Source organism: Methylobacterium sp. Ger2507 (assembly GCF_055231875.1).
This window is the reverse complement of record NZ_JBUYVC010000001.1, coordinates 1693518-1748801: the sequence shown is the minus strand read 5'-3', so window position 1 is coordinate 1748801 and position 55284 is coordinate 1693518. Positions and strand designations below refer to the sequence as shown.

General features: G+C 70.8%; 51 protein-coding genes (1 of these 51 cut by a window edge). 25 read left to right on the top strand and 26 right to left on the bottom strand.

The window, feature by feature from the left end:
* Positions 1-1490 carry the 5' portion of a helicase HerA-like domain-containing protein gene (locus ACV7NL_RS08120; protein ID WP_463355372.1) on the bottom strand. Its footprint begins 43 nt before the window's first position, so only the first 1490 of its 1533 coding nucleotides appear in the window; its start codon is at positions 1488-1490; its stop codon lies off the left edge, out of view.
* A gap of 175 nt (positions 1491-1665) precedes the next feature.
* Here ACV7NL_RS08120 and ACV7NL_RS08115 point away from each other — a divergent pair, with 175 nt between their 5' ends.
* Together ACV7NL_RS08115 and olsB are read left to right on the top strand one after the other, a co-directional pair.
* On the top strand, positions 1666-2055 hold the full coding sequence (locus ACV7NL_RS08115) for a DUF2267 domain-containing protein (protein ID WP_056179422.1): 390 nt from the start codon (positions 1666-1668) through the stop codon (positions 2053-2055).
* Between the two features lie 200 nt (positions 2056-2255).
* Entirely contained in the window at positions 2256-3278 is a 1023-nt protein-coding gene (gene olsB / locus ACV7NL_RS08110) for a l-ornithine N(alpha)-acyltransferase (protein WP_056179419.1), read from the top strand.
* A gap of 7 nt (positions 3279-3285) precedes the next feature.
* Here olsB and ACV7NL_RS08105 read toward each other — a convergent pair whose 3' ends face one another.
* The 3 genes from ACV7NL_RS08105 to ACV7NL_RS08095 all read right to left on the bottom strand — a co-directional run bounded on the left by ACV7NL_RS08105 (position 3286) and on the right by ACV7NL_RS08095 (position 6097).
* Entirely contained in the window at positions 3286-4146 is an 861-nt protein-coding gene (locus tag ACV7NL_RS08105) for an SDR family oxidoreductase (RefSeq protein ID WP_463355371.1), read from the bottom strand.
* The gene (gene queG, locus ACV7NL_RS08100) at positions 4143-5288 is read right to left on the bottom strand and encodes a tRNA epoxyqueuosine(34) reductase QueG (protein ID WP_463357081.1); all 1146 of its coding nucleotides are present in this window, start codon (positions 5286-5288) and stop codon (positions 4143-4145) included. Before queG ends, ACV7NL_RS08105 begins: the two co-directional genes overlap by 4 nt.
* 116 nt (positions 5289-5404) lie before the next feature.
* Positions 5405-6097 carry a glutathione S-transferase family protein gene (locus ACV7NL_RS08095; protein ID WP_056179414.1) on the bottom strand — a complete coding sequence of 231 codons (693 nt, stop codon included), beginning with the start codon at positions 6095-6097 and terminating at the stop codon, positions 5405-5407.
* A gap of 311 nt (positions 6098-6408) precedes the next feature.
* Here ACV7NL_RS08095 and ACV7NL_RS08090 point away from each other — a divergent pair, with 311 nt between their 5' ends.
* From ACV7NL_RS08090 to ACV7NL_RS08065, 6 genes are all read left to right on the top strand, one after another.
* Positions 6409-7212: an undecaprenyl-diphosphate phosphatase gene (locus tag ACV7NL_RS08090; RefSeq protein WP_463357080.1), complete on the top strand. Its 804-nt coding sequence runs from the start codon at positions 6409-6411 to the stop codon at positions 7210-7212.
* Between the two features lie 287 nt (positions 7213-7499).
* Positions 7500-9359, top strand: a complete 1860-nt coding sequence (locus ACV7NL_RS08085; RefSeq protein WP_463355370.1) for a methylmalonyl-CoA mutase family protein — start codon at positions 7500-7502, stop codon at positions 9357-9359.
* A 65-nt stretch (positions 9360-9424) separates the two neighbouring features.
* Positions 9425-9841 (top strand): hypothetical protein, encoded by a 417-nt coding sequence (locus tag ACV7NL_RS08080; RefSeq protein WP_056179405.1) that lies wholly within the window; start codon positions 9425-9427, stop codon positions 9839-9841.
* Between the two features lie 191 nt (positions 9842-10032).
* On the top strand, positions 10033-10467 hold the full coding sequence (locus tag ACV7NL_RS08075) for a hypothetical protein (RefSeq protein ID WP_056484073.1): 435 nt from the start codon (positions 10033-10035) through the stop codon (positions 10465-10467).
* Between the two features lie 160 nt (positions 10468-10627).
* Complete coding sequence (locus ACV7NL_RS08070; protein WP_463355369.1) at positions 10628-11701, top strand: diguanylate cyclase domain-containing protein; 1074 nt, start codon at positions 10628-10630, stop codon at positions 11699-11701.
* Between the two features lie 155 nt (positions 11702-11856).
* A complete protein-coding gene (locus tag ACV7NL_RS08065; RefSeq protein ID WP_463355368.1) occupies positions 11857-13287 on the top strand; it encodes a methyl-accepting chemotaxis protein in 1431 nt (476 codons plus the stop codon).
* Positions 13288-13313: 26 nt separating this feature from the next.
* Here the strand turns inward: ACV7NL_RS08065 and ACV7NL_RS08060 are convergent, their stop codons facing one another.
* Positions 13314-14177: a glycosyltransferase family 2 protein gene (locus tag ACV7NL_RS08060; protein WP_463355367.1), complete on the bottom strand. Its 864-nt coding sequence runs from the start codon at positions 14175-14177 to the stop codon at positions 13314-13316.
* Complete coding sequence (lepA, locus tag ACV7NL_RS08055; protein ID WP_056180052.1) at positions 14174-15979, bottom strand: translation elongation factor 4; 1806 nt, start codon at positions 15977-15979, stop codon at positions 14174-14176. Before lepA ends, ACV7NL_RS08060 begins: the two co-directional genes overlap by 4 nt.
* 344 nt (positions 15980-16323) lie before the next feature.
* Between lepA and ACV7NL_RS08050 the strand changes: the two genes are divergently transcribed.
* The 3 genes from ACV7NL_RS08050 to ACV7NL_RS08040 are packed head-to-tail and all read left to right on the top strand — an operon-like array spanning position 16324 to position 18804.
* Entirely contained in the window at positions 16324-17067 is a 744-nt protein-coding gene (locus tag ACV7NL_RS08050) for a response regulator transcription factor (protein WP_463355366.1), read from the top strand.
* On the top strand, positions 17064-18527 hold the full coding sequence (locus ACV7NL_RS08045; protein WP_463355365.1) for an ATP-binding protein: 1464 nt from the start codon (positions 17064-17066) through the stop codon (positions 18525-18527). The genes ACV7NL_RS08050 and ACV7NL_RS08045 overlap by 4 nt, the downstream gene beginning before the upstream one ends.
* A 10-nt stretch (positions 18528-18537) precedes the next feature.
* Entirely contained in the window at positions 18538-18804 is a 267-nt protein-coding gene (locus ACV7NL_RS08040; RefSeq protein ID WP_463355364.1) for a hypothetical protein, read from the top strand.
* 85 nt (positions 18805-18889) lie between these two features.
* Here ACV7NL_RS08040 and ACV7NL_RS08035 read toward each other — a convergent pair whose 3' ends face one another.
* Positions 18890-19684, bottom strand: coding sequence for a HugZ family pyridoxamine 5'-phosphate oxidase (locus ACV7NL_RS08035; RefSeq protein WP_463355363.1), 795 nt, complete (start codon positions 19682-19684; stop codon positions 18890-18892).
* Between the two features lie 342 nt (positions 19685-20026).
* On the opposite strand from ACV7NL_RS08035, the gene ACV7NL_RS08030 reads away from it, so the two are divergent.
* The 5 genes from ACV7NL_RS08030 (at position 20027) to ACV7NL_RS08010 (ending at position 24091) form a co-directional block, all read left to right on the top strand.
* Positions 20027-20737, top strand: coding sequence for a response regulator transcription factor (locus ACV7NL_RS08030; protein WP_056179384.1), 711 nt, complete (start codon positions 20027-20029; stop codon positions 20735-20737).
* 67 nt (positions 20738-20804) lie between these two features.
* Positions 20805-22565: a stimulus-sensing domain-containing protein gene (locus ACV7NL_RS08025; RefSeq protein ID WP_463355362.1), complete on the top strand. Its 1761-nt coding sequence runs from the start codon at positions 20805-20807 to the stop codon at positions 22563-22565.
* A gap of 20 nt (positions 22566-22585) precedes the next feature.
* The gene (locus ACV7NL_RS08020; protein ID WP_463355361.1) at positions 22586-23107 is read left to right on the top strand and encodes an HPr kinase/phosphorylase; all 522 of its coding nucleotides are present in this window, start codon (positions 22586-22588) and stop codon (positions 23105-23107) included.
* Between the two features lie 125 nt (positions 23108-23232).
* A complete protein-coding gene (locus ACV7NL_RS08015; RefSeq protein ID WP_056179374.1) occupies positions 23233-23634 on the top strand; it encodes a PTS sugar transporter subunit IIA in 402 nt (133 codons plus the stop codon).
* A 133-nt stretch (positions 23635-23767) separates the two neighbouring features.
* Positions 23768-24091 (top strand): HPr family phosphocarrier protein, encoded by a 324-nt coding sequence (locus ACV7NL_RS08010; RefSeq protein ID WP_056180048.1) that lies wholly within the window; start codon positions 23768-23770, stop codon positions 24089-24091.
* A gap of 16 nt (positions 24092-24107) precedes the next feature.
* Here ACV7NL_RS08010 and ACV7NL_RS08005 read toward each other — a convergent pair whose 3' ends face one another.
* The 3 genes from ACV7NL_RS08005 to ACV7NL_RS07995 form a co-directional block, all read right to left on the bottom strand.
* Positions 24108-25007, bottom strand: a complete 900-nt coding sequence (locus ACV7NL_RS08005) for a GNAT family N-acetyltransferase (protein ID WP_463355360.1) — start codon at positions 25005-25007, stop codon at positions 24108-24110.
* A gap of 138 nt (positions 25008-25145) precedes the next feature.
* Positions 25146-26264, bottom strand: a complete 1119-nt coding sequence (locus tag ACV7NL_RS08000; RefSeq protein ID WP_463355359.1) for a CobW family GTP-binding protein — start codon at positions 26262-26264, stop codon at positions 25146-25148.
* 472 nt (positions 26265-26736) lie between these two features.
* A complete protein-coding gene (locus ACV7NL_RS07995; RefSeq protein WP_463355358.1) occupies positions 26737-28293 on the bottom strand; it encodes a D-alanyl-D-alanine carboxypeptidase family protein in 1557 nt (518 codons plus the stop codon).
* A gap of 406 nt (positions 28294-28699) precedes the next feature.
* On the opposite strand from ACV7NL_RS07995, the gene queE reads away from it, so the two are divergent.
* Genes queE through queC form a run of 3 tightly spaced genes read left to right on the top strand, consistent with a single transcriptional unit; the run spans position 28700 to position 30459 of the window.
* Positions 28700-29332 carry a 7-carboxy-7-deazaguanine synthase gene (queE, locus tag ACV7NL_RS07990; RefSeq protein ID WP_056484046.1) on the top strand — a complete coding sequence of 211 codons (633 nt, stop codon included), beginning with the start codon at positions 28700-28702 and terminating at the stop codon, positions 29330-29332.
* 45 nt (positions 29333-29377) lie between these two features.
* Complete coding sequence (gene queD, locus ACV7NL_RS07985) at positions 29378-29743, top strand: 6-carboxytetrahydropterin synthase QueD (protein WP_056179360.1); 366 nt, start codon at positions 29378-29380, stop codon at positions 29741-29743.
* A complete protein-coding gene (gene queC / locus ACV7NL_RS07980) occupies positions 29740-30459 on the top strand; it encodes a 7-cyano-7-deazaguanine synthase QueC (RefSeq protein WP_463355357.1) in 720 nt (239 codons plus the stop codon). Before queD ends, queC begins: the two co-directional genes overlap by 4 nt.
* On the opposite strand, the gene ACV7NL_RS07975 is transcribed toward queC, so the two are convergent.
* The 4 genes from ACV7NL_RS07975 to ACV7NL_RS07960 all read right to left on the bottom strand — a co-directional run bounded on the left by ACV7NL_RS07975 (position 30425) and on the right by ACV7NL_RS07960 (position 34111).
* Positions 30425-31423 carry a Brp/Blh family beta-carotene 15,15'-dioxygenase gene (locus ACV7NL_RS07975; protein ID WP_463355356.1) on the bottom strand — a complete coding sequence of 333 codons (999 nt, stop codon included), beginning with the start codon at positions 31421-31423 and terminating at the stop codon, positions 30425-30427. The two genes, queC and ACV7NL_RS07975, sit on opposite strands and share 35 nt — an antisense overlap.
* Before the next feature lie 4 nt (positions 31424-31427).
* Complete coding sequence (locus ACV7NL_RS07970; protein ID WP_463355355.1) at positions 31428-32180, bottom strand: bacteriorhodopsin; 753 nt, start codon at positions 32178-32180, stop codon at positions 31428-31430.
* A gap of 119 nt (positions 32181-32299) precedes the next feature.
* Positions 32300-32899, bottom strand: a complete 600-nt coding sequence (locus ACV7NL_RS07965) for a cyclase dehydrase (RefSeq protein WP_463355354.1) — start codon at positions 32897-32899, stop codon at positions 32300-32302.
* Between the two features lie 39 nt (positions 32900-32938).
* Positions 32939-34111 carry a zinc-dependent alcohol dehydrogenase gene (locus ACV7NL_RS07960; protein ID WP_056179346.1) on the bottom strand — a complete coding sequence of 391 codons (1173 nt, stop codon included), beginning with the start codon at positions 34109-34111 and terminating at the stop codon, positions 32939-32941.
* A gap of 285 nt (positions 34112-34396) precedes the next feature.
* Here ACV7NL_RS07960 and ACV7NL_RS07955 point away from each other — a divergent pair, with 285 nt between their 5' ends.
* Entirely contained in the window at positions 34397-34843 is a 447-nt protein-coding gene (locus ACV7NL_RS07955) for a DMT family transporter (RefSeq protein ID WP_056179343.1), read from the top strand.
* 25 nt (positions 34844-34868) lie between these two features.
* Here ACV7NL_RS07955 and ACV7NL_RS07950 read toward each other — a convergent pair whose 3' ends face one another.
* The 3 genes from ACV7NL_RS07950 to ACV7NL_RS07940 are packed head-to-tail and all read right to left on the bottom strand — an operon-like array spanning position 34869 to position 38103.
* On the bottom strand, positions 34869-35312 hold the full coding sequence (locus tag ACV7NL_RS07950; protein WP_443136715.1) for a secondary thiamine-phosphate synthase enzyme YjbQ: 444 nt from the start codon (positions 35310-35312) through the stop codon (positions 34869-34871).
* Between the two features lie 23 nt (positions 35313-35335).
* The gene (locus tag ACV7NL_RS07945) at positions 35336-37060 is read right to left on the bottom strand and encodes a cisplatin damage response ATP-dependent DNA ligase (protein ID WP_463355353.1); all 1725 of its coding nucleotides are present in this window, start codon (positions 37058-37060) and stop codon (positions 35336-35338) included.
* Entirely contained in the window at positions 37057-38103 is a 1047-nt protein-coding gene (locus tag ACV7NL_RS07940; protein ID WP_247634987.1) for a ligase-associated DNA damage response exonuclease, read from the bottom strand. Before ACV7NL_RS07940 ends, ACV7NL_RS07945 begins: the two co-directional genes overlap by 4 nt.
* Before the next feature lie 41 nt (positions 38104-38144).
* Between ACV7NL_RS07940 and ACV7NL_RS07935 the strand changes: the two genes are divergently transcribed.
* Both ACV7NL_RS07935 and ACV7NL_RS07930 read left to right on the top strand, forming a co-directional pair.
* A complete protein-coding gene (locus ACV7NL_RS07935) occupies positions 38145-39089 on the top strand; it encodes a class I SAM-dependent DNA methyltransferase (RefSeq protein ID WP_463355352.1) in 945 nt (314 codons plus the stop codon).
* 261 nt (positions 39090-39350) lie between these two features.
* Positions 39351-40088: a YoaK family protein gene (locus tag ACV7NL_RS07930; RefSeq protein WP_056179325.1), complete on the top strand. Its 738-nt coding sequence runs from the start codon at positions 39351-39353 to the stop codon at positions 40086-40088.
* A 34-nt stretch (positions 40089-40122) separates the two neighbouring features.
* Here the strand turns inward: ACV7NL_RS07930 and arfB are convergent, their stop codons facing one another.
* Both arfB and ACV7NL_RS07920 read right to left on the bottom strand, forming a co-directional pair.
* Positions 40123-40545, bottom strand: a complete 423-nt coding sequence (arfB, locus tag ACV7NL_RS07925) for an alternative ribosome rescue aminoacyl-tRNA hydrolase ArfB (protein ID WP_056179322.1) — start codon at positions 40543-40545, stop codon at positions 40123-40125.
* Between the two features lie 39 nt (positions 40546-40584).
* Positions 40585-40881: a BolA family protein gene (locus ACV7NL_RS07920; protein WP_056484023.1), complete on the bottom strand. Its 297-nt coding sequence runs from the start codon at positions 40879-40881 to the stop codon at positions 40585-40587.
* Positions 40882-41033: 152 nt separating this feature from the next.
* On the opposite strand from ACV7NL_RS07920, the gene ACV7NL_RS07915 reads away from it, so the two are divergent.
* The 3 genes from ACV7NL_RS07915 (at position 41034) to cobT (ending at position 44868) form a co-directional block, all read left to right on the top strand.
* Positions 41034-41660 (top strand): J domain-containing protein, encoded by a 627-nt coding sequence (locus ACV7NL_RS07915; protein ID WP_463355351.1) that lies wholly within the window; start codon positions 41034-41036, stop codon positions 41658-41660.
* A gap of 285 nt (positions 41661-41945) precedes the next feature.
* Positions 41946-42929: a cobaltochelatase subunit CobS gene (gene cobS / locus ACV7NL_RS07910; RefSeq protein WP_056179310.1), complete on the top strand. Its 984-nt coding sequence runs from the start codon at positions 41946-41948 to the stop codon at positions 42927-42929.
* A 37-nt stretch (positions 42930-42966) separates the two neighbouring features.
* Positions 42967-44868, top strand: a complete 1902-nt coding sequence (gene cobT / locus ACV7NL_RS07905) for a cobaltochelatase subunit CobT (RefSeq protein ID WP_463355350.1) — start codon at positions 42967-42969, stop codon at positions 44866-44868.
* Between the two features lie 33 nt (positions 44869-44901).
* Here the strand turns inward: cobT and addA are convergent, their stop codons facing one another.
* From addA to tsaE, 7 genes are all read right to left on the bottom strand, one after another.
* On the bottom strand, positions 44902-48393 hold the full coding sequence (gene addA / locus ACV7NL_RS07900) for a double-strand break repair helicase AddA (protein ID WP_463355349.1): 3492 nt from the start codon (positions 48391-48393) through the stop codon (positions 44902-44904).
* On the bottom strand, positions 48390-48638 hold the full coding sequence (locus ACV7NL_RS07895) for a hypothetical protein (protein ID WP_056484558.1): 249 nt from the start codon (positions 48636-48638) through the stop codon (positions 48390-48392). The genes addA and ACV7NL_RS07895 overlap by 4 nt, the downstream gene beginning before the upstream one ends.
* A 21-nt stretch (positions 48639-48659) precedes the next feature.
* Entirely contained in the window at positions 48660-49073 is a 414-nt protein-coding gene (locus ACV7NL_RS07890) for a PIN domain-containing protein (protein ID WP_056484014.1), read from the bottom strand.
* A 67-nt stretch (positions 49074-49140) separates the two neighbouring features.
* Positions 49141-52269, bottom strand: a complete 3129-nt coding sequence (gene addB, locus ACV7NL_RS07885) for a double-strand break repair protein AddB (protein ID WP_463355348.1) — start codon at positions 52267-52269, stop codon at positions 49141-49143.
* 64 nt (positions 52270-52333) lie between these two features.
* Positions 52334-53071, bottom strand: a complete 738-nt coding sequence (locus ACV7NL_RS07880; RefSeq protein ID WP_463355347.1) for a nucleotidyltransferase family protein — start codon at positions 53069-53071, stop codon at positions 52334-52336.
* A gap of 36 nt (positions 53072-53107) precedes the next feature.
* Positions 53108-53533: a VOC family protein gene (locus ACV7NL_RS07875; protein WP_463355346.1), complete on the bottom strand. Its 426-nt coding sequence runs from the start codon at positions 53531-53533 to the stop codon at positions 53108-53110.
* Positions 53534-53541: 8 nt separating this feature from the next.
* Positions 53542-55068 (bottom strand): tRNA (adenosine(37)-N6)-threonylcarbamoyltransferase complex ATPase subunit type 1 TsaE, encoded by a 1527-nt coding sequence (gene tsaE / locus ACV7NL_RS07870; protein WP_082503964.1) that lies wholly within the window; start codon positions 55066-55068, stop codon positions 53542-53544.
* Between the last annotated feature and the right edge of the window lie 216 nt (positions 55069-55284).

The window sequence follows — 55284 nt, the reverse complement described above, 5'->3', positions numbered from 1 at the left end:
TTGCCCACCTCGGTCCCGACTTTCCGTGCCATCGAGCGCGCGGCGTTGCCGAGGACCTGTTCGGCAAGGCTCGGGGGCGGGCGGCGCCCCTTCCCCACCGGCTTGGTGCCGAGAACGCCGCCGAGCCAGCTCCCGAGCATCCCGCCCAAACCGCCCTCCGTCACCTCCGGGCCGTCGGTTCCGCTGCCGTCGAGCCCCTTGCGGGCGGCCAGCATCTCGTAGGCACTCTCGTTGTCGACGGACTGGTCGTACTTTCCGCGCACGGGACTTTTTGCGATGAGATCGGCCCGCTCGGCCGGTGTGATCGGACCGACTCGGCCCTGCGGGGGTGCGATCAGGGCGCGCTCGACCACGGACGGCGTGCCCTTGGCTTCCAGGAACGAGACGAGCGCCTCACCAACGCCGAGTTCGGTGATCGCCTTGGCGACGTCAAAGCCGGGATTCTGGCGGAATGTCTCGGCGGCGGCCTTCACGGCGCGCTGATCGCGGGGCGTGAAGGCGCGCAAGGCATGCTGCACCCGGTTTCCGAGCTGGCCGAGGACCGATTCCGGTACGTCGAGAGGATTCTGCGTCACGAAGTAGACGCCGACGCCCTTCGAGCGGATCAGGCGTACCACCTGCTCCACCGCATCCAGAAGGGCCTTCGGGGCGTCGTCGAACAGGAGGTGCGCCTCGTCGAAGAAGAAGACGAGCTTCGGCTTGTCGAGGTCGCCGACCTCCGGCAGCTGCTCGAACAGCTCCGAGAGCATCCAGAGCAGGAACGAGGCATAGAGCCGGGGCCGCTGCATCAGCTTGTCGGCAGCCAGGATGTTGACGATGCCCCGGCCCTCGCGGTCCACCCGCATGAAATCGTTGAGGTCGAGGGCCGGCTCGCCGAAGAACCGGTCGGCGCCCTGGTTCTCCAGCATCAGGAGTTGTCGCTGAATGGCGCCGACGGAGGCCGCCGAGACGTTGCCATACTGGCCCGAGACCGCCTTCAGGTTCTCGGTGAGGTGGAGCAGCAGGGCACGGAGGTCCTTGAGATCGAGGACCGGCCATTTGTTGTCGTCCGCGACCCGGAAAGCGATGTTGAGCACGCCCTCCTGGGTGTCGTTGAGTTCCAGCAGGCGCGCCAGCAGCAACGGCCCCATCTCGATGACGGTGCAGCGGATCGGATGGCCCTGATCCCCGAACAGATCCCAGAACACGGTCGGAAAGCGGTCGGGCTCGTAGGGAATGCCGAGCTCGTCGGCGCGCTTGACGAAGACCGGCTTCGACTCGCCGGCAACGGCCAGCCCCGAGAGATCGCCCTTGATATCGGCGGCGAAGACCGGGACGCCGGCATTGGAGAATCCCTCCGCCATCACCTGCAGGGTCACGGTCTTGCCGGTGCCCGTCGCTCCGGCCACGAGGCCGTGGCGGTTGGCGAGCCGAAGCGTCAGGCCCTCGGGTTTCAGACTTCCATCCTTGAGGGGCGCCTTGCCGACTAGGATCGTACCGTCGTCCTGCATGATCGTCCGCTCCTCGTGCCCGTCGCAGCGCCGAAGCGTCGACCGTGAGCGTTATGGCGCCCGGGCGCGGCATTTTCCAGCGGTTCGCCGAGCGCTCTTGATTTCGCGTCGGCGAGGCCGGATGGACAAGATCCCGACCGTGCAGAGATGCCGACCGTGCAGGAGTCCGTTTAAGATGGAAGAGTTGATCGCCCGCGTAACGACCCGGACCGGCCTCGATGCCGCAACGGCGCAGACCGCCATCGGCCACATCCTGGCCTTCCTGCAGAAGGAGGGGCCGGCCACGGAGGTGAGCCAGTTGCTCAGCGCTCTGCCGGGATCCGAGGCCGCGATCGCCGAAACCAATGCCGGCGAAGCCGGCGGCGGCGGCCTGATGGGCATGCTCGGCGGCATGATGGGTGGTGGCGTCATGGCGCTCGGGCAGAAGCTGATGGCTGCCGGCGTGCCGATGGGCCAGATGCAGCCGCTCGGCCAGGAACTGTTCGCCTATGGCCGTGAGAAGGCCGGCGAGGACGTGATGGGCCCGATCGTCGGCTCCGTCCCAGGCCTGAACCAGTTCGTCTGAGACCAGCGTCGGATCCTTCGGCGACTACCCATCGGGGCGTCGTCGGAGGGTGGACCTTCTCCTCCGGCAAGCCCCTCTGGAAAAACAGCAATCCTTGTCATAAAAGCGTGTGCGCTTCGTGGTGATGTGACCTCCCGAAGGCACGAGGCCAAGGGCTCCAGCGGAGCACGCCTCGCGGTCCCGACAGGGCGGATTGGACGATGGTCCCGAACTTCGCGCGCGATGCCTCCACGGCGTGGCTTAATGGCTGGGAGGCGCACGTTCATGCGCCCTTCGCCCGGCTGAAGCAGCGCACCGCCGAAGCGGGGCGCAGTGGGCTTCTGCTCCCTGCGGGCGGGGCGCCGATCCGGTTCAAGCCCCGCCTCAGAACGCCCCTCGCCGCCCCGGGGCTCGCGCCGACCCTCGGCCGTATCGGCTCCCTCGAGGTGCGGCTGGCCACCTCCGCTTCGGAGATCCGGCGGGCGCAGCGCCTGCGCTACCGGGTGTTCTTCGAGGAAATGTCGGCAGTCCCCAGCGGTCTTGCGATGCTGTCGCGCCGCGACGTCGACGAGTACGATGCGGTCTGCGACCACCTCCTGGTGATCGATCACGCCGCCACGGACACGCCGAACTTCGCCGCCAAGCCGTTCCGGCGCACCCAACCCAAGGTTGTCGGGACCTACAGGCTGCTGCGGCAGGATGCGGCCGACCGCAATTTCGGGTTCTACACGGCCGGCGAATACGACATCGCCCCTCTGATGGCGGCCAATCCGGGGGCGCGGTTCCTCGAACTCGGGCGCTCCTGCGTGCTGAAGCCCTATCGGACCAAGCGCACGGTGGAACTGCTCTGGGCCGGAATCTGGGCCTATGTTCAACACCATAGCATCGATGCCATGCTGGGCTGCGCCAGCCTGGAGGGGACGGACCCGGATCGGCTCGCACTCCCCTTGAGCTTCCTGCACCACCATGCCCGGGCCTCGGAGGGTTGGTGTGCCCGCGCCCTGCCGGAGCGCTACGTGGCGATGAACCGGGTGGCTCGCGAGGCCGTGGACCCGAAGGCCGCGCTCCAGGCGCTGCCGCCGCTGATCAAGGGCTACCTGCGGATCGGCGCGACCTTCGGCGACGGGGCCGTCGTGGACCATCAGTTCGGCACCACCGACGTCTTCGTGGTGCTGCCCGTCTCGGCCATCGCGGCACGCTACCGGGAGCATTTCGCGCCGGCGGCGAACCGCCAGGCGGCGTAAGGCAACCTCAGGTTCGTGCATCCGCCGCGAGGGCGGCCAAGCCTTCGCGGTAGGTCGGATAGGCGAGCGTCACGCCAAGCTCTTCTTGGATAAGGCGATTTCGCACCCGCTTGTTCTCGCCGTAGAAGCTGCGGGCCATCGGGCTCAGGTCGGCGGTCTCGAAATCCACCTCCGGCGGCAGCGGTAGGCCGGCGAGCTTGGCGGCATATTCGGTCACGACCTGCGGCGGGGTCGGCTCGTTGTCGGTGACGTTGTAGGTGGCACCGGCGCGGGGATGGGCGATCGAGGCCAGCAGCGTGGTCGCGATATCGTCGACGTGGATCCGGTTAAACACTTGTCCCGGCTTGATGATTCGCTGCGATTTACCCTCCCGCAGCTTCACGATCGGGTTGCGGCCCGGGCCGTAGATGCCGGAGAGACGAAAGACCTGGACGGCCTTGCCGGTCTCGGCGCCGAGGGCGTTCCACTGATTTTCGACGGCGAGGCGCCCACGGGAACGGCCGCTCACCGGGCGGGGCGGCGTCGACTCGTCGATCCAGGCGCCCTCGTGATCGCCGTAGACACCGATGGTCGACAGATAGCCGATCCAGCCGATGCGACTGGCCGCGATGGCCTCGCGGTATACCGCGAGGGTCGTGTCGAGGTCGCGGGCGGGCGGGGCCGAAACCAGCAGCACATCCGTATCGGCGAGGTCGGCCGCGATGCGGGGGTCATCGGAGTCCGGTCCGAAGGCCCGCATCTCGGCGAGATCGCTGGGGCCGGCCCGGGACGGATCGGTCACGGTGGCGCGGACCACGCCGAAGCGGTCGCGGGCACGCTCCACGAATCGACGGGCGGTGAAACCGAGTCCGAAGACGAAGAGGTTCATGTCGGCGTCTGTCCTGTCGTCTCGGGCGGGGTCGGGTCCAGGGCCAAGTCCCACTCGCCCCGGACCGTGGCGTCGGTTTCGCCCAAACCCCGGGCGTTGAAAAGCGCGCGCAGCGGCGCGGGCGCCAGCAGGCACCCGAGCGCCCACACCGCCATGCCGCGCACCAGGGGCGCGGGATCGTCCAGGCAGCGCTCGGCCTCGGCGGCGAGGCCGAGATCACCGGAGTTGCCGATGGCGATGAGGACATTGCGCAGGAATCGATCCCGCCCGGTGCGCTTGACCGGCGTGCCGGCGAAGCGGGCGCGGAAGGCCGCGTCGTCGAGGCGGGCGAGGTCGGCGAGCGGCGGGGCGGCGAGATCGCTCCGGGCGGCCATCCGCCCCTCCGCGGCCGTCGCCGCGAACTTGTTCCAGGGGCAGATTGCGAGGCAATCGTCGCAGCCGAAGACGCGGTTGCCGATGGCCGACCGGAACTCCGTCGGAATCGGCCCGGCATGCTCGATGGTCAGGTAGGCGATGCAGCGGCGCGCATCGAGGCGGTAGGGCGCCGGAAAGGCACCGGTCGGGCAGATGTCGAGGCAGCGCCGGCACGAGCCGCAATGGTCGGCCTCCGGCGCGTCGGGGGTCAGGTCGGCGGAGGTGTAGATGGCGCCGAGCAGGAGCCAGTTGCCAAGGGTGCGGGACACCAGCACCGTGTGCTTGCCCTGCCAGCCGAGGCCGGCGGCGGCCGCCAGCGGCTTCTCCATCACGGGAGCGGTGTCGACGAACACCTTCACGCGGACGTCGCCCTTGGCCGAGAGGTAGCCGCCCAGTTCCTTCAGCTTGCCCTTGACCACCTCGTGGTAGTCGCGGCGCTGGGCATAGGCCGCGATGGCGCCCCGGTCGCGCCGGGCCAGGAGGTCCAGGGGATCGGCCTCGGGGCCGTAATTCATCCCCAGCATGACGATGCTGCGCACGCCCGGCCACAGGGTGGCGGGGTCGGCGCGCTGGTCGGCCCGCTCGACCATCCAGTCCATGGTGCCGTGATGGCCCTCGCCGAGCCAGGCGGGGAGCCGGTCCTGCAGTTCGGGCACGGCGTCGGGCCGGGTGATGCGGATCGATTCGAAGCCGAGCAGCCGCGCCCGCGCCTCGACGGCCCGGCGCAGCTCCGCCCCGGCCAGGATCGGCCGTGCGGGTTTCGACGCAGGGCGGCCCGGCGACGCGGCGCGGGCCGCCGGCAGGTCCGGTGCGTCGTATGCTTGCGGTGCGTCGTGCGCTGCGTTCAAAAATCCAGGTTCGCGTAATGGTCCGCCGGGGCCATGCCGGGCACCCGGTCCGCCAGCAGCGTGCGGAACGACGGACGCGACTTCACCCGCGCGTACCAGTCCCTCGCCGTCTCGTCCTCGTCCCATGGCACGTCGCCGAGATAATCCACGCAGGAGAGGTGGGCCGCCGCCGCGAGATCCGCATAGGTCAGATGGTCGCCCGCCAGCCATTTCCGGCGGGACATCAGGTAGCCGATATACTTCATGTGGTAGCGCACGTTGGTGCGCGCGGCGCGAATGGCGTTCATGTCCGGCGGGCCGCCGCCATTGGCGCTGTTCATGAAGCGCTTCGAGATCTTCTCGGTGACCAGGTACTCGGTCACCTCGGCGTCGAACTTGACCAGGAACCAGTCGAGCAGGCGCCGGACCTCGACCCGCGCCGCCGTGGTCTCCGGCAGCAGGCGCCGGCCGCTGAGGCCGAGGCCCCGGGTCTCGTCGAGATACTCGGCGATGATGCCCGCCCCCGGGATCGCGAGCCCGGTCTGCTCCACCAGGACCGGCGTGGTCCCGGCCGGATTGATCAGCAGGAAGGCCTCGCGCCGGTCCCACGATCGCTCCTCCATCAGCGTCGGCTCCATGCCCATCTCGGACAGGACCAGGCGGATGAAGCGCGAATGCGGGCAGAAGGAGGAATGGTAAAGCGTCGCCATCGAGGCCGTTTCGAACGGGGGAGGTGTGCCGGGAGACGGAGCGCGTCGAGGCCCTGCGGGATGAGCGGCAAAGAAAGACTTATTGCCCGATCGTTGCCGCCTCATTAACACGCATGTCGCGAACGCGATAACCGTCCGTCAACCTTGATGGATCAGGCAACCTGGATGGATCAGGCAACCTGGATGGATCAAGGTCGAACCCGCAGGACGATTCGCGCGCGTCGAGCGGTCCTGGCCGCCACCGCAGACCGGCCGGGGCTTTCGAACTCAAGTCCGACCGACACATCCCCAACCCGCGAGGCGAACAGATGATGGATGCGATGGGCATCGCGAAAGCGGTCGTGCTCGGCGTGGTCGAGGGGGCGACGGAGTTCATCCCGGTCTCGTCCACCGGGCACCAGCTCCTGGTCGGCCACTTCATCGGCTTCGAATCGCCGAACAACACCTTCGAGGTGCTGATCCAGCTCGGCGCGATCCTGGCCATCCTGGCGGTCTATTTCCGCCGGCTCCTCGGCATCACCCTGGCGCTGCCGAACGACCCGAAGGCGCGCCGCTTCGTCCTCGGCATCCTGCTGGCGTTCCTGCCGGCGGCGATCATCGGCGGCCTGTTCTCGAAATACATCAAGTACTACCTCTTCAACCCTTGGATCGTGTGCGCGACCCTGGTCGCCGGCGGCATCGTGCTCCTCGTCCTCGACGACACCGACCTCGACGTGAAGAAGCGGGACGTCTTCGACTTCACCCTGCCGATGGATTTCAAGATCGGCCTGTTCCAGTGCATCGCGATGATCCCCGGCGTGTCGCGCTCGGGCGCCACCATCGTGGGCGCGATGCTGATGGGCGCCGACAAGCGCTCGGCCACCGAGTTCTCGTTCTACCTCGCGATTCCCACCATGGCGGGGGCCTTCGCCAAGGACCTGCTCGACAATTACAAGAACCTGTCGCGGGACGACACCGGCCTGATCGTCATCGGCTTCATCGTGGCCTTCATCTCGGCCTTCATCGTGGTGCGGACGGTGCTCGACTACGTCTCCTCCCACGGCTTCCGGCTGTTCGCCTGGTGGCGCATCATCGTCGGCTCGCTCGGTTTCGCCGGCCTGATCCTTTTCGGATAGGCGATCCGGCGGATCGGCTTCGGATCAGCGATTCCGGGCCCGACGTCAGTCGATCGTCCGGCGGCGAAGGTTTTCGGACGGTCCTCCGAGACCGAACAGGCTGGAACGACGACGACAAAGCCCGCGTCGAGCGTATTCGGCGCTGGGATATAAAATACAAGACGAGGGGGCGATTGCGTCCGTGCGCGACGCCGTGCAAGGGCTGTCCGGAACCAAGGTCCGGTCGTTCCTGGCCGGCGACCGGTCAGCATCGACCGGCGTAAAAGCACACGCGGAGGCCAGCCCCGATGGAAGACCGTCCCCTCGCCGACCTGTTCCCGCCCGCGACCCGCGAGCGTTGGCTCGGCCTCGTCGACGGGGTCCTGAAGGGCGGCGACTTCGAGAAGCGCCTGGTCTCCAAGACGGCGGACGGCATCCGCATCGAACCGCTCTACGATCCGGCCTCGCCGGTGGCGCAGCCCGCCCGGGCTCCGGGGCCGTGGCGCGTCTCGCAGCGGGTCGACCATCCGGACGGTGCCACCGCCAGCGCCCTCGCGCTCGCCGACCTCGAAGGCGGGTCCGATGCCCTGACCCTGGTCTTCGCCGGCGCACCGGCGGCCCGCGGCTACGGCCTCACCGCCACGACGGCCACCGACCTCGACGCCGCCCTCGGCAACGTGATGCTGCCGCTGATCGCCACCCGCCTCGATGCGGGCGCGCGCGGCCTGGAGGCCGCCCACCTGATCCGCGCTGTCGTGGCGGCGCGCGGCGAGACCCTGAAGGGCCTCGACCTCGACCTCGGCCTCGATCCCATCGGCGTCCTCGCCTCGGGCGGGACCCTGGCGGAAGATTTCGGCGCCGGGATCGCCGGCGCGCTCGCGACCTTCGACGCCGAGGGCTTCAGCGGCCGGGCCTGCCTCGCGGATGGCCGGCCCTACCACGAGGCCGGCGCCAGCGAGGCGACCGAACTCGCCGCCGCCCTGGCCACGGCGGTCGCCTACCTGCGCGCCCTGGAGGCCAATGGGCATGCGCTCGAACGCGCCCGCGACGCCGTCGCGGTGCTGCTCACGGCGGATGCCGACGAATTCCTGACCATCGCCAAGTTCCGCGCCATGCGCCGGCTCTGGGCCCGGGTGGAAGCGGCCTGCGGCCTCGCGCCGAAGCCCCTGCGCCTGCATGCCGAGACCGCCTGGCGGATGATGAGCCGGCGCGACCCCTTCGTGAACATCCTGCGCACCTCCATGGCCGCCTGCTCGGCCGGCCTCGGCGGTGCCGACGCGATCACCGCCCTGCCCTACACGGCGGCGCTCGGACTCAGCGACGCCTTCGCCCGCCGGGTGGTGCGCAACAGCCAGATCGTGCTGATCGAGGAATCCAACCTCGCCCGCGTCGCCGACCCGGCCGCCGGCGCGGGCAGCTTCGAGACCCTCACGGAGAAGCTGGCCGAGGCGGCCTGGACCGCTTTCCAGGCGATCGAGCGCGAAGGCGGCATCGTGGCGAGCCTCCGAGCCGGCGCGATCCAGGAGCGGATCGCCGCCACCCGGGCCACCCGGGCCAAGAATGTCGCCACCCGCCGCGAAGCGCTGACCGGCGCCAGCGAGTTCCCCTACCTGGCGGAGAAGCCCGTGACGGTTCTGGAGGTCGCCCCCGTGACGGCGCCGCCTGCCGGCGGCTTCGGCACCGGCCCGGCCGTGACCTGCGCCCCCCTGCCCTCCGGGCGCCTCGCCGAGCCCTACGAGGCCCTGCGCGACGCCTCCGACGCGGCCCTCGCGGCGACCGGCCGGCGGCCCTCGGTGTTCCTCGCCAATCTGGGTCCGGTCGCGGTGTTCAACGCGCGCTCGACCTTCGCCGCCAACGCCTTCGCGGCCGGCGGCATCGAGGCGGTGAACCAGGAGGGCTTCACCGATCCGGCGGCCCTGGCCGACGCGTTCCGCGCCTCCGGCGCACGCATCGCCTGCCTGTGCTCGTCCGACGCGCTCTACGCCACCCATGCGGCGGATGCCGCCCGGGCGCTCAAGGCGGCGGGCGCCGTCACGCTGTACCTCGCCGGCAAGCCGGGCGACCTCGCCGAAGCCCTGACCGCGGCGGGCGTCGACGGATACCTCCAGGCCGGGGGCGACGTCCTGGCCCTGCTGACGGGAGCGCTGGCGCACGCGACGCAGGCCTGATTGCGCAACCGCGACCGCTCTTCGATGGTTTGTGGCTCGTCGAGTCGAACCCAGAACGGAAAGCCATGCGACGCCCAGCCCTTGCCGTCACCCCCCGGTCGATGACCGCTTTGGCGGCGACCTCCCTCGTGCTCCTGAGCGTCTCCGTCGGCAGCGCCGGTGCCGCCACCAAGAAGGTGCAGGTGCCCAACCGCTACGACGGGACCTGGAGCATCGAGGTGGTCACCCTCGACGGCCCCTGCGACCGCGCCTATCGCTACGGCGTGCAGATCCGGCGCGGGGAAGCCAGCTATGCCGGCGGCGAGTTCAACATCCGCGGGCGGGTGGCGCAGAACGGCGCCGTGCGGGCCGTGATCTCCCGCGGCGACGATCACGCCGACGTGATCGGCCGTCTCGGCCGCCAGGGCATGGGCAACGGCACCTGGACCACCACCGGCGTGATCGGCTGCAGCGGCCGCTGGAACGCCGAGCGCCGGGGCTGAGGCGCCTCCGGCCGGCGCGCCGATCCGGGAATCTCTCTGCATCCCTCGGCCGAGCCCCTGTGATGGGCGTGCCACATCGGTACGCCGATCGCGGCCCCGAACGTCGACGGCCCGGTTCTGCCCTTCTCCCGACGAAATCCGTGAGGAATACTCAGTCCCGATCGAGAACGATTTGGCACGGGGCTTCCCTGATGAGAGCTTTGCTGTTCGGCGCGGTGGTGATGACCTTGGGCTGGGGCGCTGCGGCCGAGGCTGCGGGCCGCAATCCGGCCCACCCGCACCGGGTGATGTCGCCCCTCGAGATTGCGGCGACGGACTGCTTCGCCGAGACCGTGCTGGCCAATCCCGCCGCCCTGCGGCATGCCCGGGCCGGACGCTGGTACGAGGCCGCCGGGATCACCGGCTTCCTGTGTCGGCCCGAGGTCGACGCGATGATTCAGGCCCATGACCGCCTGTACGGGCGCGGAACCGGCGCCCGCTACTTCCAGACCGCCTATACCCGCCATCTCGGCCAGCAGCTCGCCGATCGCCTTCAGCCGATGCTGGAGCGCAAGGCGATGGCCAGCGCCGAGCCGCCCGCCGACAAGGCCGAGGTGGTCGAGGCCGTAGACAAGGCGGCCGAGTAGACCCCGAAGTCGATCTCCACGCAGATCGCGCCGCACGGCAGATCCCGAGAGCGAACCTTAACTTTGCGTCCGGTACGGTTTTTTGCCGAAACATCCCGGGTCGCGAAGGCGCTCCGGGACCTTGCGCTCGCTCCAAGACCGCACGCAGGAACCACCCGCCTTGGCTCCCACCGGGTACGACCTTCTCAGTACCCCGGCGGCCACCGCTCCGTCCGAGCGCCCGCCGGGTGTCGATCTGGCCTCGGCGGCCCTGCGGCTCGCCGGCAAGGTCGCGGATGCGGCGGCCGCGCAGCAGGCGCGCGATGCCGCGATGATCGCCGAACTCCGGCGCGACCTCGCGGCGCAGACCGCCCTGGTGCGGCAACAGGCCGAAACCCTCGCCGACCAGGAGCACGTGTTCGAGCGCGCCTCGGCGGCGGCCGGGATCGGCCTGTGGCAATGCCGCCTGCCCTGCGAGACCCTGCGCTGGAGCGCGGGCGTCTACGACCTGTTCGAGATGCCGCACGGATCGGCGGTGAGCCGGCAGGCGACCCTGGCCTGCTACACCGAGGAGGCGCGCCGGACCCTGGTGGCGATGCGCGCGGAGGCCATCGCCCGGCGCACGTCCTTCACCCTCGAATCCGAGATCGTCACCCTCCGGGGCAGCCGCCGGGCGATCCGGATCTCCGCCAGCGTGGAGGTCCGGGCGGGCCAGCCGGTCCGGCTCTTCGGGTTCAAGCAGGACATCACGGACGCCAAGCGGCACGCCGACCGGATGCGCTACCAGGCCGAGTTCGACCGGATGACCGGGCTGTCCAACCGCAGCGTGTTCGACGCCCGGCTGGCGGAGATGCCGGAGACCGGCGCCCTGCTGCTGATCGACCTCGACGGCTTCAAGGCGATCAACGACGCCCACGGGCACGCGGTCGGGGATGCCTGCCTGGCCGAAGCGGCGCGGCGCCTGCGCGACGCCTGCCGGGCGATCGATCTGGTGGCGCGCATCGGCGGCGACGAGTTCGCCGTCCTGATCGGCCACGATGCCGACGGGGCCGTCGGCGAGGCCATCGGTCAGCGCATCGTGCGGGCCATGCGGGTGCCGTTCGTCCATGGCAGCGTGAGCCTGCACTTCGGCGCCTCCGTGGGGGTCGCGCGCGCCGCGCAGGCGAACCCGGTCGACCTGTTCACCCGGGCGGACGCCGCCCTCTACGCCGCCAAGGCGGCCGGACGCGGCACCGTGCGGATGGCGCCTCCGTAATCAGCGCGGCCCGCAATGGTGAAAATTCGCTCGCGGTCTGGCGTCACTTTGCGCTGCGCAACCCCCGGCCGGACAGGGTCCGTCAAGGCCGGTCTCCCTATCCTGGCGCTACGGGCGCCGCGCGTCCGCCCTGCCCTCCTTCGCCGAGGCCCCGCGTGCGCCGGACGACCTTGAAGACCCTGACGTCCTGGTTCACCCCCTCCCGGCGCGAGCCCGCGCCCAGATCCGCGCCGCACGATCTCGCCGCGATTCTCGCCTTCCTCGACGCCGTGGCGCGGGCCTGCAGCACGGCGCCGACCCCCGAGGCCGCCACCCGCGACTGCCTCGGGATCGTGGCCGGCTTCACCGGCTGGCCGATCGGGCACGCCTATCGCCGCCGCGACCCGGACGGGGCGATGCTGTCGATGCGGACCTGGTCCTTCGCGGCGGGCGACGGCGGGACGGACGCGGCGGACTTCGTGGCGATCTCCGAGCGGGCGGTGTTCGCCCCCGGCCAGGGCCTCGTCGGCCGGGTGGCGGCCGGCGGCGCGCCGGTCTCCTGCGCCGACGTGACGGCGCTGGCGGGCTTCGTCCGGGCCGGGACCGCCCGCCGCAACGGGGTGCGGGGCTGCTTCATGTTCCCGGTCCGCGTCGAGGAGCGGGTCGAGATCGTGCTGGAATTCTTTTCGCGCGAGGCCGCAGAACTGAACGACGACCTTCTGGCGCTGATGGCCTATGTGGGCGACCGCCTCGCGCTGGCGCTGACCGAGCACGCCCGGCGCGACCGGGCGCACGCCCTGACGGTGACCCTCGACGGCATTGCCCGCCAGCTCGCCGAGACCACGGTGGCGGTGGAGGACGGAGCCCGGACGGTGCTGGGCGTCGCCGGCCACGTGGAAGAGCGGCGCCTGGAGGTCGACCGCACCTCGGCGGAGGCCTCGCGGGAGATCGAGGCCGTGACCCGGGCGGCGCAGGACCTCGTCGCGCTCTCGCGCGAGGCCTCGGCCCACGCGGCGCAGGTGGGGACGGTGGCGGGCGGATCGGCCCAGGCCCTGGAGGCGGCGGTGGCGGTGTTCACCGACCTGCAGCACCGGATCGCCGGCGTCGGCCAGATCAGCGCGCTGATCTCCGCCATCGCTGGCCAGACCAACCTGCTGGCGCTCAACGCCACCATCGAGGCGGCCCGCGCCGGTGAGGCCGGACGGGGCTTCGCCGTGGTGGCGACGGAGGTGAAGGCCCTTTCGAGCCGGGTCGCCGAGGCCACCGCCGAGATCGGCGCCCAGGTCGACCAGCTCCGGCAGGTCGCCGCCCGGTCGACCGCCTCGCTGTCGCAGGTTCAGTCCGAGATCGAAACCGTCCAGCGCAAGGCCAGCGACATCGGCACCGTCAGCGCCGCGCATCAGGTCGCCGCCGGCGCGATCGCGGACGGGATCGGCCGCGCCCGTGCCACCATCGGGCAGACGACCGACCATCTCGACGCCCTGAGGGCGACCACCGCCGATGCGCTCTCGTCCTCGCGGGCGCTGGAGGCCACCTCGGTGCGCCTGCGTGACCAGGGCCGGGACCTCGGCCAAGCGACGCGTCACCTGACGGGCCAGGGGGCCTGAGGCCTGCGACGCCGATCCGCCGGGCCTCAGCCCGGATCGGCCTGGGTGTCCGACGCAGCGCGCTTGGCGCGGCGCAGGAAGGGGAGCCCGGTGGAGGGCCGGCCGCGGGTGGCCTCGTGCATCTTGGCGATCCGGATGAAGCGGCCATAGGCCAGCACGCTCGCCATCACGAAACCGTCGAGGCCGGCGAGGAAGAACCGGCGCAGGATGTAGAATTTCAGGAAGTTGAGGGGGTATTCGAACACCAGGCGCAGGCCGGTCTCGAAGCGCGATCCGATCGGCTGGGTGTCGGCGGCGAGCTGCCCGACATAGTTCGACTTGGCGATGGCGTGGTTCCAATCTCGGAAGGTGTGGTGCCAGACCACGGACCGGATCGTCACCGGCTTCTCGGCCGTGGTGATCGCGAGCTTGTCCCAGTTCGGGTTGTCGGTGGTGCGGGCCACGCGCCGGTCGTAGAGATAGATGTTCTCGGTGCAGAACGCCCAGGGCGACGGCCGAGCGTGATGCGGCAGCACCATCGCCTTGCGGACGATCATCAGGGACGGGATCGGGGGAGCCGCAAAGATCCCCCGGATCTCCCGGACGATCTCCGGGGTCAGGATCTCGTCGGCGTCGACGCTGAAGACGTGGTCGTGGCGGCAGAGGTCCTCGCCGAAGCGCCGCTGCGGCCCGAATCCCGGCCAGGGATTGACCACCACCCGGGCGCCGAGGGACTCGGCGATCGCCACCGTGGCATCGGTCGAGCCGGCGTCGATCACCAGGATCTCGGCTCCCAGGGGCAGGACCGAGCGGAGGCAGGCCGCGATGCGGTCAGCCTCGTTCAGCGTCCGGATCAGGACGGTGAGCGGGATGGGGGCGGCGTTCGGCTCCACCTCCGGGGCCCGGCTCAATCGTCCATCTTCAGGGCGGCGATGAACGCCTCCTGCGGGATTTCGACCTTGCCGAACTGGCGCATCTTCTTCTTGCCCTCCTTCTGCTTGTCGAGGAGCTTGCGCTTGCGCGAGATGTCGCCGCCGTAGCACTTGGCGGTCACGTCCTTGGACAGGGCCTTGATGGTCTCGCGGGCGATGATCTTGCCGCCGAGCGCCGCCTGGACCGGGATCTGGAACAGGTGGCGCGGGATCAGGTCCTTCAGCTTCTCGCACATGGCCCGGCCGCGATGCTCGGCGCGGGTGCGGTGGACCAGCATCGACAGGGCGTCGACCGGCTCGGCATTGACCAGGATCGACATCTTCACGAGGTCGCCCTCGCGATAATCCGAGATGTGGTAGTCGAACGAGGCATAGCCCTTGGAGATCGACTTCAAGCGATCGTAGAAATCGAACACCACCTCGTTGAGCGGCAGGTCGTAGACGACCATGGCACGCTTGCCGACGTAGTTGAGGTCGACCTGTGTCCCGCGCCGGTCCTGGCACAGCTTGAGCACGCCGCCGAGATACTCGTCGGGGGTGAGGATGGTGGCGCGGATCCACGGCTCCTCGATGGCGGTGATCTTCATCACGTCCGGCATGTCGGCCGGGTTGTGCAGCTCCTTGATGGTGCCGTCCGTCATCTGCAGGCGGTAGACCACGGAGGGTGCCGTGGAGATCAGGTCGAGGTTGAACTCGCGCTCCAGGCGTTCCTGGATGATCTCGAGGTGAAGCAGCCCGAGGAAGCCGCAGCGGAAGCCGAAGCCGAGGGCCGCCGAGGTTTCCATTTCATACGAGAACGACGCGTCGTTGAGCCGGAGCTTGCTCATGGCGCTGCGCAGGGTCTCGAACTCGGCGGCATCGACGGGGAAGAGCCCGCAGAACACCACCGACTGCACGTCCTTGAAGCCTGCCAGCATCTCCTTGCAGGGGCGCTTGTCCTCGGTGAGCGTATCGCCCACGCGGGTGTCGGCCACCTCCTTGATCGAGCCGGTGAAGAAGCCGACCTCGCCCGGGCCAAGCTCGGCGATATCGGCCATCTTCGGGCGGAACACGCCGATCTTGTCGACGCCGTGGACCGCGTCGGCCCGCATCATGCGGATGTTCATGCCCTTCTTGAGCACGCCGTCGACGATGCGCACCAGCACGACGACGCCGAGATAGACGTCGTACCAGGAATCGACCAGCAGGGCCTTGAGGGGTGCGTCGCGGTCGCCCTTGGGCGGCGGCAGGCGGGTGACGATGGCCTCCAGCACCGCCTCGATGTTGAGGCCGCTCTTCGCCGAGATCGCCACGGCCTCGGAGGCGTCGATGCCGATCACCTCCTCGATCTGGGCGCGGATGCGCTCCGGTTCGGCCGCCGGCAGGTCGATCTTGTTGAGGACGGGCACGATCTCGTGGTTGGCGTCGAGCGCCTGGTAGACGTTGGCCAGCGTCTGCGCCTCGACGCCCTGCGAGGCATCGACCACCAGGAGCGAACCTTCGCAGGCGGCGAGACTCCGCGAGACTTCGTAGGCGAAGTCGACGTGGCCGGGGGTGTCCATCAGGTTGAGGATGTAGTCCTTGCCGTCCTCGGCCTTGTATTCGAGCCGCACCGTCTGGGCCTTGATGGTGATGCCCCGCTCCTTCTCGATATCCATCGAGTCGAGCATCTGCTCGCTCATGTCGCGCAGCGCCACGGTGCCGGTGGTCTGGATCAGCCGGTCGGCCAGCGTCGACTTGCCGTGATCGATATGCGCGACGATCGAGAAATTGCGGATGTTGTCGATGGGCGTCGTTGTCATCGAGGATGCGATCTCCGGCGCGCGCGGCCCGCCGTCCAAGGGACGGACCCGGCGCACGGTTTCTTGGAATGGGAAACAGGTCGCCCGCAGATAGCAGCGCCCGCCCCGTGCGCCAAGCGCAGGACCCCACGCGCAGGCCCCCGAGCGCAGGACCCCGAGCCCATGGTCCAGGCGTATCGCCCAAACCCTACGGTCCCACCCCTGCGGCGAGTGCGCCGCCTGCGCCGGACCCGGCCGGGGAGCCGGGTCAGCAGCGGGCTTGCGGCGGCCTGCGATTTCCGGCTGATTCCCACCGCCCGCCGATTCGCCGCAGCGGCCGCATCCCCGGAGCCGAGACGTCAGCCATGAACCCCCTGGAGGAATCCGGTCCGATGCCGGACCTGGGCCACGTCCTCCTGGTGGAAGACGATGACGGCCTGCGCATCCTGGTGACCCGGGCGCTGCGGGACAGCGGCTACCGCGTCACCGGATGCCGCAGCGGCGCCGAGATGTGGCGGCTCCTGCCCCAGGGCGGGGTCGACCTGATCCTCCTCGACGTCATGCTGCCCGGTGCGTCGGGCCTCGACCTGCTGCGCGCGCTGCGCGTCCGCTCCACGGTGCCGGTCATCATCGTCAGCGCGCGCGGCGAAGAGGCGGACCGGGTGCTGGGCCTGGAACTCGGGGCCGACGATTACATCGCCAAGCCGTTCGGGCGCCCGGAGCTGCTGGCCCGCGTCCGGGCGGTGCTGCGTCGCTCCGTCCTGACGCCGGCGGCCTCCCCGGGCAGCGGCGAGGCCCTGGCCTTCGCGGGTTGGCGCCTCGACCTGCGCAGCCGTGCGCTGGTCGACCCGGACGGCGCCGGCGTCGACCTGTCCGGTGCGGAATACGACCTCCTCCTGGTGTTCCTCGACCATCCCGGGCGGGTGCTCGGCCGCGAGCAGATCCTCGAACTGTCGCGCGCGCGCCTGGGATCGCCGTCCGACCGCAGCGTCGACACCCTCGTCAGCCGCCTGCGGCGCAAGCTCGACCCGCCCGAGGGCGAGCCGCCGGTGATCAAGACGGTGCGGGGCTCGGGCTACATGCTGGCCGCGAAGGTGGAGCGCCGGTGAGACGGGTCTTCGCCCTGGCGCGCAGCCTCGAGGCCCGGACACTCGTCGTCCTGCTGGCCGCCATCCTGGCCGTCCATGGCGGAGCCCTGCTGCTCTATCGCCAGTCGGCGGCCGCGGCCGCCGACGAGGCCTTCGCGGCCCAGGTCGCGTCACAGCTCGCCCTGGCCCGCGACGCGGTGATGCGGCGCCCGCCGGCGGAGCGGAACGCCGAGGCCAAGGCGCTGTCCAATCCGCATTTCGAGGTCGCCTGGACGGAGACCCCCGCCCCGCCCCGGCCCCGCAGCGACCCGGCCCTGGCCCCCCTGCACCGGCGCCTGACCGCCCTCGATTCCAGCCTCGGCACCGGCCTCTCCCTGGCGATGGAGGGCGACACGGACCCACTCCACCGGCTCGATCTCGGCGGGACGCTGGCGCTCGCGGACGGCAGCCAGCTCGCCTTCCACTCGGCCCACGCCTCGGGCATGGCCCTGCGCAATCCCTGGGCCATGCTGGCGACCGCGATGGCGATCCTGGTCGGCCTCGCCGCCGTGTTCCTGACCAGCCGGATCGCCCGGCCGCTGCGCGCGCTCGGCCACATCACCGGGCTGATCGGCCATGCCGTCGGCCAGGGCCGGATGGTGCCGGTGCCCGAGGTCGGCCCCGACGAGACCCGCGCGATCGCCCGCGCCCTCAACGGCATGCAGGTGCGGATCCGGGACCTCGTCACCGAGCGGACCCAGGCGCTCGCCGCCGTGTCCCACGATCTGCGGACGCCGATCGCGCGCCTGCGCCTGCGCCTGGACGGCGTCACCGACGCGGCGCAGCGCCACGCGATGGCATCCGACCTCGACGACATGCAGGCCATGATCGACTCGACGCTGGCCTACCTGCGCGGCGATGCCGATCCGGAGGTCCGGCGGGTCACCAACGTCGCCAGCCTGCTGATGAGCATCGCCGATGCAGGGCAGGATGCCGGACATGCGGTCGTCTACGACGGACCCGGCCGGGCGCTCGCCGCCATCCGGCCGGTGGCGCTCCGGCGCGCCCTCGACAACGTGGTCGACAACGCCGTCCGGTACGGGGAACGGGCCCGGATCGGCCTGACCATCGCGGACGCGACCCTGGAGCTGCAGGTCGACGACGACGGCCCCGGCCTTCCCGCCGACGCGGTCGAGCGGGCCTTCGCACCGTTCACCCGCCTGGAAACCTCGCGCAACCGCAACACCGGGGGGACCGGCCTCGGCCTGACCATCGCGCGCCGGGTGATCGAGGCGGAGGGCGGCCGCATCGGCCTGGAGACCCGGCCCGGCGGCGGCCTGCGGGTGCGGATCACCCTGCCGCGCCCGACCGGCTGCGGCGGCCGCGTCCCGCGGCGAGGGTTCGGCGCCCTGCGCCACACTTCGTCACAGACCCGGCATCGGGGAGCCAAACGCCTCGGCTACATCAGGTCTCGACGCAGCCGACGGGGCTGCGAAACTTGAGGACGAGACCATGTCGCGCATCACCATCACGCTTCTGTCCCTGGCCCTGATGACCGCCCTGGCGGGACAGGCCTCCGCCACGGAGGGCAGCGGAAACTCCGACAACCCGTCGCAGGCCGTCCCGAACACCGGCGGCGTCTCGGGCGGCCCGAACCACCACACCAACCGCGGCATGCCCGAGCGCGTCGACGTGACCGAGAGCACCAAGCCGGTGCACGCGACCAAGGACGGCCACACGCACGACCACAGCAAGACGCATCCGCACGACAAGAAGTAAGGGCGCGACGGAGCGGCCGGGGCGAACGTCGATCCGGACATTCGCCCCGGCGCGTTCGTGTCGGCGAATCGATCCGCGCCCGGGCCTAATCGGCCGGGGCGGCCTCCCCGGCCCGTGCCCGGGCCGCCATCGCCACCAGGGCCTTGCGCAGGGCGCCCATCTCGCGGACCGGCTCGGGGTAGAGCACCCGCGCGGTCCGGTCGCCGGTGAGGAGGTCCAGGCCCTCCGGGTCGAGGCCGGTGAGCCGCCACGGCCCGGGTTCGGCGCCGGCTCCCTGGGCGTAGAGCGCGAGGGCGTCGGCGTGGTCGGCGTTCATGTGCTCGACGGCGCCGGCCTCGCCCGCCACCAGCCCCTCCGCGCCGGTGAGATCCAGGCGCAATTCCGCGGCCGTCAGCACGGCGGCCTTGGCGAAACCGCCGTTGAGATGCCCGGCCTTCGGCTCCAGAGCGAAGAACCCGAAATCCGGGAAATCGGCATAGAGCTTGGATTTCGGATGCCGGGCCACGAATCGGGCGCGGGCGCGCGGCTCGGCCGTCTGCGTCACGCGCCCGGTCACGGTCAGGCGCGGATGGGCCAGCGGGTCGCCCTTGCCGCCGGCGCTGAACAGCAGCGAGGCGCGGGAATCCGCCAGCAGGTTGCGGGTGTGGGCCGAGAGCCGCGACAGCAGCATCAGGGGCGTGCCGTCGACGTCGGTGGCGAGGGTCACCAGCGAGACGAAGGGCGTGCCGTCCTCCGGGTCGAGGGTGGCGAGCGCGCCGGAGCGGATGCTGCGCAGGAGGTGCCGCGCCAGTCCGATCGCGTCGAACGGGGCCTCGGCCGCCGGAAGCGGAGCCGCCTGCCGGCGCGGCGCGGACCCGGCGTTGTTGTCAGCCTCGGCCATCGATGATCCCCCGAATTCGTGATCGCGCCGCGGCGCTCAGGCCGCGTTCAGCCGGCGGATCATAGCGGTTGCAATCCGCTCCGCACGAGAGCGCAGACATGCGGCCCAATGGCCTCAGTCAAGCACCAAACGGACAAACAACCGAGATCGCTCGCTTTTATCGCCCGTTGCCATTACACAGCCTGACTCTCCGCGCGAACGCGGCCCGCCTCCCCGGCACGGTCGCCACCGCGTTTTTGCCGATCCTTGCCCGCCGTCCACGACGGCGAATCAGGGTGGGATGCGGAGGGGCGGGCGCCGTCAGACGTCCGCCAAGCCGCATCCGAGCAACAGGACACGCGCATGCCGACCATCGCCCTCGTGGACGACGACCGAAACATCCTCACCTCCGTCTCGATCGCGCTCGAGACCGAGGGGTACCGCATCCAGACCTATACCGACGGCGCCTCGGCGCTCGACGGGCTGAAGCATTCCCCGCCCGATCTCGCGATCTTCGACATCAAGATGCCGCGCATGGACGGAATGGAACTTCTCAGGCGTCTGCGGCAGAAATCCGACCTTCCGGTGATCTTTCTGACCTCGAAGGACGAAGAGATCGACGAATTGTTCGGCCTCAAGATGGGCGCCGACGACTTCATCCATAAGCCGTTCTCGCAGCGGCTCCTGGTCGAGCGCGTGAAGGCGGTGCTGCGCCGCTTCGCCCCGAAGGACGGCCCGGGCGCCGCCGCCCGCGAGGCCGATGCCGCCGCCCGCTCCCTGGAGCGCGGCCTGCTGATGATGGATCCCGAGCGCCACACCTGCACCTGGAAGGGCGAGCCCGTGACCCTGACGGTGACGGAGTTCCTGATCCTCCAGGCGCTGGCCCACCGCCCCGGCGTCGTGAAGAGCCGCAACGCCCTGATGGACGCCGCCTACGACGACCAGGTCTACGTCGACGACCGCACCATCGACAGCCACATCAAGCGCCTGCGCAAGAAGTTCAAGGTGACCGACACCAACTTCGACATGATCGAGACGCTCTACGGCGTCGGCTACCGCTTCAAGGAAAGCTGAGGTCCGGCCCCGGCCGGCCCCCTCCGGTTTCCCGCATAGCCCGCCCCTTCCCTGACAACGGACGATCGTGCCCTCCACAGACCAAGCCGAAATTCCGTCGCGCGGCGTGCTGGGCTGGCCGCGCCAGATCTGGAACGGGATCGGCCAACGTGCTTCGTCGAGCCTGACGCGGCGCATCGTCGTGCTCAACCTCGTCGGGCTGATCGCGCTGCTGTTCGGCTTCCTCTACCTGAACCAGTTCCGCCAGGGGCTGATCCAGGCGCGGGTGCAGAGCCTGCTGATCCAGGGCGAGATCATCGCCGGCGCCATCGCGTCCTCGGCCTCGGTCGAGACCGACGCGATCCGGATCGATCCCGACAAGCTGCTCCAGCTCCAGGCCGGCGAGGCCGAGGAACTGTCCTCCCCCCTCACCTTCTCGCTGAATCCCGAGCGGGTGGCCCCGCTGCTGCGCCGGCTGATCACCCCCACGGGCAACCGCGCCCGGGTCTACGACCAGGAGGGCGGCCTTCTGTTCGACACCCGCACCCTCTCGGCCCGGGGCGAGATGGGCCGGAGCGACCCGGACGTGCGCCCGCGCAAGCGCACCTGGCTGGAGGCGACCTGGGAGTCCCTGCAGGCACGGTTCGGGGCGCGCTTCGGCGGCGACGCCCCGCCCGGCGTCAGCGAGGATGTCGGCCCGGCCAGCGGGCACAGCCTGAAGGAGGTGCAGGTGGCGCTCTCGGGCGCGCGCGGCACCATCGTGCGCCGCAACCCGGCGGGCGAGACCATCGTGTCGGTGGCGGTGCCGATCCAGCGCGCGAATTCCGTGCGCGGCGCCCTGATGCTGTCGACGCAAGGGGGCGACATCGACCGGGTCATCGCCTCGGAGCGATTCGGCCTGCTGCAGGTCTTCCTCATCGCGGCGGCCGTGATGCTGGTGCTGTCGATCCTGCTCGCCGGTGCCATCGCGGGGCCGGTGCGGCGCCTCGCCGATGCGGCCGAGAAGGTCCGCCTCGGCATCAAGTCGCGCGAGGAGATCCCGGATTTCACCGGGCGCACCGACGAGATCGGCCACCTGTCGGGGGCGCTGCGCGACATGACCCAGGCGCTCTACCGCCGGATCGACGCCATCGAGAGCTTCGCGGCCGATGTCAGCCACGAACTGAAGAATCCGCTGACCTCCCTGCGCAGCGCCGTCGAGACGCTGCCGCTGGCCAAATCCGACGATTCGCGCAGCCGCCTGCTGGCGATCATCCAGCACGACGTGAAGCGCCTCGACCGGCTGATCTCGGACATCTCCGACGCCTCGCGCCTCGACGCGGAACTGGCCCGCGCGGAGGCGCGCCGGGTCGACATGCGCAAGCTGATGTCCACCGTGGTCTCGGTGGCCAACGAGCGCCGTCGCGCAAAGGACGCGCCGATCCAGTTCGACTGCGACGCGCCGGCCGGAGAGACCGATTCGCCCTTCACCATCTTCGGCCATGACAGCCGGCTCGGGCAGGTGGTCAACAACCTCCTGGACAATGCCCGCTCGTTCTCGCCCCCCGACGCCAAGGTGCGGGTGGCCCTGCGCCGGGTGCGCAACGACGTGGAGTTGATCGTCGAGGACGAGGGGCCGGGCATCCCCGAGCATGCCCTGGAGCGGATCTTCGAGCGCTTCTATACCGACCGTCCCGAGCAGGGGTTCGGTCAGAATTCCGGCCTCGGCCTCTCGATCTCGCGCCAGATCGTCCAGGCCCATCGGGGCACGATCCGGGCCGAAAACCGCCCGGGTCCGGCCGACGAGGACGGCGAGCCGACGGTGCGCGGCGCCCGCTTCATCGTGCGCCTGCCGGCGGCGGCCCGCTGAGCCCGGAGGCCGGCGCGGCGATGCCCGACCCGTCGCACCGGAGCGAAGCGGTGCATGCCAGCTGCGTCGCCCTCGGCCGGGCCGGCCTGCTGATCCGCGGTCCCTCGGGGTCGGGCAAGTCGACCCTGGCGCTCCTGCTTCTCGACAGGGCCGCCCTGGTGGGTACGCCGGCCGCCCTCGTGGCCGACGACCGCGTTCGGCTCACCTGCGACGGCACAGCGGTGATCGCGCATGCCGATCCGGTGCTCGCCGACCGCATCGAGGTGCGGGGCCTCGGGCTCCTGCGCGCCAACGACACCCTGTCGTCGGTGCCGGTCCGCCTCGTCGTCGATCTCGTGGCGGAACTCCCCCGCCTGCCGGAGCGCCCCCTGGCGTCCGTCGTGCTGCTCGATCGCGCCCTGCCGGCCCTGCGCCTCGATCCGGGCCTGCTGCGGTCCGGGCTCGGGCCGCGCCTCGTCCTCGACGCCCTCGCGGGCTGCGGCGGCGTGGCGCTTGGGACGCACCGGCCAATCCTGACGCTGCCGCCGGACCCGGGACCGTAGCGCCGGAGCCACCACCGTGGCATGATGATGACGGCCGAGCATACAAAACGCCGCAATCACCTTGCGCTCGACCGTGCGCTGCACAAAATGGCGGCTCCGCTCACAAGGCGTTGGAACCCGCGTCGATGATTGGAATGGTGCTCGTCACCCACGGCCTGCTGGCGACCGAGTTCAAGGCTGCCCTTGAACACGTCGTCGGGCCGCAGAAGCAGATCGAGACCATTACCATCGGTCCCGAGGACGATATGGAGCTGCGCCGGCTCGACATCATGACGGCCGTCGGCCGCGTGAATACGGGCAAGGGCGTCGTCGTGCTCACCGACATGTTCGGCGGCACGCCCTCGAACCTTGCCCTTTCGTGCATGAACGGCGGACAGGTCGAGGTCGTGGCCGGCATCAACCTCCCGATGCTGATCAAGCTCGCCAGCGTGCGCGATGCCGAGCCCCTCGGCGATGCCGTCCTGCACGCCCAGGAGGCGGGCCGGAAATACATCAACGTCGCCTCGCGCGTGCTCGCCGGCAAATAGCCTTTCTTACGCCCCCACCACAGCTTACAGGCATTCCAGGGACCCGCCCGACGCGGGGACCCGCCGAGGCCGTGCGACGCGGCGCGGTTCGCCAGCGAGGGAACGGCCAACGCCCATGAGCCACGACGAACCCATGAGCCACGACGAAGACGACGCCGAGGACACCCTCCCGCCGGTGCCCGAGGGCGGCCTGATCCAGGTGCTGCCGATCATCAACCGGCGCGGCCTGCACGCCCGGGCCTCGGCGAAGTTCGTCCAGACGGTGGAGCGATTCGACGCTGCCGTCACCGTCACCCGCTCGGGTGAGACGGTGGGCGGGCGCTCGATCATGGGCCTGCTGACCCTCGGGGCGGCGCAGGGCACCTCGATCGCGGTGGTGACCTCGGGCAGCGACGCCGAGAGCTGCATGAGCGCCATCGCCGATCTGCTCGCCAACAAATTCGGCGAGGACGAGTAGAGGACGGCGGCGCGGCTCAGGCCGAGCGGTCGGCGCGGCGCGGGGCGACCCCGGTGGAGGCATCCTCGGACACGCGGCGCCAGACCACCGCCTCGGCGCCGTGCCCCAGGGTGATGCTGGCGGCGACGACCGCGTCGCCCCGCCGCGTCAGCGCGACGGTGACCTGTCGGCGCTGCGCGAACAGGCGCGTCACCACCCGGACCAGGGCGGCCTCGGACGGATCGCCGATGATCGGCGCGGCCGAGACTTGGGCGTCGAGAAGCAGGAACTCCTCCACCGCATCGCGAACCCGATAGGGATCGCTGATCCGCTCCACCCGGGACGCGGCCGGAACGGTGCGTACCCCGATCAGGCTGTGGGTCGGGATGCTGGCGCGCCGGATCACCGCGCGCAGGAGCCTCGGCCCCTCGGGCGCCTTCGGGGAGTCCACGGCCGATTCGAGCACCAGCACGGCCCTCGGACGCAACGCCCGCAGGTGATCGGCCAGGGCCTCCCGGACCTCGCCGACGCTGTCGGGCGCGATGGTCGGCGTGACGGTGGTCCCGTGCGGCTGCCACGGCGCGATCCGGGCCTGACCCCAGAGCGTGTGCGGCATGGCCAGGGGCACGATCGCGGCAAGCTGGTCGGGGCGGTTGCCGGTGCGCCATGCGAGGGCGAAGACGAGATCGCGCCCGCCGGCCTGATGCTGGGCCGCCGACAGCAGGTAATCCGGATCGGCATGGACCGGGTCGGCCACCCGCACCCGCACCAGGAGGGCGCGCCAGGCCGCGATCTCGCCGTCGCTGAAGGCCGCCGCCCGCCGGAGGTCGATGCGCCAGGCGCTGGCGGCCGGGGCCGGAGACACTGGGCTCGCGCCACTCGCCGGGGCCGCCATCCGCCCCGCGCCGCCTTCGATGACCGTGAAAAGCTGTCTCATCGTCTCGATCCGATCCCGCCGATGTTCCAATCTGGAACAATGGAGCGCCCGGAGGCGCTGGTTGGGGGAGAGGTCTCAAGAACGATGCCGCCCGATTCCGGACGAACGGGCCTCGACGGCGGACGAAGCCGGAGCGGCTCAGCCGCCCGGGATGGCGAGCGGATTGTTGGTCAGGGCCTCGGCATCCGGGCCATCGACGCGCGGCCGGCCGAGGAAGGCGTCCCACAGCCGTGTGACGAAGGCCGGATCGAGATCGCGCACGATCAGCACGAGGCGCGAGCGGTGGTCGGCATCCGGCCAGGCGTCGAGATGCACCGGCGCGTGGATGATGTGCTGGACTCCGTGCACCACCAGCGGCCGCTCGGGCGCGTCGGCCAGGGCGACGAGCCCCTTCAGGCGCAGCAGGTTCGGCCCGTGGGCCGAGCGCAGGAGATCGAGGAACATCTCGAAGGCGGCCCGGGGCACGGGCACGTCGCTGGCGAGGCTGAAGGCCCGGATCGACGCATCGTGGCGGTTCACATCGTGATGATGGCCATGGTGGTGGCCGTGATCATGATGCTGGTGCGCTTCCCGCTCGACCTCGGCTCCGAGCCAGGCGCGCACATCGGCGCTCTTGCCGTCGAGGCCGAACAGGCCGCCGAGGAGATCGCCCGGGGCGACCGCGGCGTCCCGGAACGGGGCGGTCGGGTTCAGGGCGCGCAGCCGGGCCTCCAGGGCGCGGCCGTCATCGGCGGCGAGATCGCGCTTCGTCACCACGATCTGGTCGGCCACCGCCACCTGCCGCACCGCCTCCACATGGGCATCGAGGGTCGAGGCACCGTTGACGGCATCGACCACCGTGACGACGCCCTGCAGGCGATACCGGATCACGAGGTAAGGGTGGTAGATCAGGGCGTGCAGGATCGGGGCGGGATCGGCGAGGCCGGTCGTCTCGATCACCAGCCGGCGGAACGGCTGGATACGGCCGTTGTCGCGCTTGCGCAGCAGGTCTTCCAGGGTGGCGATCAGGTCGCCGCGCACGGTGCAGCACAGGCAGCCGGCGCCCAGCAGGACCATGTCCTCGTCGATCCGCTCGATCAGCAGATGGTCGAGGCCGATCTCGCCGAACTCGTTGACGATGACCACGGTGTCGGCCAGGGCCGGATCGCGCAGCATCCGGTTGAGCAGCGTCGTCTTGCCGGCGCCGAGGAATCCGGTGAGGACCGTGAGCGGGATCGGCTCGGGGGCGCGGGGATCGGGCTGGGACAGGTCGGTCATAACCCTGACCTAGCCCTCTCGGCCGCCCCGCTCAATCCTCGCGAGTGTTATAATGTTACAGAACGCACCCGGTGCGGTGGCGTATCGGTGGAGCTTTGCACCGGCCGGCGGGGTTGCTCTGTCGAATCGCTCGTGAAGCCCGCCTGTCGCGGCCGCGAGAGTCCTTCCTGATGGAAGGCCGCGTATGAAGCACATCGTCATTCCGGGGCGCCGCAGGCGAGCGCGGAATCCAGATCCGCCGACGGTGGAAAGTTCTGCACCCCCTGCGTGTCTGGATTCCGGGCTCCGCTCCGCGGCCCCGGAATGACGCGGTGTTGCATCGGGCCTGTGGGCGAGCACGTCAGCAATGCGCTCTGCCCTCGTCGCGCGCTGACCGAAGGTGGACGGCTCGGGGGCCGAGCGTGGGCGTGCGATAGCCCGCCCGGCCATCAACCCGCCCGCGCGACGCGAACGCGAATGCCGGGAGGCCGTCCTACTCGTCGGCCTGGGCCTTGCCGGCCGACTTGGTGGCCTTCGCCTTCGCGGCAGCACCGGCCGGCTTGCGCTCGGCCTTCGCATCGGTCTTGCCCCCAGCCTTCGCCGCCGGCTTCTTAACGGTGCCGACCTTCAGCTTCGGGGCGCCCTCCAGCACGGGCGTCGAGTCGGCGGGAGCGTAGGCGCTGGCCGTGGCCGGAACGCCGGCCTTGCCGCGGGCGAGCGCCTTCTTCGGCTCGGGCTTGGTGGCGGGATTGGTGGCGGGCTTGGCAGCCGTCTTCGCCGATCCGGCTGCGGCGCTCTTCGCCTGTCGGGCAGCCTGGGCCGCCTCGCGCTTGGCCGCGACCGCGTCGAGCTTGGCCTTGCGGGCCTCGGCGACCTTGGCCGCCTTCTCGGCCTTCTCGGCCTCTTCCTGCTCGTTGAGCGCGATGGCGCCTTCGGCCGGATCGCGCCCGATCCAGACCAGGATCGGCTGCAGCGGCGCGCGCGGCGGCAGGGCGCGGTTGCGCAGGGCCGCGCTGTTCATGGTGGCGAAGGCCAGCGCCGCGGAGGGCGGCGCGGCGGCGGCCATCAGCTGCGCGTTGGCGTTGTCGGCGCTGGCTCCGGCGGCGCCCGCGCTCGCCGTGATGGCGCCCTGGCCCTCGTCCACCGGCATCGGCTTCTTGCGGTCGCAGATATAGGGCCGCAGGTCCGGAGGCTCGGAGACGCCCGAGGTCGGCAGGGCGTCGAGGGTCTGGGCCCCCCAACCCGGGGACTGGCCGAAGCCGTAATCGAACAGATCGGCGGCCTTCAGGTCGCGCTCGCGGGCGCTGGGCTGGCCCATCACCACCGTGAGGATGCGGCGGCCGTTGCGGGTCGCGGTGGCCACCACGTTGAAGCCGCCCGAGCAGATGAACCCGGTCTTCATGCCGTCGGCGCCGGCATAGCGCCCGAGCAGGCCGTTGTGATTGGCCATGACCGAGCGGCCGAACTGGATGGCGCTGATCGAGAACAAAGCCCGGCTCTCGGGGAAATCGCGGATGAGGGCGCGGCCGAGAACGGCCATGTCGCGGGCCGACGTCCATTGCCGGGCATCCGGCAGGCCGTTCGGATTGGTCCAGCGGCTTTCCCGCATGCCGATGCGCTGAGCGGTCTCGTTCATCATCTGGGCGAAGCCCTCGACCGAGCCGCCGAGATTCTCGCCGATCGCCCAGGCCACGTCGTTGGCCGACTTGACCATGATGATCTTCAGGGCGTTGTCGAGGGTGAGCTTGGTGCCCGGCCGGAAGCCCATCTTCGAGGGCGGCTCGGCGGCGGCCGCCGGCGAGATCGTCAGGAGCGTGTCGAGGGAGAGCTTGCCCTGCCGCACCAGGTCGAGGGCGACGTAGGCGGTCATCAGCTTGGTGATGGAGGCGGGAAACCACGGGTCGGTGGCCGCCTGGCCGTAGATCACCTTGCCGGAATCGACGTCGACCACCAGGATCGGGGCCGTCACGGCGCTCGCGGGTCCGGCGCCGAGCAATCCCGCCGCCACCGCGAGACCAACGACGAGCCGCCTCAACAATCCGTTCGACATCAGGCCTGTCTCAGAAAGGAACGCAACGGCGCGATCGAGGATCGGCCTGGGAGGACGGCCGGTCAACGGCCAAGCTTGCATGCCATCGACCTGGGGCGGCATCAAGCGCCGATGCGCAGGTCGCCGGAGGGTGGCACGACCCCCATCAAGACGGGTTCCGTGGCAACAGCATGGCGGACCGTCTCGCAGATGCGAGGAGTCGGCAATTACATGGTATAGGCCGGTTCAGCGCATGGGTGGGTGCCGCCTCGGCGCTGTGGTGCCGACGCCGCACGGCCCTTATGTGCGCGGGAGCCATCTTTGGCAGGCGCCGGGGTTCTGCTGGGCGCCGGGCGATGGCACGAGAGTCTTGCAAGGCCTAAGGAGCGCCGGCCGGGTCGATGCGGGGTCGGGCGCCGAGGACGTGATGGGTTACGCGGTCAAGGAACTGTTCCACACTCTCCAGGGCGAGGGCGCGCAGGCGGGCCGCGCCGCGGTGTTCTGCCGCTTTGCCGGCTGCAATCTCTGGTCCGGCCGCGAGGAGGACCGCGCCACCGCCGCCTGCCGGTTCTGCGACACCGACTTCATCGGGATGGATGGCGAGGGCGGCGGGCGGTTCTCCACCGCGCCGGATCTGGCCGACGCCATCGCGAAAACCTGGGCGGGCGGGCCGCGCCACCGCTACGTCGTCTTCACCGGCGGCGAGCCCCTGCTCCAGCTCGACGAGGCCCTGATCGCCGCCGTCCACGCGCAGGGCTTCGAGATCGCGGTCGAGACCAACGGCACCCTGGCGGCCCCGCCGGGCATCGACTGGATCTGCGTCAGCCCGAAGGCCGGCAACCCCATCGTCCAGCGCAGCGGCCACGAGCTGAAGCTGGTCTTCCCGCAGGCCGAGGCCACCCCGGACGCCTTCGCGGATCTCGATTTCCGCCACCACTGGCTCCAGCCGATGGACGGGCCGGACCGGCTCGCCAACACCGCCGAGGCCGTGGCCTATTGCCGGCGCGACGCGCGCTGGCGCCTGTCGCTCCAGACCCACAAGATCATCGGGATTCCGTGAGGAACCCCGCAGGATCCCGTCCGCTCGCACGATGAAGATCACCCGATGAAAATCACCCAAGCCTTCACCTTCGAGGCGGCCCACCGCCTGCCGAACGTGCCCGAGACCCATCGCTGCCACCGCATGCACGGGCATTCCTACCGGGTCGAACTCACCCTCTCGGGCGCCATCGACCCGGCCACCGGCTGGGTGGTGGATTTCTTCGACGTGGAGCACGCCTTCGCGCCGGTCCTGGCCCGCCTCGACCATTATTGCCTCAACGAGATCGAGGGGCTGGAGAATCCCACCGCCGAGCACATCGCGGCCTGGATCTGGGAGCGCACCAAGGCGGCGCTGCCGGCCCTCTCCTCCGTGAAGGTCTACGAGACGCCGATGTCCTGGGCCGAGTACGAGGGCGAGAGCCACCGATGAGCGCGGGCAGCGCCCTGGTCCTGTTCTCCGGGGGACAGGATTCGACGACCTGCCTCGCCTGGGCCCTGCAGCGCTTCGAGCGCGTGGAGACACTGGGCTTCGATTACGGCCAGCGCCACCGCATCGAACTCGACTGCCGGGACACCCTGCGGCGGGGCATCGCCGCCCTGAAACCCGAATGGGCGGCGCGCCTCGGCGAGGATCACACCCTGGCGCTGGACGCCCTCGGGCAGGTCTCCGAGACCGCGCTGACCCGCGATACCGCCATCGCGTTCGAGGCGGGCGGTCTGCCCAACACCTTCGTGCCGGGCCGCAACCTGCTGTTCCTCACCTTCGCGGCGGCGCTCGCCTACCGTCGGTCGCTGACGCATCTCGTCGGCGGCATGTGCGAGACCGATTATTCCGGCTACCCGGATTGCCGGGACGACACCATCAAGGCGCTGCAGGTGGCGCTCAACCTCGGCATGGATCGCCGCTTCGTGCTGCACACGCCGCTGATGTGGATCGACAAGGCCGAGACCTGGCGGCTGGCCGAAGACCTCGGCGGCCGGGCGCTCGTCGACCTCATCGTCGAGGACAGCCACACCTGCTATCTCGGCACCCGCGGCGACCGCCATCCCTGGGGCCACGGCTGCGGCCAGTGCCCGGCCTGCGACCTGCGCGCCAAGGGGTTCGCCAGATTCACCGCCGAGACGGTGCCGGCTGCGGGCGCCTGATCGGGGCGCAAGCCGGGACCTCCAGCGACGAGGCTCCGAGCCGGCCCGCCAGCCGGTCGAGCAGGACATGCGGCACGGTCAGGGCGGAGAGCATCTGCAGCGTCAGGGCCAGCAGGGCGGCGGCGGCATCCGGGGACCCGGCGGCGTAGAGCGGCCACAGCCCGGCGCCGATCAGGAGCGTCAGGCCGAACACCGGCAGCGACGCGCGCACCGCCCGCGGCATCGTGTCGATGCCGGGCGCCCGGTGCGGGTCGCGCACCAGGGCGCGCATGTGACGGGGTCCGTGCAGACCGACGAAGTACAGGGTGAAGGCGGCAAGCGGCGGCAGCAGCCAGAAGGCGCAGGCGAGCGCGGCCATCTCGGCCAGCACCGTCGGACGACGACGCTGGCCGACGATCCAGCAGGCCGCCAGACCCAGCCAGAGCCACGAGGCGGCGCTCCACCAGACCGGGAGTTGCGGGAGGGCGACCCGCGTGACGGCCGCGAAAAGGCCGACCGTCTCGTCGGGGCGCAGCAGAGCCGGCAGCGCGATCGGCAGAGCCCCGCGCACCAGGGCCTCGAACGGCCGCCCCGGGCCGGCATCCTCCTCCCCGAAATGCATCGCCGAGAGGGCGAGGAAGCCCGCCAGGGTGACGCGGGGCGCGATCTGCCAGGCGACGAGAACCAGCGCCGCGAGGCCGAGATACGGGACCGCGAAGATCCCGAACCAGGCCCGGCCATAGCGTGGGCGCAGCAGGGGCGCCGCCACCGCGCCGTCGAGGGCGCCGTGCGGGACACCGAGGACGATGACGACCGTGAGGGCGACGAGCCAGGAGGCCTCGCGCGGCAGGAGGGTAGAGGCGACCAGCACGAGCGCGACGAACGCACCCGCTGCCGGCAGCAGCCACGCCTCCGCTCCCGCCCAGATCCGGCGGCGCGTTCGAACCGGTGTCCCGCGGAACGGGATGGACGCGCGCGCCGCCATTCCGTCAGGCCGCCCGGCGCAGGGGCGTCGCCGTGGCACGGCCCTCGGCGAGGTCGCGGTCGACGGCGCGGGTGGTCTCCCGGGTGGCCATGATGCCGTAGACGACCTTGGCGGTGAGATCGAGGATCGCCACGACGGCCAGGGCCACGGCCGGCGACAGGATGCCGAGACCGTCCTGTCCAACGAGGAGCACCACCGGATAGGCGCACCACACCGCGGTCAGGAACACGGCGTTGCGCCGGAAATCGGATTGCACGTCGGCCCGCTCGGCCGCGTTCTCCTCGCGCAGCTGGACGAAGATCCCGTAGAACACCGCCGCGAACGCGCCGCACGAGATGGCGAACCAGGTCCACTTGATCCAGGCGACCGTGGACAGGCCGAAGGCCAGGGCCGTGACGATCATGATCAGATCGGAGCCGATCAGACCCCAGACGACGGCCGGGCGGCGCATGCCCGAATGCATCGCGGTGCGCGCGAGGCCGAGCAGCAGCAGGGGCGTGGTGAAGGTCCAGTCGATGTAGCGCGCGAAATAGAACTGGCGCGCGGTGTCGGCCGCCTCGGGACCGGCCGGGAGAAGGATGTTGCCCTGCCCGGTCGCCATCGCGAAATAGGAACAGGCGGCGATGATCGGCACGATCCCGTGGATGATCGTATCCGCCTCCTCGGCCTGGGTGCGGCGCTTGCCCAGGAACAGGATCGTGGCGGCCCCCGCCGCCATGCCGGCAAAGCCGAGCCAAAGCCAGAATTGAGGCGTCATCAAACACTCGTGAGTCAGGGATGAAAAGCGCGCCCCGAACGTGGCGTCACCCCTGCCCAAGTTGTTTCAGCCCGGATCGTTGCCCGCCGCGCGGTCACAGTCGGGTGAGACCGACGCGTCTAGCTCCACGCTCGCAGACTTCCCGGCGTGGTGAAGTCCCGGGGCCGGACGTCGCGGGCGGCGCCGCGCATCGCCGCGACACCCCTCGGAAAGCCGCTGCGGCTCCGGTAATCCGCCCGCACCGGCTCCGAGGGGGCCAGCGGCGCATCCGAGAGCGCCCGGGCGCAGAGCAGATCGACCACGCCGACGCCGGCCAGCGCACCGAGGGCGACGGCGGTGTTGGCGCGATGACGCGGATCGCCGGTGAGGCCCGGCAGCACGGTGGCGAGGTCGAGGCCGTCTCCGGCGACCCGGGCCCAGATCCAGGGCGTCGGATCGTGCGCGCCCAGGATGCCGGCGCCCTGGATGATCTCGCGGACACCGTAGGCCCGCACCAGGGCACCGGCGCGCGGCATGCCGAGCCAGCGGGCGATCGCGTCGCCGCAGGTAACCTCCGTGACCCCGAGGGCGAGGGAGAACCAGCCGAGGCCCCGCGCCACTTGGCGGGTGGACGGATCGGGCCGGCGGCGGCGGTCCGAGGACAGCCGGGCGGACGGGGCGTCGGCTCCCCCGCGTGCGCGGTGGGCGCTCGGCTCCTGACGGGACGCGGATGCGGGCATGCGGGCCTCCTGATTCGGTCTGGATACGGGAGCGGACGGTCAGGGCCGGAGCACGACCTTGATGCAGTTGTCCTTCTTGTCGCGGAAGGTCTTGTAGAGGTCCGGACCGTCCGCCAGTCCGCCCCGGTGGGTGATCACGAAAGACGGGTCGATCTGGCCATCGGCGATGCGGGCGACGAGATCGTCGGTCCAACGGTTGACGTGGGTCTGCCCGGTGCGGAGCGTCAGCCCCTTGTTCATCAGGGCGCCCATCGGGATCTTGTCGACGAGCCCGCCATAGACGCCCGGAATCGAGAGGATGCCGGCCGGGCGACAGACATAGATCATCTCGCGCAGAACCGTGGCCCGGTCGCTCTCCAGCATCATGGCCTGTTTGACCCGGTCGTAGACTTGCTCCAGCGCCCGGGGGGCGTGCGCCTCCATGCCGACGGCGTCGATGCACTTCTCCGGGCCCTTGCCGGAGGTGAGCTGGTTCAGGCGCTCGACGGTGCTCTCGGTGCTGTTGTCGATGGTCACGGCGCCGCCGGCGCGAGCCATCTCCAGGCGCTCGGGCACCCGGTCGATGCACACCACCTGGCGGGCGCCGAGCAGGATCGCAGAGCGGATCGCCATCTGGCCGACGGGACCGGCGCCCCAGATCGCCACCGTGTCGGTGGGCTGGATGTCGGCCTGCACCGCCGCCTGCCAACCGGTCGGGAAGATGTCGCCGAGGAACAGGACCTGCTCGTCGGTGAGCCCGTCCGGCACCTTGATGTGGGTCTTGTCGGCGAAGGGCACGCGGACGTACTCGGCCTGCCCGCCCTGATAGCCGCCGGTGAGGTGGGTGTAGCCGAAGAGCCCGGCGGTGGTGTGCCCGAACGCCTTGGCGGCGAGGTGCTTGTTGCGGTTCGAGCGCTCGCAGACCGAGAAGAAGCCGCGTTTGCACTGGTCGCACTCGCCGCAAATGATGGTGAACGGGATCACCACCCGCTCGCCCTTGCGCAGGGTGCCGTTGACGCCCTTGCCGGTCTCGACCACCTCGCCCATGAACTCGTGGCCCATGACGTCGCCCTTCTCCATGCCGGGCATGAAGTGGTCGTAGAGATGCAGGTCGGATCCGCAGATGGCGCAGGCCGTGACCTTGATGATCGCATCCCGATCGTCCTCGATCCGCGGATCGGGTACAGATTCGCAGCGAATGTCCTGGGCGCCGTGCCAGACTAGTGCCTTCATCGCGTTCCTCCCATCATCCGTGTTCCCATCGCCGATGCTGCGAGAACCGTGAATCCGGGCGTGGGTTCGGTGATCACGCGCTGACGCTCGGGTTTGCGGTGGACCCGAACGACGGGCGGGCTCCCGCCGAACAAGCGTCTTGCGATCGAGGCACGGGCCTGTCCTCGAAACCGATGCGATCCGAAATCAGAAATTGACGGCCGGGCCGTGGGATGGTTGTCGACCCTGACGAGGCGGCTCCGCAGAAAGCCGCGACGCCATCCCGTGCAGGAAAGCATCCGGCCCATGCTCAACCTCGTGCTTCCCCTCGCCCTCTCGATCATGGCGGGCGCCAGCATCGTGGTGCAGCAGGCGTTGATCGCGAACCTGCGGATCGCCCTGAACTCCTCGGCCTGGGCCGGGTTCGCAAGCTACTTCGTGGGGCTACTGTCGATGGTGGTGCTGGCCCTGGCCCTGCGCGATCCGCTGCCGGCGGCGGGCCTGGCGGCGCGCATTCCCTGGTGGGCCTGGAGCGGCGGGTTCTTCGGCGCGGTCTTCATCGCCCTGGCCACCATCCTGGTGCCGCAGCTCGGCGCCGCCACCTTCCTGGCGCTGCTGGTCACCGGACAGATGCTCGCCTCGGTGGCGTTCGACCATTTCGGCTGGCTCGGCCTCGCCCAGCGCGCCCTCGACGGGCCGCGCATGATCGGGGTGGCGCTCCTGATCGGCGGGGTGATCCTGATCCGGCGATGACCAAACCGGCGAGCGGCGCCGGCGATCACGCCCCGAGCGCCTGCAGCACGATCTCACGCCGGTGCGGCCGGTCGCGGTGCTCGACGAGGTAGATCCCCTGCCACGTCCCCAGGGCGAGGCGACCGCCCGCCACCGGGATCGACAGGCTCGAATCCGTCACCATCGTGCGGATATGGGCCGGCATGTCGTCCGGTCCCTCGGCACCGTGGACGTAGCCGGCATGGCGGGGGGCGAGGCCGTCGAGGGCGGTGAGGAGGTCGGTCTGCACGTCCGGGTCGGCGTTCTCCTGGATCGTCAGGGAGGCCGAGGTGTGCCGGCAGAACACCGTGACGAGGCCGTCCGCGATCCCGCTCTGCGCCAGGAACGCCGCCACCGCCCGGGTGATGTCGGTGAAGCCCTGGCCCGGGGTCGAGACCGTGATCGTGGCGCCGGCCTGACGCGTCGCCGCACCGCTGGCGAACCCCTGCATCGCACTGATTTTTCCCGCCGGCCTCATCCTTGCGCCTCCGTCAGGGTTTCGCCCGGCGCGATCTCGCGCTCGCCGCGGGCCAGGATGATCTCCAGGGCGTCGATCCGGTCGGCCTCCGCCGCCGGCTTGTCCCAGCGGATGCGGGCCACCCGGGGAAACCGCATGGCGACGCCGGATTTGTGCCGGGTCGAGCGCTGGACGCCCTCGAAGGCGATCTCCAGCACGAGGCCGTGGTCGAGGCCGTAGGACACCTCGCGCACCGGGCCGAAGCGCTTGGTGGTGTTGTTGCGGACGTAGCGGTCGAGCTTGGCGAGCTCGGCATCGGTGAAGCCGTGATAGGCCTTGCCGACCGGCACGAGTTCGGGCGTGCCGTCCTCGCGGTCGCGCCAGACGCCGAAGGTGTAGTCGGAATAGAACGACGAGCGCTTTCCGTGCCCGCGCTGGGCGTACATCATCACGGTGTCGACGCGGAACGGCTCGCGCTTCCACTTCCACCACGGCCCCTTGGGCCGGCCCGGCAGATAGACGCTGTCGCGGGCTTTCAGCATGACGCCCTCGATGGCGTCGGCATCCTCGCCGGCGCCGACAGCGGCCGGATCGGCGCGCGCGGCGGCCAGCTCGTCCCAGGTGGTGAAGGGCACCAGGGGCGAGAGGTCGATGCGGGCGTGGTCGAGGGCGGCGACGAACGCCTCGAGCCGCTGCCGGCGCGCTTCGAAGGGCAGCGGGCGCAAATCCTCGCCCTCCGCCTGCATCAGGTCGTAGGCGCGGACATGGGCGGGAAACTCCTCCAGCAGCTTCGGCGTCACGGCCTTTCGGTTCAGGCGCTGCTGCAGCACGTTGAAACTCTGCACGCGCTCCTCGCGCAGGATCAGCAATTCGCCGTCGATGGCGCCCGAGAAGGTGATGGCCTCGGCCAGATCCGGGAAGGCGCCGGAGATGTCCTCGCCGGTGCGGGAATAGATCCGCGCCACCTGCACCCCGGCCTCGTCCCGTCCGCCGACGAGCTGGACCCGGATGCCGTCCCATTTCCACTCGCCGGAGAACGCCGCCGGATCGAGTTTTTCGAAATCCGCCTCCTCGTCAATCGGGTGCGAGAGCATCGGCGGCCGGAACGGGGCCGGGTTGAGGGTGGTGGGACGCTCGGCCCGGCCCTCGACCCAGGCGAACAGGGTGGCGTAGGGCGGCTCGAGGCCGTGCCAGACCTCCTCGACCGCATCGGCCTCGTGGCCGCCGAGCGCCCCGATGGCGGTCTTGGCGAGGCGGGCCGAGACGCCGACCCGGAGCGCGCCGGTGATCAGCTTCAGGAGCGCCCAGCGCCCCGTCTCGTCGAGGGCATCGAGCCACGCGGCGATCCGGGCGGGCAGGTCCGCCTTCTTCACGGTGCCGAGGGTCTCGACCACCTCGGCGAGGGTGGGCACGTGCGGGGGCGGGTTGTTGTGGCCCGGGCCGATGACCGACTCGCCATCCTGGACAAGGGGTGCCGGCCAGATCAACGCCGTGGTCTCGGCGAGATCGCCGACGTAGTTGTGCGAGAGCCCGAACAGCACCGGATCGACGCGGGCCTCCACCAGCCCCCGGATCATCGCGGGCTTGGCCTCGCGAAAGCTCAGGCCGCCGGTCATCGCCGCCAGGGCGTAGCCGCGCTCGGGGTCCGGGGCATGGGCGAAGTAATCCTGCAGCAGGCGCAGTTTGGCGTTGCGGCGCGGCTCGTAGGCGAGGCGGTCGAGGAGATGGGCGAAGTCGTTCATGCCACGGCCTCCTCGGTTGCGGCGGTCGGCTCGGACTCGCCGTCGTCGCCGTAGCCGAGCAGGTGCAGGGGCTTGGCCTTGATGCCTTGCGTCCCGCACCAGTGCACCAGCGCGTCCTCCTGCCCGTGGGTGACCCAGACCTCGCCGGCCCCGGTCTCCCGGATCGTGCGGCACAGGTCCGGCCAGTCGGAATGGTCGGAGATGCAGAGCGGGAGTTCGACGCCCTTCTGGCGCGCCCGGGCCCGCACCCGCATCCAGCCGGAGGCGAACGCCGTGACGGGGTCGGGGAATTTTCTCGACCACACGTCCTGAATCGAGGAGGGCGGGCACAGCACGATGGCGCCGTGCAGCTTGCCGCGCTCGGTGGCCACCACCTTGGGGGTCTCGCCCAGCGCAATCCCCTCCTGCTTGTAGAGCTCGGTCAGCTTTTCCATGGCGCCGTGCAGGTAGATCGGCCGGTCGTAGCCGGCCTCCCGCAGCAGGGCCATCACCCTCTGCGCCTTGCCGAGCGCGTAGGCGCCGACGATGTGGGCGCGCTCGGGAAACAGGGCCACCGAATCGATGAGCTTGCGCACCTCGTCGCGGGTGTCCGGCATCCGGAACACCGGCAGGCCGAAGGTCGCCTCGGTGATGAAGACATCGCAGGGCACCACCTCGAACGGCAGGCAGGTCGGATCGTAGGCGCGCTTGTAATCGCCCGAGACCACCACCCGCACGCCCTGCGCCTCGATCGCGATCTGGGCCGAGCCGAGCACGTGCCCGGCGGGGGCGAAGCGCACGGTGACGTCGCCGATGCGGATCGCCTCGCCCAGGGGCGCCTCCTGCCGGCTCTCGCAAAAATCGGCTCCGTAGCGCACCGCCATGATGCGCAGGGTCTCGGGCGTCGCCATCACCCGGCCGTGACCCGCCCGGGCATGGTCGGCATGGCCGTGGGTGATGAGGGCGCGGGGCACCGGCCAGGTCGGGTCGACGTGAAAGCCACCGAGGGGGCAGTACAGCCCCTCCCGGGTCAGGGTGAGAAGATCGCTGGCGCTGAATGTCATCGGCGCGGCATATAGGGCGCCCGAGGCCCACGCGCAGCCACATGTCCCGCACGATCACCTCCGGCGACTTCCTCGCCGACCGGCGCTACGCCTATGCCCAGGCCTGCCTCGACGAGGGCGACCCCGACGCCGCCGCCGAGATGGCCGAGCAATGCCTGGAGATCGCGCCCCGCTTCGCCCCGGCCTGGTTCCTCCTCGGCCGCGCCCGCGAGGCCCGCCATGGCCGGACCGGTCGGCCCGACGACCATCATGCCGCCCTGCGCGCCTACGCCAATGCGCTGGAGATCGACCCCGACGACGCGCAAGGCGCGCGCATCGCCCTGGTGCGGATCGGCGCGGGCGCGGCCCTCACGGCGATCTCGCCGGGCTACGTGCGGGCGCTGTTCGACGCCTATGCCCCGCGCTTCGACCGCCACCTCGTCGGCGGCCTGGCCTATCGCGGGCCGGACCTGCTGGTGGAGGCCCTCGATGCGCTGGTGGGGAGCGGCACGCCGCTCGGCCGGGTGATCGATCTCGGCTGCGGCACCGGGCTCGTCGGCGCCGCCCTCGGCCACCGGCCGACCCATCTCACCGGGATCGACCTGTCGCCCCGGATGCTGGCCGAGGCCGCCCGGCGCGGCAGCTATCACCGGCTGGTGGAGGGTGAACTCGTCGCCGCCCTGGCGGCCGAAGCGGCCGGCAGCGCCGATTGCGTCACCGCGGCCGATGTCCTGATCTATGTCGGCGACATGGTCGGGATGCTGGCCGGCGCCGCACGGGTTCTGCGGCCGGGCGGGCACCTCGCCTTCACGGTCCAGTCCCACCCCGGCGACGGATGGGTGCTCGGGCCGGATGCCCGCTACGCCCATGGCGACCCCCTGGTGCGGGACACCCTGACGCGTTCCGGCTTCACGCCGGAGACCCTCGCGCCTGCCGTGATCCGCCGCGAGAACGGGGCCGACGTGGCGGGCCGGATCGTGGTGGCGCGTCGTGATGGCACGTCGTGAGGGCATGTCGTGAGGGCACGGCTTGCGCGGCGATCACGATCCCGTTGCGCCCCTTGAACCCGGGCGGGCAACACGGTTGAACCAAAACTCAGGGTCGCTGTTGCCAGCCGGGACCCAGGCGCTTCAGGCGCACCGGGCCCCGTCCGCGTCGCGCCGCCCCTGACGGCATCATCGGCTTGCCTCGGTGCTGTCCCGACCGCCTTCTGCCGACTGTGTCGCCCCGCGCAGACCGGCACGCCCCACAAGCACATTGGAGATCTCATGGCAGAGCCGCAGAACAAGTCGTTTCCGGCGAGCGCCGCGACGCGGATTCCCTTCGCGCTGGCGCTCTCGGCGGTGGCGGGCTGCGCCGATTCCATCGGCTTCCTCGAATTCTCACAGCTGTTCATGTCGTTCATGAGCGGGAACACGACGCGCTTCGGCGTGTCGGTGAGCCGGTTCGACTGGGAGAGCACCTCGCGGGTCGCCTCCGTCATCGTGCTGTTCTGCTTCGGCGCCTTTGCCGGAACCCTGATCGCCGCCTGGGTCGGGCGCTGGCGCCTGTCGGTGCTGCTCCTGCTGCAATCCGTCCTGCTCACCATCGGCCTGATCGTCCCGCACGGGACCTTCGCGTTCCCGCTCCACGCCTATCCCATCGTGATCGCGCTCGGCCTTCAGAACGCGACCCTGCAGGACGAGGGCGGGCGCAGCCTCGCGCTCACCTACGTGACCGGTGCGGTGGTGCGGTTCGGAACCGGCCTCGCGAACCTGCTCCTCGGCACAGTGGCGCCCTCGTTCTGGATCCAGGCGCCGCTCTGGGCGGCGCTCAGCACCGGCGCGGTCATCGGCGGCTTCCTGCAGATGCGTTACGGCGAGGACGCCTTCCTGTTTCCCGCGGCCGTCTCGGCCCTCCTGGCGATCATCGCCCTCGGGTTGACCATCGCCAAGCCCGGCAGCGCCTATGTCAGCGGCGAGGTCGAGACGCACCCGCCGGACGGCACGGCGGCGGTCCGGCCCTGATCGGCGCCGCCCGCGCCGGGGCGGTCCCACCGCCCTAATCGGCGCCCCCGCTCCCGCGCAGGCGCTTGGTCGCGCTCCGCTTCGACTTATCGTCGAGGCGGCGCTTCTTCGAGGCGAGAGTCGGCCGCGTGGCGCGGCGCGGCGTCGGCGGCACCGCCGCCTCGGCCACGAGTTCGGCCAGCCGCTCGCGGGCGTCGGCCCGGTTGCGATCCTGGGTCCGGAAGCGCTGGGCGCTGATCACGATGACGCCGTCCACCGTGAGGCGCCGGCCGGCCAGCCGCATCAGCCGCACCGCCACGGCGTCGGGCAGGGAGGCCGAACGCCGGGCGTCGAAGCGCAGCTGCACGGCGGTGGAAAGTTTGTTGACGTTCTGGCCGCCGGGACCGGAGGCGCGCACGAACGTCTCCTCGAGTTCCGCCTCGTCGATGGCGATATGGGGCGTGCAATGCAGGGCCAAAGCGGCGTCTCGTCTCTCGCTCGGGGCGTCGTTGCGCGATCAGGCCGCCTCGGCAGGGGTGCGGGCGCGCACCGCCAGGGCGTGAAGACCGCGCTTGAAGGCCGGATCGAGGGCCGCATTGACGATCCTGTGCCGGTCCACCCGGCTCTTGCCCTCGAACGCCGCCGCCACGACATCCAATCGGAAATGCGTCTCGCCCTCGGGCCGGGCGCCCATGTGCCCCGCATGCAGGTGGGATTCATCGATGACCTGCAGGGCCACCGGGGCCAGCTCGGCCTGCAGCGTCTCGGTGATCCACGCCTTCAGGGTGGGGATTGCGGTCGCGTTTTCAGTCATGGCGGGTGGTTCCCTCGTTCGTTCCCGAGCGTTACGTCATGGGTCGCCGGAGCCTCGGCGACCCGCGTTCCGCGTCAACCCCCGACAGCCGCATGCGGCATCAGGCCCGCCGCTCTTGTGTCTCGGACCCACCCCCTCATAATCGCCCCATCATGGATCTCAACTCGCCCCTGTTCGACAGCATCCGCATCAAGCCGTCCTGCGACGAGCCGAAGACGGCTGCGACCCAGACCTGCGAGACCCCGGGGTGCAAGAATCCGGGCCTCTATCGCGCGCCCAAGGGGCGCAAGGCCGAAGGGCAGTACTGGCGCTTCTGCATGGACCACGTGCGCGCCTACAACGCCACCTACAACTACTTCGACGGCATGAACGACGCCGCCGTGCAGGCCTTCCAGAAGGACGCGATCATCGGGCATCGCCCGACCTGGGCGATGGGGGTGAACCCCGCCACCGCCGGCGAGAAGGGCAAGGCCGCCCCGAAGCGCGACTGGGCCTATGTCGATCCGCTGGACATCCTGCGCGCCGAGGGCGTGGGCGAGACCGCCCGGCGCAAGGCCGCGCCCGAGCCGCGCCGGCCCCGGCACTCGGCCGCCACCCTGAAGGCGCTGGACGTGCTCGGCCTCGACGAGACCGCGGATTCGGCCGCCATCAAGGCCCAGTACAAGACCCTGGTGAAGCGCTTCCACCCGGACGCCAATGGCGGCGACCGCTCGTTCGAGGAGCGGTTGCGGGACATCATCCGGGCGCACGATGCGCTTCGGGCCGCGGGACTCTGCTGAGGCGTTCCCCCGCCCGCGCCGGCGACGTTCCGGAGCCCCGAACCGGCCCGGCCGAAGAGTTCCGGCACGATCGATGCACGTTTTCCGGGGCTCCCCTGCTCAAGGTGGGCGGCAATTGCCGCGCGAGGCCCTATATCGTGCGGAGTCACCCCTTGGCGTCGCCCGGCGCCGACCTTTAGATGGCGGTCGCGCGCGGCTCGGTTCCCGAGCCGTCAGACCCCGAAGCCCGAACAGCCTGCGTGTTCCGCGCCCGAAGCCCGGCGCCCGCGCCCCGACGAGGTCCTTATGCTCTCTGACGTCACGCCCGCCTCGCTGCCCGACCGGAAAGTCTCCGTGCGCGAGGCCTTCGGCATCGACCTCGATCTCATGGTGCCGGCCTTCTCGCAGCGCGAGGAGCACGTGCCCGATCTCGACCCGGACTACATCTTCGACCGCGAGACCACCCTGGCGATCCTCGCCGGCTTCGCCCGCAACCGGCGCGTCATGGTCACCGGCTATCACGGGACCGGCAAGTCGACCCATATCGAGCAGGTCGCCGCGCGCCTGAACTGGCCCTGCATCCGGATCAACCTCGACAGCCACGTCTCGCGCATCGACCTCGTCGGCAAGGACGCGATCGTGCTGAAGGACGGCAAGCAGGTCACCGCCTTCCAGGACGGCATCCTGCCCTGGGCGCTCCAGAACAACGTCGCGCTGGTGTTCGACGAGTACGATGCCGGCCGCCCGGACGTGATGTTCGTGATCCAGCGCGTGCTGGAGCTGTCGGGCCGCCTGACACTTCTCGACCAGAAGCGGGTGATCAGCCCTCACCCGGCCTTCCGCCTGTTCGCCACCGCCAACACCGTCGGCCTCGGCGACACCTCGGGCCTCTATCACGGCACGCAGCAGATCAATCAGGGCCAGATGGATCGCTGGTCCATCGTCACCACCCTGAACTACCTGGCCCATGACCGCGAGGTCGACATCGTGCTCTCGAAGGCGGCGCACTACCAGCGCGACGGCGGCCGCGACATCGTCAACCGCATGGTGCGGGTCGCCGACCTGACCCGCAACGCGTTCATGAACGGCGATCTCTCCACCGTCATGAGCCCCCGCACGGTGATCACCTGGGCCGAGAACGCCGACATCTTCCAGGATATCGGCTTCGCCTTCCGGGTGACCTTCCTCAACAAGTGCGACGAGCTCGAGCGCACCCTGGTGGCCGAGTTCTACCAGCGCGCCTTCGGCAAGGATCTGCCCGAGAGCGCGTCGAACGTCGCCCTGAGCTAGTCTCCGTCCCGCTCCTTCGAGGATACCGTCGACCCGCATGTCGATCTCCAACCGCAAAGCCGGCGACCGGCGCGAGCCCGTCGCCGAACCGCTCAAGCGCTCGGTGGCAGGCTGCCTGCGCGCCATCGCCAAGCGCTCCGAGATCGAGGTGGTCTATGCCAGCGACCGCCCGGCCCTGACCGGCGACAAGGCGCGCCTGCCGGAGCCGCCGCGCAAGCTGACGCCGGAGGACGTGGCGATCCTGCGCGGCAACGCCGACTCCATGGCGCTTCGCCTCGGCTGTCACGACGTCGCCGTCCACCGCCGGCTGGCGCCCGAGAACGCCGGCGCCCGCGCGGTGTTCGACGCCGTCGAGCAGGCCCGGGTCGAGGCCATCGGCTCGCGCCGGATGTCCGGCGTCGCCTCGAACCTCTCGGCGATGCTGGAGGACCGCTACCATCGCGGCGGCAAGTACGAGGACATCACCGACCGCGCCGATGCGCCGATGGAGGATGCCGTCGCCCTGATGGTGCGCGAGCGCCTGACCGGCGCCGCTCCCCCGGCCGCGGCCCGGAAGATCGTCGATCTCTGGCGCCCGCATATCGAGGAGAAGGCCGGCCCGAACCTCGACGGGCTGATCGGTTCGATCGAGAACCAGCGCGCCTTCGCCCGCTCGGTGCGCGACCTCCTCAGCTCCCTCGACATGGCGGACGAGACCCCGTTCGATCCCGAGGACGACGACAACGAGGACGAGAACGAGTCGCAGGACGACGAGCAGACTCCCAGCGAGGGCGAGGCCGAGGAGCAGTCGCAGGGCGACCGCTCCGAGATGGAGACCTCGCAGGAGGCCTCCGACGAGTTGCAGGAGGGGGCCACCGAGGCCGCCGACGCTCCGTCCGGCGAACTGCCCGACGAGGCCGAGAACGCTGAATCCGACGAAGCCTCCGAAGCCTGGCGGCCGCCGTCGCAGCGGGCCAACGAGCCGCGCGGACCCGAGTACAAGGTCTTCAATCCACGCTTCGACGAGATCATCCACGCGGAGGATCTCTGCGACGTCGAGGAGCTGGCGCGCCTGCGCACCTATCTCGACAAGCAGCTCGCCCATCTCCAGGGCGTGGTCGGACGCCTGGCGAACCGCCTGCAGCGGCGCCTGCTGGCGCAGCAGAACCGGGCCTGGGACTTCGACCTCGAGGAAGGGCAGCTCGATCCGGCCCGTCTCGTGCGCGTGGTCACCGATCCCTACCAGCCGCTCTCGTTCAAGCGCGAGAAGGACACCAATTTCCGCGATACCGTCGTGACCCTCCTGCTGGACAATTCCGGCTCGATGCGCGGGCGTCCGATCACCGTGGCGGCGACCTGCGCCGACATCCTGGCCCGCACGCTGGAGCGCTGCGGCGTCAAGGTCGAGATTCTGGGCTTCACCACCCGGGCCTGGAAGGGTGGGCAATCGCGCGAGGCGTGGCTGGCGGGCGGCAAGCCGAACGCGCCGGGACGCCTGAACGACCTGCGCCACATCGTCTATAAGAGCGCCGACGCCCCGTGGCGCCGGGCGCGCAAGAACCTCGGGCTGATGATGCGCGAGGGGCTGCTGAAGGAGAATATCGACGGTGAGGCCCTGGACTGGGCGCACAAGCGGCTCCTGGCCCGCCCGGAACAGCGCAAGATCCTGATGGTGATCTCGGACGGCGCGCCGGTCGACGATTCGACCCTCTCGGTCAATCCGGGCAATTATCTCGAGCGCCACCTGCGCTGGATGATCGAGGACATCGAGACCCGCTCGCCGGTGGAGCTGCTCGCCATCGGCATCGGCCACGACGTGACGCGCTATTACCGCCGCGCGGTCACCATCATCGACGCCGAGGAACTCGGCGGCGCGATGACGGAAAAGCTCGCCGAACTCTTCGAGGAGGATTCGGGCGGCGCGGCTCCAACCAAGCGGGCGGCCGGCGGGCGCCGCTAGGCTCCCGCCCTCCCCTCAGACTCCGCCGCCGGCTCAGGCCGCGCGGCGCGACAGGGCGTCGAGGGCTTCGGCGATCTCCGTCGGGTCGAGCCGGCGGATGACCGGACCGGAGGTCCAGACCAGCATCGGGACCACCCGGCGCCCCGGATAGATCTCGGCCAGCAGCGCCGCATAGAGGGCGATCTGCCCGGCCTCGGCGCGCGGCAGCGGCGCGCCCTCGGCGGGCGGGCGGCCGGTCTTGAAATCCGCCACCAGCACGGACTGGTCGGTCAGCGCCAGGCGATCGACCCGACCGAAGACGGGGCGCGACACGCCCCCGACGCGCACGCGCCCGGACAGGGTGACTTCGGCCCGCGCCTCCCGCGCGAAGAGCGGAGCGAGGTCGGGTTCGTCGAGCAGCCGCAAGGTCGCGGCGACGATGCCGGCCTGCTTGGCCCGATCGAGGCCCGGCGAGCGGGCACGGACGAAGGCGGTGGCGGCGGCTTCGCGCTGGGCCGGCTCGATCCGCGGCAGGTGCTCCACCAGCGAGTGGATCAGGGTTCCGCGCCGGCGTGCCTCGCTGTCGGCCTGCCGGCGGCCCGGCTCGCGGCGGGTGTCGGCCGCCCCCAGGGCACCGGACGGGGTCACGGGCGGCGCCGCCTCGATCTCGGACGCCACCGGCGCTTCGAGCCAGGCCGGCAGTTCCGGCGCGACCGGCGCCGCCGATGCCGGAGCGGCGTGCGGCGCCGCGGTGCCGCCATCCCGCCACAGGGTCGCGGGTCCGTGCGGCGTCTCCAAAGCGTCGCCCGGCCCGAATTCCTGCTCCAGACCGGTGCGGATCATCTCGCACCAAGCCGCCTCGCTCGGGGCCTCGTGCCCGCGATAGGGCGCGATGACGAGGCGGTCGGCCGCCCGCGTCATGGCCACGTAGAGGAGGCGGTTGTGCTCCTCGCGGGCACGCGACTGCAGGGTGGCGCGGGCTTGCGTGACGGCGTCGCAATCGCCTGCCTTGGCCCCGGCCCAGACCGGCGGGAGCGGCCGGGCACCCTGGCCGAAGCGCTGCGCCCCCGGCAGCAGCGGCAGCAGCGGCGGATCGTTGCGGCCCAGCGCTTCGCAGCCGTCGATGACGACCACCACCGGAGCCTCCAGCCCCTTGGCGCCGTGGACGGTCATCACCCGGACCTCGTCGCGCCCGGAATCGAGGTCGCGCTTGACGGTGTGGCCCCCCTCCCCGCGTCCCGGGACGATGTCGTAACGGGCGAGAAATCCGCCGAGGGAGGGCGCATCCGGCCCCTGCTCAGCCTGCGCCGCCGTCATCAGGAAGACGTCGATGGCGTCGCCCGCCTCGCCGCCGAGGCGTGAGACCAGGGCGCGGCGCCCGCCCCGGGCCCCCAGCAGCGTCGCGTAGAACCCGAACGGCCCCTCGCAGGCGGCGAGAGCGATCCAGGATTGCAGGGCTTCGTGCCCCCGGATCGCTGCCGGATCGCCGGCCGCGGCGTGGCGCGCCAGGGCATCCTCCAGGGTCTCGTGCAGATCGCGGCGAGCCGCGATCCGGACGAGGTCGTCGTCGTCGAAACCGACCAGCGGCGTCTTGAGGGCGCCCGCCAGGGTCAGGTCGTCGGCCGGCAGCAGCCCGGCCCGGCCCACCGCCACGAGATCGTTGACGGCGATATGGGCGGCGATGTCGAGGCGGTCCTGGCCGGCGACGGGCACGCCGAGGGCCTTCATGGCGCGGATCACCTCCTCGAAGGCGGCCGAGCGCTTGCGCACCAGGATGAGGATGTCGCCGGGCCTCCAGACCCGGCCGGTCTCGTCGCCGGTGGTGATCCAGGTCAGGGCCGCCCGCGCGACCCGGCGCGCGGTGACGATGGCGGGCGCGTTGGTCTCGGGCGCGTCGACCGGCGCCGCCCAGGCATCGGGCTCGGGCTCGTCGGCCGGCTCCTCCAGCGGCCAGAGTTCGACCGCGCCCGGCGCCGAGGCCCGGGCCGTGCTGTGGGTGGTGCCGACGGCGGTGTCCTCGAAGGACAGGCCCTCGTAGTGCTCGGGGATCTTGAAGGTGGCGTCGACCGCCCGCAGGACACCGCCGGCCGAGCGGAACGACAGGTTCAGGTGGACGTCCGAGAAAGCGAGGTCGGCCCCTTGCGCGGCCCGCTGCCATTCCCGGCGCGTGGTCTCGAACTCGCGCGGCTCGGCGCCCTGGAAGCTGTAGATCGACTGCTTCGGATCGCCCACGGCGAAGCGGGTGCGCGCCACCTCGCGGGCGCCCTCGCCGGACGCGAACTCGGCGGTGATGCGGCGCAGGATCTCCCACTGGTGCGGGTTGGTGTCCTGCGCCTCGTCGATGAGGACGTGGTCGACGCCGCGATCGAGCTTGTAGAGCACCCAGGTGGAATCGACCCGGCCGAGGAGGTCGAGGGTCTTGTGGATCAGGTCGTCGAAATCGAGCGCCCCGAGGCGGGCCTTCTGCGTCTCGACCCGGCGGTGGATCTCGGCCGCCAGGGTGAACAGGGCACGGGTGCGCTGAAGGGCCTGGACACCGCGCAACGTGTCCTGCAGCGGCTCCAGCCGGTCGCGCTCGTCGCGCAGGGCCTGCTTGACGTCGTCGGGCACCGCCTTGGTGCCGAGGCTCTTGTCGGCTTTCGGCAGCCCCTCCTTGGTGAAGAAGACGCCGCGATAGATCTCCAGAGCCTCCGCCGGGGACTCGGCGCGAGCGACCTGCACCAGCCGGTCGGCGATGCCCTCGTCGGTGGCCTTGCCGGTCCGCATCCGCGCGGCGACGTCCGTCAGATCGCCGAGAACACCGTCGAGCATGCGGGCCTCGATGGCCTTCACGCTGTCGCCGGGCCGGACCCCGAGGGCGTCGGCGAGCGCGGCGAACGACCCGTCGAGCCCGAAGCGGTCGGCCAGCACGTCCCGCGCCCGCATCGCGTTGCGGATCGCCTTGCGCAGGGCGTCGCCCGTCGCCTCGGGGCCGACGATGGCCAGGGCTTCGCCCAGGTCGGGATAGGCGCCCCCGATGGCGTCGGCCAGGACGTTGCCCGTCTCGATGAGGAAGGCGTCCGCCGCCTGCGTCTCGTCCAGGACGACGAAGCGGGCCGGCACGTTCGCCTCGAAGGGGAACATGTGCAGCAGGCGCTCGCACAGGGCGTGCAGGGTCTCGATCTTCAGGCCGCCCGGCGTCTCGACGGCGCGGGCGAACAGGCGCCGCGCCACCTGCAGCGTCTTTCGCGAGGGGCGCTCGCCCGTCAGCTCGGTGAGTTCCGCCGTCAAGGTGGCGTCGTCGAGGGTGACCCAGCGGCCGAGCACGCGGAACACCCGGATCGACATGTTGGCGGCCGCCGCCTTGGTGAAGGTGAGGCACAGGATGCGGGCCGGTGGCGCCCCGTCGAGGAGCAGGCGCACGACCCGGTCGGTGAGCACCTTGGTCTTGCCCGCCCCCGCATTGGCCGAGACCCAGGCCGAGGCCCGTGGATCGGCGGCGCGGCGTTGCGAATCCTTGGTGAGATCGTCGACGACGAAGGCTTCGCGCATCGTTGTTCCACTCATCGCTCGGGCCTCATCGCGTCGCCGGGCGGTGCCGGCACGTCCGGAGCCCTGTCGAGCAGCGCCAGGGCGGCGCCCACATCGGCGCGCGCGGACCGCTCCTGAAGCGCCCTCAATCCGCGCCGATGACCGAGCCCCTCCGCGATGAAGGCGACCAGCAGCTGATTGATGGAGACATTATCCTCGTCGGCGGCGCTCTTGGCCTGCACCATGACGTGGTCGGGCAGGCGGAGTGCGAAGTTCGGCATGGTCATCTCCTCCTTGATCAATCAGCGGGTCAGAAAGGCCCTGGGGCTCATCGCCAGGATTCCGAAAGCTGACAGGACCGGCTTCCGAAAGTGGCGATCGTGGGTCAGGATGATCTCGGCTCCGGCGGCCAGCGCGCATTCCACGTAGAGGTCATCCTTCGGATCATCCAGAAACGGCCTGAAGCGGAACCACGGCAGGGTCAGAACGGCCGTGGCGCAGAGGGCGTCCAGGATGGCGTCGATCCCGGCTTCGTCGACCCAAGGGTCCGGCCCCAGCAGGCCCGGCCGTTTCAGAACATCCTCGTATTCGAGCACCACCGCCGGCGAGAGGGCGAAAGCGAACCGTTGCGTCAGCATGCCCCTGAGGACGACGTGGGATGCGCCATTCCGTGATCGCAGCGCGCCAAGCACGACATTGGCATCGACGACGATCATGACGCAGAGATGATATCGCCCGCGATATCAGTCAAGTGCGTCTTCCGGGTCATCCCATGGGCCCACCTCAGCCTTCGCCCTCGCCGCCGAGGGACCATTCGAGCACCCGGGCCAGGTGGTCGTAATCGCCGTAGGACTTGGCGTATTTCGGGTAGGGCCGCGAGGTGTAGGCGGCCTCGCCCGTGAGAAAGCGGGCGACCAGGCCGCGGAAGCGGGCGACATGCTCGGTCACGATGGCCGGGACCTCGCGCTCGTCGCCGCGCGGGGCCTTCACGGCCAACGGCTCGAACGGTTTGCGGCCACCCGAGGCGTGGACGTAGAGGAGATCGGGCGTCAGCGTACTGGCCGGGAAGCCCTCGAAGGCGCCCGCCATGAGCATGGCGGCCTCCAGGGTGAGCTGGGGCGAGAAACCGGCGAAGACCTCCTTGTTGCTCGGTGGCAAACCGGTCTTGAAGTCGACGATGCAGGCGCCTCCGTCGCGGCGGCGCTCGATCCGGTCGGCACGAGCCCGCAGGGTGAAGCTCTCGGTTCCCATGGGGATCACCCACTTGCCCGAGATCTCGGGATGGACCCTGGCCACATCCGCGCGCCGCTCGGTCTCCCAGTCGAGGAATTTGGACGCCAGCCGCTCGTAGCGCGGCCACCACTCGGCATAGAGCTCCGGGTAGGTGTCCGAGATCGGCCGGAAGGCGTTGAGCGCAAGGTTGAACAGCCGCTCCACGGCGGCGTCCGGCAGGGCCTCGGGATGGTCCTCGGCGAATTGTCCGAGAATGTCGTGGATCAGCGTGCCCCGATCGGCGGCGCCGGGTTCGGCCGCCACCGGATCGAGGGGGTCGAGGCCGAGCACGTGCCGGGCGAAGATGACGTAGGGGTCGCGCACCAGGGTCTCGACCTCGGTGACGCTGAGCGAGCGCGGGAACAGCGCCGGATCGGGCTTCGGCCGCGGCTGCTTCAGGCGCGGCTGGGCCGGGCCGGTGCCCTGGTCGAGGGCGGCCGCGTAGGCCGAGAAGCGGCGCCCGGCCCCGAGTGCCCGATTCCAGCACGCCTCTCCGCTGAAGGCGCGCAGGCGCTGGAGGAAGCGCGACGGCACGGTCGGCGCGCCCTCGCGCTTGGCCGCCCGGGTGACGAGGGCGTCGTGGTGGCCCAGAGCCTGTACGAAGTCGTGCGCGCTCTGGCCGATGCGGCGCTCGGGCGGGTTGAGGCCGATGCGCTCGCGCATGGGCCGGTTGAGGAAGGCGTCGGTGGTCGTCTTCATCGGCCAGACGCCCTCGTCGAGGCCACCGAGCACCACGCGGTCGACGCTCATCAGGCGGGCTTCGAGCAGGCCGAGGATGCGCAGGCGCGGATGCGGGCGCCCGTCGCTGCAGGCGACCAGGCGTTCGCGGGCGAGCGCGGTGAAGAAGGCCGGATAATCGCCGAAGCGCCCGGGCAGAAGGCCGGGCTCGGCCATCTCCAGATCGTCGAACAGGGCGTCGAGCACCCCGAGGGAGGCGTCGTCGACGGCCTCGCTTTCGGCCGCATCGATCAACATGTCGAAGGTGGCACGGTGGTTCGCCGCGTAGGCGACGAGATTCCCGACGCCCCGATGGTCGACGTCGAGAAATCCCGTGAAGGCCAGTTGCAACCGATCCAGGAGATCGGCGGCCAGATCCCAGTCCTTTTCAGTCAGGCGGCGCTTGGCGCGCGGGCGCCGTCCGGTGGCGGCCCGCTGATCGGCCAGGGCCTCGCGCAGGCCCGCAAAGCCCGGCGCCGGGGCGGGGCCGCGCAGGGTGCCGATCTCCAGGGCGGCGGCGGCCCGCACCACGTCGCTGCGGGGCAGGCCGAGCCGGACATACGGGTGCGACAGCAGCGTGATGAGCCGGGCCGGCTCCAGATCGGCGGCCAGTTCCGCGGCGAGCCGGGCGAGACGCCCGGCCCGGCTGCGCGACAGGGCCTCGCCCCCGGAATCCTCGGCGACGATCCCCCAGCGCGCCAGTTCGGCCGCGACCCGTACGGCCAGGGCCCGGTCCGGCGTGACCAGGGCCGCCGTGGCGCCCGGCACTTCCAGGGTCTCCCGGAGCGCGATGGCGATGATCAGCGCCTCCTCCCGCTCGTCGGTGGCCTCGACCACGGCGAGCCCCTGCATCCCGGCCTCCGCCAGGGCCGCGCGGTCGGGCGGATCGAGATCGGCCCAGGCCTCGGTGGTCTCGGCCGGACGCAGGGCCTGCGACAGCAGGCCGAAGCGGGCGCGGCCCTCGGCGGAGGGGTCGCCGAGGGCGACCACCCGCGACCGGTCCAGGTTCAGGCAGCCCGGACCGAGGAGGCGATGCAGGATCGCCTGGGGATGGCCGTGGGCGATCTCCCGCGAGAACCCCTCGCCGGTCTCGATGGCGTCCCAGCCGGAGGCATCGAGGTCGGAATCGAGCCCCGGCAGCACCACGGCGCCACGCGGCAGGCCCGCCACCGCGCCGATGAGGCGGGCGGTCGCCGGCACCGAGCCGGTCGAACCGGCCACGATCACCGGGTCGCCCGGGCGCTCGCGGGCGAGGCGCTCGGCCTCGGCCAGGACGAGCCGGCGGGAACGGGACACCGGGTCGCTCATGCCGCGCTCGGCCAGGATACCGGGCCACGCCTCGGCGGCGATCTTCACGAAATCCAGGGTCAGGCCGAAATAGCGCGAGTACTCGGCCTCGACCGCGCCTGCGATCTCGGCCCAGGGCAGGCCTTCCACCGTGAGGGCGTCCATCAGGCGTTCGAGGTCGGCGGCGAGGCCGATCGCGTCGGCCGGGGAGGACGGCACCAGGAACGGCACGTCGTCGTCGATGGGCAGCAAGGTGCGGTCCACCGCCTCGGCCCAGCTCTGCACCAGGCGCGCCAGGATCAGCCGACGCTCCAGAGGCGGCATGGCCGGGGCGAGCAGGTCCGGTCCGTTCTCCAGGAGCGGATTGGCGGCAAGATCGAGTTCCGCCTCGTCCGCCTCGCCGAGGGGCACCATGCGCGGCAGGAGGGCCGCCTGTCCCAGCCGCGCCGCCAGGATCGCCGAGAGGGCACGCACCGCCCTCTGGGTCGGCAGATAGACGGTGACGGAGGCGAGCGCGTAGGGATCGCTGCCGATGTCGCCGACCAGCCGCCCGGAGATCAGGGCCTCGGCCAGGGTCGGCAGGAAGGGCGCGGCAGGCGGAATGGTGAAGACGTGGGATTCGTCGGAGGTCGGCATGCCATGATCCATGCCACCAAATGGCGCCGCCTGGAATGCGGCGCCCTGACGATCCCCGAGCGCTTCAGACCACCGGCGCCGTCGACTTCACGCGGGCCTCGGCGGCGGTGATCGCCTCCGGCGTTCCGACATGGAGCCATTGTCCGTCGAGGCGGAGCCCGTACAGGCGCCCGGCCGCGATGGCGCGGTCGAACAGCAGGTTGAGAGAGAACGCGCCCTCGGGCGTGTCGGCGAACAGCGCCGGCTTCAGGATCGCGACGCCCGCGTAGATGAAGGGCGCCACCTCTCGTTCGCCGCGCCGCTCGAGAGCGCCGGACGAGGTCATGACGAAATCGCCGCCGCCCTCGTAGCCGAGGCTGGTGGCGGTGGGGGCGACCAGGAGCAGGATGTCCATCGCCTCCGGGTCCCAGGCGGCGATCAGGCGGCCGAGATTCGATTCCGGCCCCTCCAGCCAGAACGAATCGGCGTTGAAGACGACGAAGGGCGTGTCGCCGAGGAGCGGCAGCGCCTTCTTCACCCCGCCGCCCGTCTCCAGCAAAGACTCACGCTCGTCCGAGATCACGATCGCGGGCGCGGTCCGGCGCTTGCCGACATGGCCCTCGATCAGGTCGGCGAGGTAGTGGACGTTGACCACGGCGTTGGTGATGCCGCCCTCAGCCGCCCGGTCGAGGGCGTGGTCGAGCAGCGCGCGGCCGGCCACCTCCACCAGGGGTTTGGGCACCGTCGCGGTGATCGGGCGCATGCGCTTGCCGAGTCCGGCCGCGAGGACGAAGGCGCGGGTGATGGGAGCAGCGTCGGACATGGTGGCTTCGTCTCGTCGGGTCGGGATGGGATCGGCTCAGGCGGGCAAGCGTACGCTGCCATCGGCCAGGGGCAGCAAGTCCGGGTTCCAGGCCACCTCCCAGAGCGCACCGTCGGGATCGGAGAAGTAGCCGGAATAGCCGCCCCAGAACGCGTCCTCCGCCGGTTTCACCAGGGTGGCGCCCGCCTCGACCGCCCGCGTCAGCACCGCGTCCGTCTCGGCCCGGCTCGCGGTGTTGTAGGCGAGCGCGAAGCCCCGGAAGCCATGGCCCTGCGGGGCGATACCCGCATCCCCGGCCAGGGCCGCGCGCGGATACAGGGACAGCACGAGGCCGCCGACCTGAAAGAAGGCGACGCCCTCCGTCGCATAGGTCGAGCGCGTCCAGCCCAAGGCCTCGTAAAAGCACACGGCCCGGGTGAGATCGGCGACGCCGAGGGTGAGGAGGGTGAGGCGGGGCTGCATCCTGGGTCTCACGCCTCCTCGGCCGCGTCCGGGGCGGCCTTCGGCACGAGATGCGGCAGGTGCGCCTCGTGCCACAGGCGCAGGCGGGTCAGGGCCGGGTGGTTGAGGTTGCGGGCGAGATAGGCCTCGATGCGCGGCAGGTGGGCAAGGTAGCCGGGCTTGCCGTCGCGCCGGTCGAGGCGGGCGAAGATGCCGAGGATCTTGGTGGCGCGCTGGGCCGCCAGCACCGCGTAGGCCCGGGCGAAGGTCTGCATGTCGAACTCGGGCTCGCGGGCCCGGCGCTCGCGGACGTAGAGCCCGAGCAGGCGCAGTTCGAACTCGGCGGTCGCATCGACCCGCGCGTCCTGAAGCAGCGAGGCGACATCGTAGGCGGGATGACCCAGGACCGCGTCCTGGAAGTCGATGACGCCGATGCGCTCCAGCCCCTCGCGGTCCGGCAGCCAGATCAGGTTCGGCGAGTGATAGTCGCGCAGAGTCCAGGTCGGGCGATCGGGCTTGATGCTGTCGAGCACCTCCGCCCACAGGGCCACGAACTCGGACCGGGCGGCATGGGGCAGCTCGCCGCCCCGGACCGACGGGCAGTACCAGTCGGGCAGCAGCTCGGTCTCGAACACCAGGGCTTCGAGGTCATAGGGCGGGAGCACGTGGTCGATCCCGTCGGCCACCGGCAGGACGCCGGGGAGTTCGGTGGCGTGGAGCTTCGCCAGCAGGCGCACCGCCTCGGCGTAGCGCTCCGGACGGGGGCCATTGGCATCCACCACCGGCTCGGAGCCGAGGTCCTCGATGATCAGCAGGCCCTCGGCGAGGTCCTCGCCGTAGATCCGCGGCGCCGAGAAGCCGAGGGCACGCAGGCCCCGGTCGACGCCCACGAAGGCATGCACGGTCTCGGCGAGCTTGACGATGGCGCTGTAGGGGCGGCCGTTGCGCACCGGCGGGCCGTCCGGACGGGGCGGCGAGATCATCAGCACCGCGCTCTTCCCGTCCGGCTTCACCAGCCGCTCGTAGGCGCGCGACGAGGCATCGCCCTGCATGTTGATGCGGGTGGCCTCGTCCCAGCCGCTGCGGACCAGGAGGAGCCGGAGGGCGCGAGCCCGCTTGAGTCGCGCGTCCATGCCACCGCTGCCGTCGATGCGGGCGAAGCGGGCGCCATCGCCGAACTCGGCCCGGAGCGAGAGGTCGATCCACAACATCGGCGCGTCGCGGGGGCCGAGGCGCTCGGGCCATTCCACCAACGTGATGGCGGTCTCGGCCATCTCGTCGAAGCCGAGTTCGACGAGTTCGTCGGGGCTGCGCAGGCGGTACAGGTCGGCATGCACGATCGGGCGACCGTTGGCCGCTTCGTAGGGCTGCATCAGCGTGAAGGTCGGGCTCGGCACATCGAGAGCCGGATCGCCGACCAGTTCGCGGATCAGCGCGCGGGCCAGGGTGGTCTTGCCGCCGCCGAGGCCGCCGGACAGGGCGACGATGTCGCCCGGCACCAGGAACTCGGCGAGGAAGCGGCCGAGATCCTCGGTGGCGCCCTCCTCCGGGAGCATGATCTCCCAGGCCGATTTCACCTCACGCTGGGGTGTGTCGGCACCATCCTCGTTCAACGCCCAACTCCTTCATGGCCGTGCGCCGTCGCGATCGGACCCGGATCGCGCGGAGACACGCTGTCATACCGGCGCATCCTTAACCAAATCGCGGGACCCACGAAGGCTCCCTCCCGTCGGTCCAAGGCTCCTTCCCAACGGTCATCGAGTCGTTGGTCC

What these genes read in the sequence shown, in the direction of transcription:
- ACV7NL_RS08115 (WP_056179422.1), top strand. Translation starts at nt 1,666, where the DNA reads ATGGAAGAGTTGATCGCCCGCGTAACGACCCGGACCGGCCTCGATGCC.
- olsB (WP_056179419.1), top strand. Translation starts at nt 2,256, where the DNA reads ATGGTCCCGAACTTCGCGCGCGATGCCTCCACGGCGTGGCTTAATGGC.
- ACV7NL_RS08105 (WP_463355371.1), bottom strand. Translation starts at nt 4,146, where the DNA reads ATGAACCTCTTCGTCTTCGGACTCGGTTTCACCGCCCGTCGATTCGTG.
- ACV7NL_RS08095 (WP_056179414.1), bottom strand. Translation starts at nt 6,097, where the DNA reads ATGGCGACGCTTTACCATTCCTCCTTCTGCCCGCATTCGCGCTTCATC.
- ACV7NL_RS08090 (WP_463357080.1), top strand. Translation starts at nt 6,409, where the DNA reads ATGGATGCGATGGGCATCGCGAAAGCGGTCGTGCTCGGCGTGGTCGAG.
- ACV7NL_RS08085 (WP_463355370.1), top strand. Translation starts at nt 7,500, where the DNA reads ATGGAAGACCGTCCCCTCGCCGACCTGTTCCCGCCCGCGACCCGCGAG.
- ACV7NL_RS08080 (WP_056179405.1), top strand. Translation starts at nt 9,425, where the DNA reads ATGCGACGCCCAGCCCTTGCCGTCACCCCCCGGTCGATGACCGCTTTG.
- ACV7NL_RS08075 (WP_056484073.1), top strand. Translation starts at nt 10,033, where the DNA reads ATGAGAGCTTTGCTGTTCGGCGCGGTGGTGATGACCTTGGGCTGGGGC.
- lepA (WP_056180052.1), bottom strand. Translation starts at nt 15,979, where the DNA reads ATGACAACGACGCCCATCGACAACATCCGCAATTTCTCGATCGTCGCG.
- ACV7NL_RS08050 (WP_463355366.1), top strand. Translation starts at nt 16,324, where the DNA reads ATGAACCCCCTGGAGGAATCCGGTCCGATGCCGGACCTGGGCCACGTC.
- ACV7NL_RS08040 (WP_463355364.1), top strand. Translation starts at nt 18,538, where the DNA reads ATGTCGCGCATCACCATCACGCTTCTGTCCCTGGCCCTGATGACCGCC.
- ACV7NL_RS08035 (WP_463355363.1), bottom strand. Translation starts at nt 19,684, where the DNA reads ATGGCCGAGGCTGACAACAACGCCGGGTCCGCGCCGCGCCGGCAGGCG.
- ACV7NL_RS08030 (WP_056179384.1), top strand. Translation starts at nt 20,027, where the DNA reads ATGCCGACCATCGCCCTCGTGGACGACGACCGAAACATCCTCACCTCC.
- ACV7NL_RS08020 (WP_463355361.1), top strand. Translation starts at nt 22,586, where the DNA reads ATGCCCGACCCGTCGCACCGGAGCGAAGCGGTGCATGCCAGCTGCGTC.
- ACV7NL_RS08015 (WP_056179374.1), top strand. Translation starts at nt 23,233, where the DNA reads ATGATTGGAATGGTGCTCGTCACCCACGGCCTGCTGGCGACCGAGTTC.
- ACV7NL_RS08010 (WP_056180048.1), top strand. Translation starts at nt 23,768, where the DNA reads ATGAGCCACGACGAAGACGACGCCGAGGACACCCTCCCGCCGGTGCCC.
- ACV7NL_RS08005 (WP_463355360.1), bottom strand. Translation starts at nt 25,007, where the DNA reads ATGAGACAGCTTTTCACGGTCATCGAAGGCGGCGCGGGGCGGATGGCG.
- ACV7NL_RS08000 (WP_463355359.1), bottom strand. Translation starts at nt 26,264, where the DNA reads ATGACCGACCTGTCCCAGCCCGATCCCCGCGCCCCCGAGCCGATCCCG.
- ACV7NL_RS07995 (WP_463355358.1), bottom strand. Translation starts at nt 28,293, where the DNA reads ATGTCGAACGGATTGTTGAGGCGGCTCGTCGTTGGTCTCGCGGTGGCG.
- queE (WP_056484046.1), top strand. Translation starts at nt 28,700, where the DNA reads ATGGGTTACGCGGTCAAGGAACTGTTCCACACTCTCCAGGGCGAGGGC.
- queD (WP_056179360.1), top strand. Translation starts at nt 29,378, where the DNA reads ATGAAAATCACCCAAGCCTTCACCTTCGAGGCGGCCCACCGCCTGCCG.
- queC (WP_463355357.1), top strand. Translation starts at nt 29,740, where the DNA reads ATGAGCGCGGGCAGCGCCCTGGTCCTGTTCTCCGGGGGACAGGATTCG.
- ACV7NL_RS07975 (WP_463355356.1), bottom strand. Translation starts at nt 31,423, where the DNA reads ATGGCGGCGCGCGCGTCCATCCCGTTCCGCGGGACACCGGTTCGAACG.
- ACV7NL_RS07970 (WP_463355355.1), bottom strand. Translation starts at nt 32,180, where the DNA reads ATGACGCCTCAATTCTGGCTTTGGCTCGGCTTTGCCGGCATGGCGGCG.
- ACV7NL_RS07965 (WP_463355354.1), bottom strand. Translation starts at nt 32,899, where the DNA reads ATGCCCGCATCCGCGTCCCGTCAGGAGCCGAGCGCCCACCGCGCACGC.
- ACV7NL_RS07960 (WP_056179346.1), bottom strand. Translation starts at nt 34,111, where the DNA reads ATGAAGGCACTAGTCTGGCACGGCGCCCAGGACATTCGCTGCGAATCT.
- ACV7NL_RS07955 (WP_056179343.1), top strand. Translation starts at nt 34,397, where the DNA reads ATGCTCAACCTCGTGCTTCCCCTCGCCCTCTCGATCATGGCGGGCGCC.
- ACV7NL_RS07950 (WP_443136715.1), bottom strand. Translation starts at nt 35,312, where the DNA reads ATGCAGGGGTTCGCCAGCGGTGCGGCGACGCGTCAGGCCGGCGCCACG.
- ACV7NL_RS07945 (WP_463355353.1), bottom strand. Translation starts at nt 37,060, where the DNA reads ATGAACGACTTCGCCCATCTCCTCGACCGCCTCGCCTACGAGCCGCGC.
- ACV7NL_RS07940 (WP_247634987.1), bottom strand. Translation starts at nt 38,103, where the DNA reads ATGACATTCAGCGCCAGCGATCTTCTCACCCTGACCCGGGAGGGGCTG.
- ACV7NL_RS07935 (WP_463355352.1), top strand. Translation starts at nt 38,145, where the DNA reads ATGTCCCGCACGATCACCTCCGGCGACTTCCTCGCCGACCGGCGCTAC.
- ACV7NL_RS07930 (WP_056179325.1), top strand. Translation starts at nt 39,351, where the DNA reads ATGGCAGAGCCGCAGAACAAGTCGTTTCCGGCGAGCGCCGCGACGCGG.
- ACV7NL_RS07920 (WP_056484023.1), bottom strand. Translation starts at nt 40,881, where the DNA reads ATGACTGAAAACGCGACCGCAATCCCCACCCTGAAGGCGTGGATCACC.
- ACV7NL_RS07915 (WP_463355351.1), top strand. Translation starts at nt 41,034, where the DNA reads ATGGATCTCAACTCGCCCCTGTTCGACAGCATCCGCATCAAGCCGTCC.
- cobS (WP_056179310.1), top strand. Translation starts at nt 41,946, where the DNA reads ATGCTCTCTGACGTCACGCCCGCCTCGCTGCCCGACCGGAAAGTCTCC.
- cobT (WP_463355350.1), top strand. Translation starts at nt 42,967, where the DNA reads ATGTCGATCTCCAACCGCAAAGCCGGCGACCGGCGCGAGCCCGTCGCC.
- addA (WP_463355349.1), bottom strand. Translation starts at nt 48,393, where the DNA reads ATGAGTGGAACAACGATGCGCGAAGCCTTCGTCGTCGACGATCTCACC.
- ACV7NL_RS07895 (WP_056484558.1), bottom strand. Translation starts at nt 48,638, where the DNA reads ATGCCGAACTTCGCACTCCGCCTGCCCGACCACGTCATGGTGCAGGCC.
- ACV7NL_RS07890 (WP_056484014.1), bottom strand. Translation starts at nt 49,073, where the DNA reads ATGATCGTCGTCGATGCCAATGTCGTGCTTGGCGCGCTGCGATCACGG.
- addB (WP_463355348.1), bottom strand. Translation starts at nt 52,269, where the DNA reads ATGCCGACCTCCGACGAATCCCACGTCTTCACCATTCCGCCTGCCGCG.
- ACV7NL_RS07880 (WP_463355347.1), bottom strand. Translation starts at nt 53,071, where the DNA reads ATGTCCGACGCTGCTCCCATCACCCGCGCCTTCGTCCTCGCGGCCGGA.
- ACV7NL_RS07875 (WP_463355346.1), bottom strand. Translation starts at nt 53,533, where the DNA reads ATGCAGCCCCGCCTCACCCTCCTCACCCTCGGCGTCGCCGATCTCACC.
- tsaE (WP_082503964.1), bottom strand. Translation starts at nt 55,068, where the DNA reads ATGCTCCCGGAGGAGGGCGCCACCGAGGATCTCGGCCGCTTCCTCGCC.